Here is a 57,671-nt window from a genome sequence, read left to right as displayed (position 1 = left end):
CCTTAGTCCGGCTCACTGCGGCCTACCCATCTACCGTTAACTCTAGCTGATCTGTTCAGCGGCAGAGTGTTGGCTGGGTATCGCGGCACGGTAATAATATTAATTCGAATAATGATTCGGTTTGTTTTGTTGTGTGGCGCAGGTTAATTCGAATCATCATTCGGTTTTTAGGTTATTTAAAAGAATTCTCATAATCAACACAAAAATTAAAAAAATGCATCATGGTACGCTGCTTGCGAGCTATATTTATTAGAAGTATTATTCGGTTTGTTGTGTGGCTGTGTTTGGGTTTTTGTAGCTCGGATTTGAAAAAAGTCCTGTATTTGCGAGGCCTTTAACTTGGCTGGAGATGAAGTTATGAGCTTAAAGGGGTATGAGTCTTCCTACTATGTAGACTCAGCAAACAATAAAAATGATTACCCGGAGCTGAAAGGTGAGATCAGTGCCGATGTTTGTGTGATAGGTGCGGGTTTTACCGGTCTGTCCGCAGCACTGCATCTGACCGAAAAGGGCTATTCCGTCGCGCTGCTTGAAGCAGAGCGGGTCGGCTGGGGGGCATCGGGTCGCAATGGTGGCCAGGTATGTCAGGGCCACAATATGGGGCACGAGGATCTGATCGCCAAAGTGGGCCGTCAGGCGGCGGATGCACTGTGGGATATGTCGCTGGAATCGGTCGATCTGGTGAAAGATCTGATCCACAAACACAACATCCAGTGTGATCTTAAGCAGGGTGTGCTGCATGTGGCGGCCAAACCCGGTCACTGTGAAGAGATGAAAAAGACCGTGGCCTACAAGCAAGAGGTGCTGGACTATGGCGCGATCCGTTACGTTGAGCGTGACGAAGTGGCCAATATGCTGGGCACTGAGCGCTATCACGCCGGTGAGTACTGGACCCAAGCCGTGCATCTGCATCCCCTGAACTACGCATTAGGTCTGGCGGCGGCGGCTGAAAAAGCGGGTGTTCAGATCTTTGAAAGCAGTCGTGTGACTAACTACCGGGCGGGATCCGATGCTCAGGTGGAAACCACTCATGGTGTGGTTAACGCCAAGTACATTATGCTGGCGTGTAATGGCTATCTGGGCAAGCTGGAGCCACGTATCGCCGGTAAGATTATGCCGATCAATAACTTCATTCTGGCGACCGAACCCTTGAGTGAATCGCTCTGTCGCCGAATCAATCGTGACGATGTGGCGGTGGCGGATTCTAAATTCGTGATCAATTACTTCAAGCTGTCCGGTGATAACCGCCTTCTGTGGGGGGGCGGTGAAAACTACAGCACCAAATTCCCCAGTGATATTGGCACCTTTGTACGCCAGTACATGCTGGAGTTTTATCCCGAGCTGAAAGACCTGCGTATCGATTACGGTTGGGGTGGCACGTTGGCGATCACACTCAATCGCATGCCCTATTTTGATCGGGTGGAGGACAATCTGTTTGTAGCGCAGGGCTACTCCGGCCATGGTGTGGCACTGGCAACCTTGGGCGGAAAGCTGATGGCTGATGCGATCTCCGGTTCGGCTGAGAAGTTTGATACGTTCGCGAAGGTACCTGCGCCCAGTTTCCCCGGTGGCACCCTGCTGCGCTGGCCCGGACTGGTGGCAGGCATGCTCTATTACTCCATGCGAGACCGATTTTTCTGACGGTTTAAACAGTCAGATTTAAGGTGGCTTTTACTCTATAATGCGGATCTTTAGATTTCTGGATACGTGTTAGTGAGCGACAAGATGGACACAAAGCCTTTGCCAAACGGTGACAAACCCCTGCCAACCCAGGCTAAATCGCAGGATTTGAAGCCGCGCAATGCGCCTGTCCAAGGTCGTTCGAAGAAGCGTTCGAAAGAGATAATAGACGTCACCAGCGAATTGCTGGAGCGTGTTGGTTTTGATGATCTGAATACCATTCTGATCGCCAAAGAGGTTGGGATTTCAGTGGGTTCGTTGTACCACTATTTCCCCAACAAACATGCGATTCTATATGCCATGGGGCTGCGCTGGCTGGAAGAGATCGACAAGGTTCTGACCGAGATTGCGGCATGGCCTGTCGAGGATATGCCGCTGGATGAGCTGGTGGAGCAGATGCTGGCGAAGAACCTCAAGGTGTACAAGAAACAGAAGGCTGTACTGACACTGGTGCAGGCGATGTTCTCTGTACCGGCGTTGCGTGAACTGGATGCACAGCATGATGATCTGGTGATCTCCCGAATGGCTGCGATCTTCAAGCGCATGGGTATTAACCGGCACTTGAAAGAGCGTGAGCGTCTGGGACGACTCTATCTGGAAACCAGCCACAGTGTGTTTCTGGTGGTGGTCCACCAGAGTGGCGAGCGGGCCAAGCGTACGCTGGCTGATCTGAAATTCATGCTCTGTACCTTGCTGCAACAGCACCTGGATCAGTCTCAGAGCCAGCCCGGCAGCTGATCGTCTCTTTATCTCTCCGCACAAAAAGCTACCTCAAATTCTGATGCGCCGATCTCCCGGTGCATCGCTCTATCGTTTAACATTTTGAGGTTTGCACAGATGACGCAACAACTATTACGTATCACCCCTTCTTGCAACGCTAGCCAGGCGATGCCTATCAGCGCTGACCGTGTTCTCGCGGGTGCTCCCCAAGAGGTGATTCATAATCTGTTTACCAACAGCAAGGAAAACTTCTTCTGTGGAGTTTGGTCATCCACCGAAGGTCGGTGGACTCTGAATTACACCGAGGATGAGTTTTGTTACCTGATCAAAGGTAAGGCAATTCTTACCGATGCCGCGGGAGTATCAGAGGAGATCAACTCAGGCGATGCCTTCGTAATCCCCGCGGGTTATGAGGGGACGTGGGAAACAATCGGGGAAGCACAGAAGTTCTACGCCATTTACGAAGAGAGTTGAATCCTGCTGTATAGCAGCGATCTCAAATCATATTCATCGGTTGTTCTATACCCTCGGGGGTATGTGAATAATGATTGAACAGGCGTTAAATGAGGGTAATTGTTGAGGTGAAATGCCATGTTACAACTATCCGATTCGCAAGTGATTAACCGCTATCCCCATGAAAACTGTCAGGAACTGTCGATGTTTGGAGCGTTAAGTCGCGACAGCGTCGACTTTCTGTTCTCTCAGGGGAGGGTGTTGGATTGTAGTCCCGGTACGGTTTTATTTGGGCGCGGCGAACGATCTGATCAGTTTTACATTCTGCTCAGTGGGCGTGTGGCGTATTACCGTTGTGAGGGTGATGAGCAGGTCTATATTCGAAGTTTTAAAAGCGGCGAACAGATCGGTTTCTCTGGCATGATCGGATTACAAAGCCGCGTTGGGATGGGGGTTGTTGAGCAACATACCACGGTGCTGGAGATCTCCTGTGAGTTATTTCATCAGGTGTGTGACCGCTTTCCCGCCGACTTTGTGATCTTCCTGATCAATATGACCCGCGAAATGAGCCGTGAGATTACCGATCTCGATGCGATCTGCAGTCGACTGAATACTCAGGCTCAACATGCGGTGACTCTCTAATTTCCCGTTTCAGAATTACCTGCCAAGGGCTTGGGAGGAGGTTGCTACGCCTGTCCCAGCCCTCGTTTAAACAACAGCGCTATTCCGCCACTGCGGTATGATCCAGCGGCTCCATTTTCGGTGGATGTTTTCGATCCCCGAGTTCGGATATCAGCATTGCGGCGATAATTAAGCCCGCCCCCATCATGCCTTGTGTCCCCAGATGTTCTCCCAGAAATAGCCATGCGGCGACATGTGCAAATACCGGTTCGGTGGCAAAGACTAGCGCAACCTTATGCGGTTCGATGATCATCTGACAGGCGGATTGAGCCCAGAACGCATAAGCCGTGCCGAATATTGCAGCGACCAGAATCGATACAATGATGATCGGTGATGACAGCTGTTCCTGCCAGCTAACCGGAGTCGCTTCCGGATAGTAGAACGCCGGATCAGGACTTAGCCAGGCGGCAATCGTGCTGTATACCATCACGGCAGTCAGCTGAATAATGCTGAGCAGTGTGACGGGAAGGGTGCTGACAAAACGCCCCGTCAGGATAATGTGGGCCGCAAAACAGAAGGCACAGATCAGCACCAGAATATCCCCCTCATTCAGCGCCAGTGTATCGCTCATGGTGAGCAAGTAGAGTCCGGCGGTCGCCGTGATAACGCCAATCCACACATTCATGCGCGCATGCTGTCGGAACAGCAGGAAGGCCAGTACCGGTACCAGCGGGACGTTTAGGCCGGTAATAAATCCGGCGTTGGATACGCTGGTGTAACGTAAGCCTTCGGTCTGCGTATAGAACGCGATAAACAGCAAAAAACCTAAGAGCAGTCCGGCGCCCAGTAGCTTGGGCATCATCCCTTTTTCGATCGTTTCACGGGCAAAGTAGAGCAGGGGCAACAGAGATAACGCGGCGATGGCAAAGCGTAATGCATTAAAGGTATGCGTGGGTAAAACCTCGACCGACAGATCGATCAGGACAAACTCTGCACCCCAGAAAAAGCTGACAAGTAACAGCAGAATGAGCGCAATGCGAGGTGATTTTATTGTCATTGTGGGTCTCGATGGGCGGGTTAAAAATGAAAACGCCCCCGATGTTGTTGGTGCTTGGGGGACACCAGAAACATTGGAGGCGTTTGAGCGCGCGTTGCCGCGCTGATCGGACGAAGCGTTACGCCATGGCGAAGCCCATAACGATCAGCGTGACAAACGTGAATGCCGCACCGATCAGTGCGTACGGGATCTGTGTCAGTGCGTGCTGCATTGGGGTACAGCCGGAGCCTTGTGCAGACAGCACGGTGGAGTCACTGAAGAAGCAGGCATGGCTACCAAAGGCAGACGCGGACAGCAGCGCGCCGACGGTCAGCGGCATAGACATATCCAGCGCCAGTGCCATCGGGATAACAATCGGCAGGGAGACCACGAATACACCCCAGCTGGAACCGGTGGCAAACACCACCGCCGCCATGGCTGCGAATACCAATGCCGGTAACAGCTCTTTCGACAGGTATGGTGTCAGGGAGTCGATGATGTAAGGGGTCATGCCCAACTGATCGTTGACGTCTTTTAGCATGAAGCCGGCACACACCACTGCAATCGGATGCAACATCACTTTGAAACCGTCCAGCATGGAATCAACCAGCTGACCAAAGTTCAGCAGGCTCTGCCAGAAGTACAGCACCATGGTGAACATAGAAGCGACCAGTGCGCCCAGCAGCAGATCGATCTCGTAGTACACGCTTGCCGCAACCAATACCGCCATTGGCAGCAAGAAGTTCATCAGGCCGACGAGTGGAGAGGTCTTTTTCATACCGGAAACGTCGAAACCGTCCTGTACCGTGCCCGGCGGAATTGGCTGGCCTGCCTGTGCGCGTTTTTCGGCATGTTTCATCGCGCCGAAGTCGCCCAGAATACCCGCAGCAACAAGGAACACGACCATCAGAGCGATCCAGCCGTAGGCCATGTAAGGGATCGCTTCGATATACAGGGACATACCCTGACCTTCACCAGTTGCGCCGTTCTCTTCCAGCAGGGCTGCAAAGTAAACCGCCCACGTGGATACCGGCACCAGAATGCAGACAGGTGCTGCGGTGGAGTCGACCAGAAAGGACAGCTTCTCACGGGAGATCTTGTAGCGGTCCGTCAGGTTCTTCATGGACGCGGAGACGGCTAGCGAGTTCAGGTAATCATCGATGAAAACCATCAGGCCCAGAAAGCAGGTGGTTAGCATGGTGCCGCGTTTGGTTTTGATGCGACGGGCCAGCAGTTCGCCAAAGCTCAGGACACTGCCGCCACGTTCCAGCATGTTGATCAGGCCACCCATCATGCCGCACACCAGAACGATCCAGGCGATGGTTTCGTCCATCACCACGCTCATGGAGATGTCGCCCAGACCCGTCACAAGATTGGTGGGGTCAAGCAACAGCAGACCGGCAATGATACCGGCGAAGATGGATTCCAGAGGTTTCTTGGTGATCACTGCAACGACGAGGATCAGCAGTGCAGGCAGCAGGCTGTAAAAGCCGTAGGATTCGCCGTCTACGTGTTGGGTAGACAGGTAGGCGAAACCGGCCATGATCGCGGCGAAAAACAACAACCACCGGGTTGGTTGATTAACACCCCGCTGAGCGTTAGCCAGCTGTGCAGTGCTTGGTTCTGCAACATTCGTACTCATGAATAGACCTTAACTTATAGTTCTTATGTCGATTTATTTTTAAGTCCGGCCCGGCGTGCGATGGGCCTCACGCCGGGCGGTGAAACAGGGGCTGGGTCAGAACATCCCGGTTCAGATGCCCAGCTTGTCACGCAGGGTGTAGTACCATGCACCCATTGCAGTGTACGGGATACGGAAGGTTCGACCACCCGGGAAAGGATATTGCGGCAGACCCGCAAATACGTCGTAACGTTCCGCTTGTCCCTGAATCGCATCGGACAACACTTTACCTGCCAGATGGGAGCAGGTCACACCGTGACCGCTGTATCCCTGTGCGTAGTAGATGTTGTTGCTCACACGTCCGAACTGCGGCAAACGCATCAGCGTCAGCAGGAAGTTACCGGTCCATGCGTAGTCGATCTTCACGCCTTTTAGCTCCGGGAACGTTTTCAGCATCTTCGGTACGATCAGGGATTCGATCTTATCCGGCTCGCGCGCACCGTAAGTCACGCCGCCACCGTAGATCAGACGGCCGTCGCCAGACAGGCGGAAGTAATCCAGCAGGTAGTTGCAATCTTCAACACACTGGCCATTAGGCAGCAGTGCTTTTTGCTGTGCTTCGCTTAGCGGTTCAGTGGTGATCACCTGCGTACCACAGGGCATCGTTTTCGCCTGCAGTTTAGGGATCAAACCACCCAGATAGGCATTACCGGCAACAACCACAAAGTTTGCGCTGACAGAGCCGTTTTCGGTGTGTACCTTTGCTTTTGCACCTTCTTCAACACGCGTCACCGGGGAGTCTTCATAGATGACGCCACCCAGGGATTCCAATGCAGCGGCTTCACCCAGTACTAGATTCAATGGATGAAAGTGGCCGCCTGACTTGTCTAGCAGGGCACCTTTGTAGCGCGTAGTACCCACGTATTTCTGGATATCAGTGTCAGAGAGCAGCTCCAGATTGTTATGGCCGTGGGTCTCCCACAGTGCTTTTTTACTTTCCAGTTCGCGCATCTGCTTGCCGTTGCAGGCTGCAAAGATGCCACCGTCTTTCAGATCACATTGGATGTTGTACTGGTCTACGAAGCGGCGGATGATCTTGCCGCCTTCGAAGGCCATTTTGCCCATTTCAGCGCCGGCTTTGTCACCGTAGTGTTTTTCGATGAAATCAATATCACGGCTGTAGCTGTGTACGATCTGACCACCGTTGCGGCCGGATGCGCCAAAGCCGATGCGGGTCGCTTCCAGCACGACGACTTTAAAACCACTTTCTGCCAGATGAAGTGCGGTGGACAGGCCGGTATAACCCGCGCCGATAACGCAGATATCAGCTTCTACCTGGCCCTGCAGCGCTGGGCGCAGGTTTTTGTCGTTCGCAGACGCTGCGTAATAAGAGGTTGTGTGTGAAGGTGCAGACATAATCGTTCTCATTATTATACGAACCGACATGTGGGGTCGGTTGTCTTGTTCGTAGCGACAGCGCTGGTGGGAACCGCCAGACTATCTCCTGTCCTATCAAAGATACGTCTCACCGTTGTGAACGCGATATACCCAGTAGGGTATATTTTTGAACGTTGTCTGCTTTTCCTTCTATACCTGATTTCTACATCTTCCTGCTTAGATTCACCAGCAGGCTTTCCTGCAAGCACTGGGTAAAGGCATTAATAATCACTTCATTGGCGTGTTTCTTCCGCCAGACGGCGGCAAAGGTGTTGCTGTAGCCATAGTCATCGGGCATGAGCGGGCGAACGTCTTTGTCCAGCCCCCAGTTCTGGACCACATGGGTGGGCAAAAAGCCCAGATAGTGTCCGCTGAGGATCAGTGTCGCACGTGCTTCCTGATGATGGGCTTTGGCTTGTTTATTCCAGTGACGCATATCCGGATGGATCTCGCGGCCAGGCATCAGGCGGGGGGATTCAACAAACTTGTGTTCCAGCAGTTCTTCTTTGGTGACCAACCGGGTGCGGTCGAACAGCGGGTGTCCGGCTCCACAGTAAAGCTGCATCTGCTCCTCAAATAGCGCCAATGTATCCAGCTCAGGGAACGCATGCGGCAACACGGTAATGCCGGTGTCTACCTGTTTCTCCAGTACGGCGGTGGTGACATCATCCGATGACATGGTGGTGATCTGTACGCGGACATCGGGGGCTTTGTCGGCAAACCGGTTCAGTGCGGTGACAATCGAGGAGTTGTGCGCGCCAAGCATATGTTCGGCAAAACCGATATGCAGCTGTCCGAAAATGCGGTTATGGGATTGGTTAACCCGATTGCGAAACTGATCCACCGCGCTGAGCAGTTCCAGCGTGGCGTCGTACACCGCCTGTCCCTGATGGGTCACACTGAACCCCGCCCGCCCACGTTCACACAAACGCATGTCCAACCGTTTTTCCAGATCGGCGATGTAGTTGGAGATGGTGGAGTTGGCCAGATTGAGCTGAATCTCGGCCGCTGAAAAACCGCCGGCTTCTACAACAGAACGAAATACGCGCAGCAGGCGCAGGTCCACATCGGCGAGTTGTCCGGAGATAGCTGCTTTTTTACGCCCCATTGTTTTCTCCCCCTTAAGGTCGATTAAAGATTGAATAAATCGCTGTTACATTTGTATATGCAAATGTAATTCCATTCAAATAATTATATTACCAAAAGGTAGTCAGGTTTATAAATTAGTCAACGCTGACCTTTACCCGATTGGGTGCCACTGGGCGTGGTGGCACCTCATACGACAAAAGAGATAACTAAAAATGAGCATTCAGTTGAAAGACAGCGGCCTGTTGAAAACTCAGGCATATATCGATGGACAATGGGTTGCCGGTGACAACGGTGCAACCTTTGACGTACATAACCCGGCAACCGGTGAGTTGCTGGCAACCGTTGCAAGCGTTGGCGCAGCAGAGACCAAACGCGCAATTGAAGCGGCAGAAAAAGCGATGGTTGCGTGGCAGGCACTGCCAGCGAAATCCCGCTCCGATATTCTGGAACGCTGGTACAACCTGATGCTGGAAAGCCAGGAAGATCTGGCGGTACTGATGACCGCTGAGCAGGGTAAGCCTCTGTTCGAATCCCGCGGTGAAGTGGGCTACGGCGCTTCTTTCCTGAAGTGGTTTGCTGAAGAAGGCAAGCGTGTATACGGCGATGTACTGCCTTCAACCGCTGATCGTCGCAGCATTGTGATTAAACAGCCGGTGGGTGTTGTGGCGGCTATCACGCCGTGGAACTTCCCGAACGCGATGATCACCCGCAAAGTCGCGCCAGCATTGGCGGTGGGTTGTGCAATTGTATTGAAGCCTGCAGCAGAAACGCCATTGTCTGCGCTGGCACTGGCTGAGCTGGGCGAACGCGCCGGTCTGCCAGCAGGTTTGTTCAGTGTCCTGACCAGTGCCGATGCACCGGCGGTCGGCGGTGAGATGACCTCTAACACCACCGTGAAGAAAGTGACATTCACCGGATCAACCGGTGTTGGCAAGCTGCTGATGAAGCAGTGTGCGGATACCGTCAAACGTACCTCTATGGAGCTGGGCGGTAACGCACCGGTGATCGTATTTGATGATGCGGATCTGGATAAAGCGGTTGCCGGTGCGCTGGTTTCTAAGTACCGCAACTCGGGTCAGACCTGTATCTGTGCCAACCGTATTCTGGTGCAGGACGGTATTTATGATGCATTCGTGGAGAAATTCACGGCAGCTGTGAACGAGTTCCGTATCGGTAACGGTCTGGATGACAGCACGACTCACGGTCCGGTGATCACTGAAAAAGCGGTTGCTGATATCCACGCAAAAGTTGAATCCGCCGTGGCGGAAGGTGCAACGGTTGTGACCGGTGGTCGTGTGAGCGACAAGGGCTCCCACTTCTACGAGCCAACTGTACTGACCAACGTGACCGACGAGATGCGTCTGTTTAAAGAAGAGATTTTTGGTCCGGTTGCACCCATCTTCAAGTTCAGCAGTGAAGCTGAAGCGATCTCAATGGCGAACGACACTGAATTTGGTCTGGCGTCATACATCTACACCAACGATCTGGGTCGCGTATGGCGTGTCTCTGAAGGTGTCGACTACGGCATGGTGGGTGTGAACGAAACGGCGATCAGTTCTGAAGTGATCCCGTTTGGTGGGGTAAAAGAATCCGGGCAGGGCCGAGAAGGTTCTAAGTACGGTCTGGATGATTACCTGGAAACAAAATATATCTGCATGGGCGGCCTGTAAGGCGAAGCGGTGAACAAAATGAGCGGAATTATCTATCCAACAACCAACCTGAAAGCGACGGAGTCTCTGACTTTGGAACGCGGTGACGGTGTATACGTTTACGACAATAACGGTAAAGAATACATCGAAGCACTGGCAGGATTGTGGTGCACCTCACTGGGTTACAACAACCGTGAGCTGATCGACACCGTTAACGAACAGATGGGACAGCTGTCTTACTCCCATATGTTTGGTGGCAAAACCCATCAGGTGGGTATGGATCTGGCGGACAAGCTGAATGCGATGGTGCCGGTTGAGAATGCAAAAGTATTCTTCGGTAATTCCGGCAGCGATGCGAACGACAGCCACGTAAAAATGCTGCGTTACTACTTCAATGCCATCGGCAAACCAGAGAAGTTTAAGATCATTGCGCGTGAGCGTGCCTACCACGGGGTGACTGTGGCGGCGGCATCGCTGACCGGACTGGTGCCGAATCACACTCATTTTGATCTGCCATTTGATGCGCTGGGTATCCTGCGTACCGATGCGCCGCATTACTACCGCGGTGCATTGCCAGGTGAAACTGAAGAACAGTTTGTTGACCGTATTACCAACAACCTAGAACAGCTGATCCTGAAAGAGGGTGCTGACACCATCGCCGCCTTCATTGCTGAACCGATTACCGGTGCCAGCGGTGTGATCGTGCCGCCTAAGGGGTACTACGAAAAAGTTCAGGCGATCCTGAATAAGTACGACATCCTGTTCTGGGCGGACGAAGTAATCACCGGCTTTGGCCGTACCGGTAACGATTTCGGTTCGACCACCATGAACATCCAGAAGCCCGACATGATGACGCTGGCGAAACAGCTGTCGTCAGCGTACATGCCGATCAGTGCGTCTGTGGTTCGTGGTGATATGTACGAAGCGATGATCGAGCCGAGTGCTCAGGTGGGCGTATTTGGTCACGGTTACACTTACTCGGGTCACCCGGTGTCCTGTGCAGTTGCACTGAAAACGCTGGAGATCTACGAGCGTGACAATATCTTTGGTCACGCCGCTGAAATGGGGCGCTACATGCAGCGTCGTCTGCACGAGTTTGCTGATCACCCGCTGGTGGGAGAGATCCGCGGGGAAGGTCTGATTGCCGCAGTCGAATTTGTTGCGAACAAGCAGACCGGTGAAGCATTTGCAGGCGGAGCGATTGGCGGCTTCGCACAGCAGGCGTGCCAGAACCACGGCATGATTACCCGTGCCGTTGCGGGTTCATCGCTGGCGTTCTGTCCGCCACTGATTGTGACCACTGAGCAGATCGATGAAATTATCGAGAAGTTCAGCTTGGCACTGCAAGACACACTTGACTACGTTACCCGCGAAAATTTGCAGGTCGCATAAGTCACGCTTGAACCCGCCAGCGTGTTATCAGGGGCGCGCTGGTGGTTTGCCTCCCAATCGTTCAGAAGTGATGATCTGGCCGATTGACCCTGGTGCTTTCTTGTACTGAAGAAATTCTCACGAATTTCTTGCTCCGTTGTTTGGTTGTCACCGACCAACTCTTTTGGGGGAACGTTGTTCCCCCGTTTTTATTCCGTTGTCCATGTCTTACGCTTGGAGTGCGCTATGTACAACTACCATCAGCGACAGGAGCTCTTAACGGAGGTCCACTCCCGCCCCTTTCAGCCATTTACTGCACCTTTACGCTTATTGCACTTTGCAGTGCTTTTCGATGGTGTCTCTGCTGCGGTAATCGAGCAGGAGGTGTTGGACGCAATCCGTGTGCTGGGCTTTGTGTTTGATAAAGAGCACCGTGGTTTTCTCTTTGTGACCAACCAGCAGTATGCGATTCGTTACGAGCCACACAACGAGTTTTATACCTTAACGCTTTACCATCTAAACGATGGCCCGCCGTTTACCCACATGGATGAGTTAACCCGCTCGTTACCGGGTGCGCTGTTGGTCGAGCTGGAAATTCAATGTGAACGGGCCGATGCTGCCGAGCATATTGATCATGCCTGTGATGCTCAGTGTACGTGTAGTCAGGACATTAACAGTGCGATCAAAACACGCTTTGCCAGTGCCCAGTACTGTGTGTCGCAGGTGATGAACGGTTCTGCCATTGTCGCGACCGACTTTCGTACCGAAAACGACCGTCAGCGGGTGACTATTCTGGTGAAGGATATCCAACTGCAACCGGCGGAAACCGGACGCCTGCTACAGCGTCTGTGTGAACTGGAAACCTACCGTCATATGGCATTGTTATCGCTCCCCACCGCGCGCGAACTGATGCCTGAAATTACGGTATTGGATCAGACGTTGGCGAAGGTCTCTCTGCGATCAGGCGATGATCTGTCTGAAGTACTCAGCCAAATGACCGAGCTGGCGGCTAAGGTTGAATCGATCTCTGCGGCAACCGCCAACCGTTTCTCTGCCAGTGATGCATATTTTGCGTTAGTCGAACGCTGCATCCAGGAGCTGCGTGAACAGCGCATTGAAGGTGGGCAGATGATCGCTGAGTTTATGGATCGTCATCTACGTCCGGCCCAGCGTACCTGTGACAGTGCCGCCGCGCGTACTGAGCTGCTATCACGCCGTATTGCCCGGGCGACAGAACTGGTGCAATCACAAGTGAATCTGCACATTGAAGAGCAGAACAAAGCGTTACTTGAAGCCCTTAACGCGCGTTCTAAGCGCAAGATGGGGTTGGAAACCAAGCTGGAAAGCCTGTCTGTGGTGGTGGTCGTCTATTACCTGTATGACTTGATGGATTTGGCGCTCAAAAACTTGCTGCACGAAGGTGAAACGCTGGAACTGATGTTAACCGGGCTCACGATGTTGCTACCGGTTTTGCTCCTGCTGGTGATGTTTATGGTTCGCAGGCTAGTACGCGGTTATCGGGATGAGTAGGGGAGTCCGGCCTGAGCGTTACCGTTCTCTACAGCAGGTTGCTGAACAGCTACGTTGTCCCGTAGATTGCACAACAGATAATGAACCCGCGAGCAGTGGTCCGGATATTTACCTGCTATTCCGTCATTCCGACCCGGATGTACTGCCCGCTGTGATCATACAGCTAGAGGGTCTAGGATTCTCATTGTACGTCGATCAGATGCCGCACCGTGAATCCACTGAGGTGCGGGTATCGTCTGAGCAGACAATTACCATGCGTAGTAACCTGGCGACTATGCGCTATATGTTGGTCGTGACAGATCATTGTTCGCTTATAAAGCCTAACGATTACTGGTTGGTGGGGCTTTTTGATGGCATACATTCAGGGAGCGTTGCTGTCTGGTGGATCCCGAGTGATTGTGACTCTACACCTCGTCAGCTGTTAGATCCTCTTTTAGGTAACTACCTGCAGATTCAGGCGTGATCAGATTGTGCAGTCAGTGTTTTGTATTTGCTTCAACGCAGCCTGCCGCTAACTCTTCGGATACAGCGCGGTACAGACAATTTAATGCCCGATTAAGTTGTGTGATACGTCGGATTTTTTGCCTGGAACCCTGCACGAATACAATAAGCTCGCGTTACGCAGTTTATTTCTTGTTCTTTCTTCTAATATTTCTCTAAGGATCGATCAAATCGATGTGTTGTACACGTTGGTTTGGTCCTCACTTCTCTGTTCGGTAGTTCAAGCATTACTTCCAAACTAATTTAGATAAAGCAGGGAGCGCTTCAGAGCGAACAGCAACGAAACTGAGGAATAGATGATGAGCGATATTCTTGAACAAGCTAAGTTGTTTTTTGAAGCATGTGAAGACGGAAAGGGGTGGGACGTATGCAAAGCTTACTGTCACCCTGATGCCGGATTTTCGGCTCAGACAGCCGTGCTTGCTGATATAGATACCCTGGAAGGGTATACAGAATGGATGAAAGGTCTGTTCACTCCTATACCTGATGGACACTATGATTTGCGCTTCTTTGCTGTGGATGAAGAGCGGCAATGTGTAGCGGCTTATGCCGTGTTTCACGGTACCCAAACAGGACCGGGCGGTCCGGGTGAGCCAACCGGTAATACCATCGAGGCCGATTATGTTTACGTCATGCAATTTGACGGTAAACTCATTCGACAGATGACGAAGATCTGGAACGATACAATCAGCCTTCAGCAGTTGGGGTGGGCATAAGTTATGCGGTGGGAGCCTAACGGCGGTTTCCCTTCGTTTTTAACCTTCTGAATACGATGTTAATCCCTTGGAGAGTGATGTGGTCATTACGGGTGAATGCTTTTGCGGAGACGTCCGGTACCAAATTAATGGCAAGTTATTTGATGCCCGCTCGTGCCACTGCTCGCGTTGTCGCAAGGCATTTAGCTCACAGGCTTCGAGCTATGCGCTAGTGACGCCCAGTCAGTTTAAATGGATATCAGGCGAGCACCTGCTGACGTCCTATGTCGGTGAGCACGGTTTTGGATTTCGCTTCTGTCGTCAATGTGGTTCGACGCTGTGTGGGGTTTATAACGGTGAAGTACAGGGTGTCACACTGGGTTGTGTCAACGGTGATCCGCAGATTGAGATTGGCAGGCATATCTATGTGGGTTCGAAAGCCAGTTGGGAAGTGATCCCAGAGGGCGTCGTGCAATATGAGGCAGGTGTGCCGGATACAAAAAAGGCCTGACGCTGTAGGGAAGTGAATAGCGCAGGCCTTTGGGTTGGGTAACAGTTTGACTAGCTCTGAATGCTAGGAGCGAAACTCGGCATTGTCACCCGGGGCAGGTGTCGCGCCAAAGCCGCCTTTAGATACGATTGCTTCACGGCCGCCGTTTTCATCGACCAGCTTTTTCTGATCCTGTTTTGCTCGCGCATCCACTTCTTCCGGATCACAGATGGCACTCAGCTCTGTTTCGAACTGGGCGATACGTTCCGCATGTTCGGGCAGACCTGCGATATCGTTCATCTCTTCCGGGTCGGCATTCAAATCAAACAACTGAGGTTCGAAACCAACATAGTGGATGTACTTATACTGACCTTTGCGCAGCATAAAGGCACCACTGATGGCTCCCGCCGCATGGTATTCGGCAAAAACTGTGCGTTCCTCGTCATAGGGTTCAGCAGCTAGCTTATTCAGCGAGAAGCCAGGCCAGTTTGCTGGCGTCTCTAAGGCGATCTCTTCACAAATTGTGGAAGCAACATCGACCAGTGTGACAGGTGTCTCACATACGGTTCCCGCTTCAATATCGGGGCCTTTTACGATCATCGGGATACCGGCGGCTTCTTCGAAGAAAGTGGATTTACCCCAAAGTCCACGTGCGCCCATGTTGTCGCCATGATCTGAGGTGTAGATCACTTCGGTTTCACCCGCGACGCCGGATGCTTCAAGCGATGCCAGGATTTTACCGATGTTGTCATCAAGGAAAGATACCAGACCGTAGTAACTCTTCAGTGCGACCAGTACTTTCTCGTCGTCGAAAAATTCATCATGAATCCAGCATTTACGCCACTGATTTAACCAACCGTGATCGGGACGTTCGGAGATCTCATATGCTTTTGGCATTGGGATATCCATATCTTTGTACAGGTTGTAGAAGGCTTCTGGTGCGATCAACGGAAAGTGAGGTGCAACCAGCCCAACGTAAAGTACGAACGGACCGTCATTGGCATTCTCTTCCAGCCACTTACAAGACAGGTCCGTGATGTTGCGGTCGTAGCGGGTGTAGGAGCTTTCGCCGGGACCGATTTGATCCGACATGGATTTGCACTTCATCCGGCGGGGCAGATCGTCACGCACAGAGCCCAGAATATCGCCTTTCTGACCGACCACATGCATGGGTAGGATCTGTTCGTCGAAGCCAACATCATCGGTTTCATTGCGGTAGTGCAGCTTACCAATGGAAACAGATTTCACCCCTTTGCGCTGAATGACGTGGCCCCAGCTATCGATGGCTCCTTCGTACGGATGCGCGTTGTCCCAATAGCCTGTTTCGTTCACATAACGGCCTGTTGCAAATGCGGCCCGGCCCGGCAGGCAAATGGGGGAGTTGGTGTAAGCGGAGGTGAAACGGCAACCTTCAGCGGCCAGCTTATCCATATTGGGTGTTTTAATGAATGGGTGGCCGTGGCTTCCAATGATTTTGTTCGCGTGCTCGTCAGACATAATGACGATCATATTTTTCGTAGTCATCGGTTGTTACCTAGTAGTTAAACAGGCGCAGCAACTGACAGGAGCAGATTGCAGGCAAAGCGCTCCCCTCAGGGGACATTTGTTGCTTCCTGATAGGTTGGATTTATCGTTTTTATAAGTCGGGTGAGGGTGGCAGCAGATTTTAATGATTGGGCGTAATCGTAAAATCTGCTGCCGGGGTGGTACCGGTTAATACTGTATTACGCGGTATCCAGCATTTCCGCCGGAGTTTTTTCACTGCGCATTCTGGAGTAGATACGCAGGGAGATGGCAAATACCGGAATAGCAAAGAACGCGAGGGCAACAGGGCGGTCCATAAAGATGGCAAAACCGTTGTCGCTCAGCAGTAATGATTGACGTAGGGCCTGTTCTGCGCCCGGAGCTAATACAAACGCAATCACTGCCGCTGCGGTGCTTAGGTTAGTGACACGCATCAGATATCCGATGACACCGAATAAACATGCAAGACCCACATCAAACAGACTGGAGCGTGCGGTGTAAGCCGAGACACACGCGACCGCCAGAATAGATGGGTAGATCATAATAGGTGGTACTTTATCGATCTGGCGACCAATGAACGCACTACCAAACCAGCCAATCAGGAAGTAGAGCACAATGCCGATCAAGCCCGCTGCAAACAGACCGTATACGATATCGCCGGAGGTTTCGAAAATCTGCGGACCAACCTGAATACCGTGGATCATAAACACACCCAACAGCATGGCTGCGATGGTGCTACCTGGCACACCCAGTGCGAGCAATGGGATCATGCTTGGTCCTGATACCGCATTGTTGGCAGATTCAGGCGCGGCAATACCTTCGATGACACCGGTGCCCCACTTGTCGCCATTCTTCGCTTTACGACGACCTTCGCCATAAGCCACAAAGCACGCAACCGCAGACCCCACACCGGGTAACAGTCCGACAACTGAGCCGATTGCTGAACCTTTACCAATAAATGGTAAGCAGCGTTTAACTTCTGCCATGGACAGATGGTCGTCATCTGGGTTTTTGGCCTTTATCGTATCGTGACGTCCATCCTTGGAGTGATCGTGTGAAGCCTGTGTAAATACTTCAGAGATCACGAACAAACCGATCAGCAGGGGAACCAAAGACAGGCCGTTATAAAGCTCAATTGTGCCGAAAGTAAAACGGGGTTCTGACGTGATTGGATCGAGGCCGATCATCGCCAGCGATGCACCAAACAGCGTAGAGACAATGCCTTTCAGTACGGAACTGGAGATAACGCTGCCGATAATCAGGAATGCACATACATAGATTGCGAAATACTCGGGTGGCCCCAGTTGCTTGGTAAAAGTAGCGATGGTCAGAGCACCACAAATCAGCAGGATTTCACCGGTAAAGTCGCCAATTGCGGAGGAAATGGAGGCCGTTTTCAGTGCTTTACCCGCCTGACCTTTTTGGGTCATCGGGTGGCCATCCAGAATGGTAGCGGCCGCTGCTGTCGTCCCTGGCGTATTAAACAGAATGGCTGAAATTGAGCCGCCAAAGCGACCTGCTTTACCAATGACATAGAGGAATGCCAGTGCAGAAAGCGGATCAATGTAATAGGTGATCGGAACCAGCATGGCGATCGCTGCGGATGCAGTCAGACCTGGTACTGCACCTACCACGACACCCAGCACCGAACCCATGACTATAAATAACATGGTGATCGGCGAGGAAAAAATTGTAATAAAGCCGTTAATTAAATCCATAATCGATACCGTTACAAATTTTTCAGATAAACCATGACATCAAAGATCTCTGCGGGTGGCTCGAACACGCCCATGAGACCAAAGAACAGGTAATAGAACAGCAGAGACATGATCGGCGACAGCAGTAGAAATGCCTTACCACGCACGCCAAACAAATAACTGCCGATGTACACCGTGATCAGTGTTGCTGTGGTGTAACCGAAGAGTTGAAACAGCCATACGTATGCAAAACTCAATACAGATAAAGGCAGAACCTTCGATATAAAAATTTTACCGTCAAATGTAGTTTTATCGTCCGGTGCTGATTGACCACGGGCGCCGTTAAACGCAAGGATCGCTCCGAGTACCGCCATCAGGCCGCAAATGGCTTGTGGGAAGAAACGCGCACTTAAGCCCGCATCCTCGAGGTCAACTGGAATATCGAGAGATTCGATAAACAGAAATCCTGCCAGTGCCAAAATCGCAAGGCCTGTCGCCAGATCATGGCGCGCAGTTTTGCGCGCCTGGCGATCTGAAGAGCTCAGGTCGCTTGTATTCATTGCTTATTTTCCTACCAGAGATTTCCAGTCGACTTTCGCATTTTCTACCAGAGTGGTTGTTTCAGCTGCATTCAGCTTTGCAACGGGCAGGCCTGCTTTGGTCATGACGGCGGAGTATTCTTTATCGTTAACCATTTTCGAAACGGCGTCAGATAGCTGCTGAACTGTCTTGTCGTTCACTCGCTTCGGTGCCATCACTATGATCGGAGAAGATACTTTGGTGAATGCGACTCCCAGCTCCTTTGCGGTCTCAGTGTCAGGTACCGCGGGGTGACGTTCGTCAGACAGTACTGCCAACAGGCGGATATCGTCTTCAAAGCCACGGCCGAGGTGAGCACCGATAATGCCAAAATCAATCTGGCTACTGATTAGCGCGGAGCGTACAGCTGAGCCGCCCTTAAACGGGATATCTTTGGATTTCAGCTCGTTCTTATTCAGCATGCCAACGCCTGCAACGTGCCATACATTACCGCGACCCGTGTGTCCCCAGCGCATTTTACTGCCGGATTCTTTAATCTTAGCAACCAATTCAGGCAAGGTTTTGATTGGAGAAGAGGCAGGGACGAAGACACCGGCAGTCAGTTCACCGATGGTGGCGACCATCTTGAAATCATTAGTAGAGACAACCTGAGGCTTCACCAGATTACGCAATACCATGGAGCCGGCAGAGGATAGGTACAGGGAGTAGCCAGTCGGTGGCTGGTCAGCGACAAAACGACCGCCAATCAGGCCGCCACCACCGGGTTTGTTTACAACCACAATTGGTTGACCGTCGAGATGAGGTTGAGCGACTTTAGCTAAAGCACGCGCATAGGTATCAACACCGCCACCCGCTTTATAGCCAACGATCAAGTTTACAGGACGTTCTGGGAAATCTGCGGCGAGTGCGGTTGAGCTGGCGAGTGCCAATGCCAGACAGGACACACTTGTTCTAATTGTTTTGCGCAGGTTCATGGAGTTATCCCCTTTAATTTTATTATTTGGTCAGAGAGGTTTTTCAATTAGGGCCAGGGTCACGCTAGTGGGTCTCCCCCAGCTACAGCTCTAAATTATCAAATGTGTTGTATGTGCAAGAAATACTATATTGATATCCTGCGTATAAGATTTTTATATGACATGCTTGTTTAGCTCTATCTCATAGGACAAAAGGGCTGTGCTGCTCCTAACCCGTTATAGAACACTTGGTGTTAGAGGAAAAATATAGAACTAGTATTCACTCAGCTATAACCAATTTTACACGCCGACAACCCACTAAAGTGTAACTCTATACCGTCATTGTGCCCGTCTGATTTCATACTTACATATACAAAAAAACGATAGTAGCTATAGCTATTTCCTATTTTTTCGATAGACGTGCATTGGTTAGTCTGCAAATAACCGTCCACTGTCGGACGAGCCTGATCACCGGGGCTGAATATGCGTGACTGATATCACGCACTTGCCGCTCCCGACCTGCCACATGTCTGTTGTATCTTCTTTTGGATGGAATTAAATGAGCGCTGCGCTGTATGGATTGGAAGGAGAATATATTCTCTTTCCGTTGATTAGTTTCTTCGCGGGTGTCATCTCTGCACTGGTGGGGTTTGGCGGCGGCATCCTAATGGTAATTTTGCTGTCAGTGTTTGTGCCGATTAAAGAACTGATCGCTGTTATCGGTTTAGTACAGATGGGTTCGTTGCTATCACGAATGTATATCTACCGGCAGCATGCTGACTACGCGATCAGTACAAAATACCTTGTGGGGGCAATTCCTGGAACGGTTATTGCGATGTTACTGTTTGATCAGATTAACGCCGCTACGTTATCCATGGTGTTAGGCGGTTTCTTGCTTTACTCAGCATGGAAGCCGAAGGGCGTTCCTGTAGGGCGCTCAACGTTAAGCTTATCGTTTGCCGGATCAACAACCGCTTTTATTGCCTTTTTTGTTGGCGCCCCCGGCCCGGCAATAGCTAGTATTTTGGGGCGATTTGAGCTCCAGAAGCTTCAGTTTATCGGTTCTATGACAGTGTGTATGCTGGGTTTGAACGTGATGAAACTCTCGGCGTTTTACAGCATCGGCTTCCCTATGGAGCGCTGGTTTATGATCTGTATGCTGATGATGCTGACTGGAATACTCGGTACTGTCGTTGGTAGCAAACTGATGGGGAAGGTGAGTGATGACCTGATTTATAAAGTTGTGCGTGTGGCCATGATGTTCGCGGCGATCCATCTCTTTTATAAGTCCTTCGGATTGCTTTGGCCCTGAAGTCAGGCGGTACGTTTTTGGCGCTGCTATATTTTTTACATCAAGTACTTAAATACGCAGAAGGTGGTTTATGCACCCGATTGATCCCGACGTACTCTTAAGTGAATTGCCACTAGATTATTTCACGGGATTGGCTACGTTTGGTGCATTATCGGAAGAAGCCGTCGACTGGCTGCTGCGTAACGGCAGCATAGTGCGATTGGACGAGGGAGAAATTCTCTTCGAAGCGGGAGATCGTGTCGATGAATTCTATATTGTGTTGACCGGTTGCCTTTCAAGCTTTCGCCCGCTTCAAACCCAGCTTGTGTTAACCCGGCTATGTGGAGCAGGGGAGCATGTTGGCTTTTCAGCGATGATCGCGTTGCATGATCGCTATAGTACAGCGATTGCCAAGCAGGACAGTATCTTGTTGGAAATCTCTTCTAGTCAGTTTTATCAAATGCATGAGGTGCGATCTCAGGCCTTCGGTATCTTACTGCTAAATCTGACACGTGAACTTGCCCGGAATGTTGGCGCCTTAGGTGACAAAATCACGAAGCTGTCTGAGACCCTTTTAAGCTAATAGTTTCTATTGGGCGCTGCCAATCTCAGGGCAGGCTTGAACGGTACTGCGTGTCGCGCCAGCAGTGCCCGTATCAGCATGTACCGTCGTCATCCCGAATCGTCCTATTCGTCATATCTGCTGCGCTTTCCCTGATAGTTTCGGCCAGTCGTCTTGTATTTGGCGAGGTTTGTACATCTTTGGGAAACAGCAATCCGAATTTCAGATCGTATCGATATGTACCTTATCCGTATTAACAGCAACAATATTCTGGTCGTTGGCCGTCAGCGTTTGAGCACGTTCCCTTAATAACTCGATGAGTCGGTCTATACGGTCAGATTGCTCATGTTGCTTTGGCAGTAGCAGACCGAATGACATCCACTTTTCAGGGACGAGCGGGCGGAGAGTGACTTTGGTTTTGTCGACAGCCGCGGCAGAAAGGGAATCTGCAATTGTGATTCCAGCACCTTCTTCGACGAGCTGACAGGCGAGCATGGATGCACTTATTTCACAGGCGTATGATGGGTTATGCCCGGCAGATTGAAAGAAATCATCGACCTGACGGCGCAGCAGAAGCCCAGGCGTCAGTGTAATGATGGATTCGTCTACCAAATCGTCTGCAGTAATTTCTTCCTTTGTAGCCAACGGATGTGAATTAGGTATCAATGCTTGAGCTCGTGCACGCAACAGTACTTCTGTTTGTATGTTGGCGTCCTCTATAGGCAGTGCCCCAATGCCAAAATCGTATTCACGCCCTGAAACCCATTTATAGGCTTCCTGTCTCGATTGGACGTCAACGGAAACCCGCACATTGCCGTCCGTTTTAAGGAACTGATTAATGACGGGGGCGACCAGTGCGTGTGCGATACGGGGCATGACGACAATACGTAAGCTTTCACTTTTACCTGATCGAATGTCTGCTGCAATCCGCGGAATCTGGTCCAGATTGTCGAGAATCCGTCCCGCTTCTTTATAAAAGGCCAGTGCTTCGGATGTCGGTTTGAGCCGGCGGCCGGTCCGGTGAAAGAGCTTCATTTTCAATTCGCCTTCCAATGTACTGATGAGGCGGCTCACGGCGGGCTGGCTGAGGTGTAGTTTTTCAGATGCACCTGCCAAAGAGCCTTCGGACAAGGTCAGGCGAAATGCTCTTAATGCTTTGATATTCATACATAACCTTCGTCAGTTGCAAAAAATGAAAGTCAATGAAGTATATTTGCATTTTCCTAAATTAAAAAGGCGATATAAGCTGAAATCACAAGAATAAAAACTCAGACCAGGAGTCGTTCGAATGAAACGAAGAAGCTTTATCGCAGCAGTATCTGCCGCTGTATCCCTGTTTATGGTGGCCGGATCAGCTGCGCAGGCCGCTGACTATCCGCGTCGTCCGATTAATATCGTCGTACCTTATAAAGCGGGTGGTGGCACCGATGCATATGCACGTGCGCTGGCCGCGGCTGCTCAGGGGACGATTGATGTACCTCTTGTGGTGGTGAACAAACCCGGTTCCGGTGGGCTGAACGGTGCGCAGTCTGCACTGGGCGCACGTCCGGACGGTTACACCATCATGCTCACTTCAGGAGGATCATTTCTGCTGTCTACGCTGACTCGAAAAACGCGTATCGATGCACTGGAATCCTTCGACTACGTCGCACAGGTTGGCCGTCTGAAAACCTCCATGATTGTGCCGGCAAATAGCCCGTACAAATCCGTACATGATGTGATTGATGCGGCTAAAGAAAAGCCGGGTTCATTGCGCTGGGCTCACTCCGGACGTGGCGGTTTCCACTATGTGGCAGGTCTTGGCTTCCTGAAAGCAAATGGTATTGAAGCGCAGGATGTACCGTTTAAGGGGGGCGGTCCAGCACGTGCAGCGATTATGGGTGAGCAGACCGACTATGGCTTTATCGGTATTCAGCAGATTAAAGGCTTTGAAGCGCAGCTTCGGGGCTTGGGAGTCAACGCGGATAAGCGTGATGAGATCGTAGATTCAGTGCCATCCTTCAAGGAGCTGGATATCCCGTTCGCGAATGTCTCTTCCCCGGTACTGGTACTGGCACCCAAAGGTACACCGGAAAAGGTGATGGCGTATTTAGAGGCGTCACTGAAAGAGATTGCCGCTAAACCGGAGTTCTCTGAACTTCTGAAAAAACGGGGTACGGCTCCGGTATATCTGGCCGGGAGTGATGCGAAGAGTGCCATTGCGCAGATGAAATCTGACGTATTACCGCTCATTGACGGACTGAAAAAATAAGGGCTTAGAAGACCTATGCGTAATATTACGGAAGGGGCCGTTGTTGCCCTGATAGGTCTGGGTGCAGTTTGGGGGGCATACCAAGTGCCCCCGGCTCAGGACGGTGAAACCTGGGCGGGCCTGGTTCCTATGGTTGTTGCAGTGGGCCTCACGCTGGGTGGGGTGTTGATGGTAATTGGAAAACTGAAGGAGGTTGCGGTCAGCAGTGTCGGAACCGTCGCTCAATCGCCCTCCACGGTTAAGACGGTGATCGCTGTTGCGGTGCTGGCATTCGTATATCAATACGCGATGGTGGCATTTGGATATCTATTGCCCACGGCGTTGATCGCCCCGGTGATGCTGTACATCTTTGGTATTCGAAGTGTGGTGGGTCTCGCGGTATCGATGGTGCTGTGTCCACTGGTGTTCCACCTTCTGTTTTTCGAGTTGCTTGGCGTTTTTCCACCCTACGGCAGCGTTTTTGAACCACTTGATCTGATTAGGAGTTAAGACAATGGAGATTTTTTCTGCGCTCAGTTTCGTCTTTGCGACCCCTAGCCTGATCGGCGCAATTCTATTAGCGGCCGTGGTAGGAATGATTGTTGGCGCGACGCCGGGGCTGACAGCAGCCGCGGCTATCGCGATGTTGTTGCCGATCACTTACTACATGGATCCGCTCTTTGCCCTCGCGTTTCTGTATGTCATCGGGAAGTCCGGTCGGTACGGCGGGTCCATTGCGGCGATTCTTTTTAACACCCCCGGCACTGCTGCTTCTGCGGCGACCCAGCTGGATGGTTACCCTCTGGCCCGACAAGGTAAGGCGGGTAAGGCAATGAAAACCGCAACGATCTCCTCAGTAATCGGCGATTTTATGGGCGATATCATGCTGATCGTTGGTGTAGGTGCGATTGCCGCACTGGCGCTAAAGCTGGGGCCACCGGAAACCTTTGCGATCTATTTTGCCGCATTTGTCGTGATCGGTTCGGTGATTGGAAAGTCTATTGTGAAGGGGCTGGTCAGTGCGCTGTTTGGGGTATTGATTGCGACCGTAGGTCTGGATCCGATCTCGGGTGAGGAGCGATTTACCTTTGGGACCTTTGACCTGACCAACGGTATCGGTCTGGTGCCACTGATGATTGGTATCTTTGTACTGGGTGAAGTGTTTGATCAGCTGGAAAAACGCCAGCAAAAGGTGGAAAGCCTTGAGACCAGTGAACACGATGACGATCATGATGGCCTGACCTGGAAAGAGTACAAGCCGTGTCTGCCGCATGCAGTGCGGGGTGGTTTTATTGGGGCGGCCATCGGTATTTTGCCGGGGCTGGGATCTGCGATAGCAGCATTTGTTTCCTACGGTGAAGGCAAGCGACGCGCTACAAACCCTGAGCAGTGGGGTAAAGGTGCGCTTGAAGGGATCGCCGCTCCAGAATCTGCGAACAACGCGGTTTCAGGTCCGTCCATGGCACCGTTGCTGACCTTGGGAATTCCGGGTTCCACCATCGGGGCGATCCTGTTGGGGGTATTCCTTATCCACGGCATTCAGGTGGGTCCGACACTGTTTATCACGTCTAAGGAACTGATCTATCAGCTGTTCGCCTGTGGCCTGCTGGGTATCTTCGCTTACGGCATTATCGGGTACTTTGGTGCATCGCATGTTGCTAAGCTGATTTTGCGCATTCCTTCGAACGTGCTCTATCCGATGATCTTCCTGACCAGCTTTATCGCGGCGTACTCCGCACGTGGTTCAATGTTTGATGTGCTGGTGATGGTGTGTGCGGGTGTTGTCGGTTGGCTGATGCGCAAATATGACTTCAATACGGCGGCGTTTGTCATCTCCTTTGTTCTGGCAAAAGGTGCAGAAGAGTCATTCCGTCAGGCGCTGCTGGTGTCAGACAGCGGCATCTTAGTATTCTTCGAACGACCTATCGCATTGGCGTTCCTGTTGTTGGGTGTTGGTGCAATCCTGTTCCGTGTGCACAGCATGCGTCGCGAAAGAAAGCGCGAACTGGCAGGGGGGCTGGAAGATGCTTGATTTCTCCATCTACCGTGATCAGTTTGTCTCTGCAGAGATGGGCAAGATCTGGTCTGAAGACAATACTGTATCCAGTTGGTTGCAGGTCGAGCAGGCCTTGGCAGCATGTCAGGCGGAGATGGGAATTATCGATCCTGAGGTGTCTGAAAAACTCCAGAGTCTCAAAGCCAGTGATCTTGATACAGCGTGTCTGCAGGATGATATGGCTCTGGTCGGGCGTCCGATTGTAGGGCTGGTGAAGCAGCTGCGCGCGGCGGTGGGTACACCGCAGGCTGCTTCCGTCCACTTCGGCTCTACCACTCAGGATATTATGGATACGGCGATGGTGCTTCAGATGCACCGAGGGTTGCTGTTGGTGGACGCCGAACTGGATCGATTGTTATCTCATATCGAACAGTTCGGAGACGCGTTTGGTGCAACCGAGATCATCGGCCGCACCAATGGGCAGCATGCTGTAGAAATGACGTTGGGCGCCAAGTTAGACGTATGGAAATCTGAACTGAAGCGGCGTCGTGATTGCTTAAAGGATGCGGCGGGTCGGGGACTGAATGTTCAGTGCGGTGGCCCGGTCGGGGATCTGCGTGCTTTTCCTGCGGATCAGGGCAGGCAGTTAAAACAGTCTCTGGCAGCCGCGTTGGATCTTCATGTTGCTGAGCCTCATTGGCAGAATGCGAGAGATGGGGTGGGTGAAATCGTTGCCGCGCTCGGGATGCTGTGCGGTAGCCTGTGTAAGATTGCCCACAATATTAATCTGCTCTCTTCGTCAGAAATAGGAGAGCTGTTTGAAGGATATGAAGCGGGCAAAGGCAGCTCTTCTTCAATGGCACACAAACGCAATCAGCGAGGCTCTGAGTTCATGGAGGCTATTGCACGTCTGGGCAGGCAGCAATCTGCGGCTATCCAGGAAACCAACATGCATCAGCATGAACGTTCCGGTGGCGTTTGGATAAGTGAATGGCTGATTGTGCCCGATGTATTCAAGTACACGTCAGGTGCTTTGATGTGGGGAAACAGGCTGTTTAGTCATCTGTGCGTTGATACGCAGCGCGCTTCCGCAGGGGTGCAGCAGTTCAGGGAGCGTGTTGCTCCTGTGAAATCAAACGTAGGACATTAACTGCTTTTTTCCCCACATCCTACGCCCCTTGACCAACCGGTTAGATAGGGGCGTATCCAATTCCAAGTCTGCGAAAATAATCGCGAGATCAATCCGATGATGCTGCGCACCGGGCGCCAACAACATATCCCTGTCCCAGAGGCGCGTATGCAGAGCGTACGGTCAGAGCAACACCGTCCTTAAAGCGTGCTGTCCAGGCGCTGCCCCGCAATACTTTGGCTTCACCGTGCTCTGGACCTTTAGGGTTTTTAACGGGGCTGTTGGCGAAATAGGTTTCCGAGTACCAGTCACTGGTCCATTCGAAGAGATTCCCCGCCATATCCAGCGCGCCGTAGGGAGAGGCCCCCTCTGGTTTGCTGCCCACAGGCAATGTTGTCCCCGCGCCGCACCCCGGTCCCATTTTGTCGCCACGTTTTTCGTTCATTACGACACGGTCACATGAAGGCGCAGGCGCATTACCCCATGGAAATAGAAAGCTGCTTGGGCCGCGTGCAGCTTTAGCCCATTCGGCTTCTGTTGGCAGGCGTTTATTTTCGAAACGGCACACATCTTCTGCCTGTTTATAAGTGATGCAGTTGACCGGATGGTTGCCCGCCCAGGGCATTCCATAGTTGCAGGCCGCACCCATATAGGGATCAGTACAGGAACCTGCATCGATACAGCTCTGATACCGATCAAAGGTCACCAGATGTTTATCGATTTTGAAGGCATCCAGATACACCTTATGTGGTGTGGTTCCAGGCAGGCAATAGATCCCATCGGATGTCTTGCATCCCATTTCAAACTCACCGGCCGGGACGGAGACCATCTCTTTATAATCTGGTGCGGCGGCTGCAGCGTTACTCAGTAATAGAACTGAGCTGGTCAATACGATATGGCTGATGTTGAGTTGAGTCATAAATCAGTGTCCTGTTTTTACTTCGCGCAGCGGAATCCGATGGCCGGGCTGGGGTTGGATGGGTAGTAAGGAAATCGTCCGGTAGCGCGTAGCTCATAACCCTGCCGACTCATGAAATCACCTCCGCGTGTTATTTTCAGCTCTCCATGCTTCGGGCCCTTAGGATTGTTGCGGGGGCTATTAAAGTAATAGCTTTCGTCATACCAGTCCGAGGTCCATTCCCATACATTACCGGCCATGTCCATAACGCCATATGGCGAGGCCCCTTTAGGTTTGGAACCTACGTTGAGGGTATCTCCGGTACCACACCCCAGATAGCCTGCGTTGGCGCGGTCCATCACCGTGCGTGTACAGTCCGGTTCTTCAAATCCCCAGGGGTAGGTGCGACCATCCGTCCCTCTGGCCGCGAGCTCCCATTCCGCTGAGGTTGGCAGGCGTTTCCCCTTCCATTCGCAGAACTTACGCGCCTGATACCAGCTAACACCGTTGATCGGAAACTCAGCCGCTTCCGGGTTCCCATAATGCATCAGGCCGCCGATCGTCGGCATATCACAGTGGCCTGCCTCAACGCAGCGGGTGTATTGACCCGTTGTCACTTCATATTTGTCGATCTTGAAAGCATCGATGGTGACGCTGTGCTGTTTCTCCTCTGGGACATATGAGCAGACGTAATCGGTGTTTGGGTCGCAACCCATTTCATAGGTTGCACCAGGGATTGCCACCATGTCCGGGCTGTCCTGAGGACTGGCGTTGGCATGTAATGTCTGGAGGACCAAAAGCAGAGGGGCGATTGTGTGAAGGGTGCTTCTAATACCATTCATAGGTTGTTCCAGATTTCAGGTTACCGGGTGGGTGAAAGCCATAGGGCAGTGACTCTGAAACGTTTAGTTCCAGAGGTGTGTGCCTTTATATTCCGGGTAGCTCAGTGATCCATCGGAGTTTTGGTCTAGATAACCAAACGCCATATCGATGTATTGGTTCATTTCCTGATAGTAGGTGCTCCAATATTCCATGTCCGCTTTGCACTCGGTTGGAATCTCTTTGTCGGCATAGGATTTCTTCAGCGTTTCTACGTAGGTGCTGGTCTGTTGCTTGAACTCGCCACGAGACAGCTTGCCGTTGTTGTCACCATCGGCTTCCTTAAAGGAGGTATCCCAGTACTGGTTGTATATGTTTTCTCCATTTTTCAGGAACTCGGTGCGAGAGATTTTTTTGTCTTTGTTGCTGTCCAGCAAGGTAAAGCTTTCGATGAGTTGGGGTTCCGCTGATTTAAGAACGTGTTCAGTACACACGGTGCTTAAGCCTTCTGACCAGTTTCCGCCTTCTGCATCCATCCCACCGTTTCGATACTCGGTCATAGAAATCTCACCGTTTTTATCCGTATCAAACACGTTAAACATCATTTCTGACTGAGGGGCTGCTGTTGCAGTAACTGCGGTCATGCCGAGCAGAGCAGCGGTGGATAGCACTTTCTTGTTCATGGTTGTTTACCCGTATGTTGCATCTTATGTTGCGTTCTAAGCTGGAAGTAATGGTACATATTTGTATCATTGTTGGTCAAGACAAAAATGTCTCATAATAAATTGTAAGCGTGGCTGTGCCGAGCCGCTTATGGTGTGACGACATTGAAGGAGGGTGGCGTTACGGAGGCTATGAACGTATAGAGAGGTGGTTATGCAGGCGCTCTACTGTTTCAGGAGAGCGTGTCCTGAGGCAGTGGAGACAATCCTTTTAGCAGGCTACGAGATACCAGACTGGCAGCTTCATTTGCAGATACCTGATCTTGGGCCATTGCATCCCATGCGGTGCAAATCAAACCCGTAAACACACCGTTAATCCAGCGTGGTGTAACGGTTGCGTCCAGTACACCTTCTTTCTGTGCGCCTTCGATGAGTTGGAGCATGTCCTTATTTTGTCGCGTCATCTCCTTCGTGACCTGTTTATCAGTGACTTCTCCTATCCGGGTCAGAAAATAGAGTCGATCACCCAGAGGTACCATTGCGTTGATTGTCATCTCAAGTGCTTCTGCGGATGACTTGGCCGTCCAGTAGATATGGCTGACCGCTTCATCCATAGTTTTTAGTGCTTCAAGGCATAATTCGCGTACCAGATCGTCTCTTGTCGGAAAGTGACGGTACAGGCTGGCACGCCCGACACCGGCGGCTTCTGCTATTTCGATAAAGGACGCGCCGGGGTTTTCGGCCAGAAGTACAGTTGCCGAATCCAATAAGGTTTGTCGTGCTGAAGTTTTTGTTCGTGCCAACGGAGTCGACTCCACGATGTATCATTGTGTTATCTACGAATGATACATTTCTGTCTCTAGCGGATAAAGGCATAAAATAATCCGCAGCGACGCTACCGAGGAAGGCATGTTCGGATTGCACCTGTATTTGAGCGGGTTGGCTGATCGATTACGTATATATTGGCTTATGCTGGTTTTGGCCGATCGTCGCGCAGATGTTAATGCTCTTTTGTATCAGCATGTCGTCGGCTTTGCCTTTCTTGTACGCTAACCCGATTGTTCGATGAACGTTAATATCCCTGATCGGTTTCATGACGATATCTTCCTGACTGATTATTTCGTACCAATCAGGTAGCAGGGCGATCCCCACGCCTGCGCTTACCAATGAATGTGCATACTCCACCGTACGTATGTTTGCGCGGGTTTCGTAGGCGATATCCAACTCATCGAGTGATTGTCTGAGTTCATTCAGCGCAGAGCAGGGTTCACGATTGATAAACGGGAGCTTTTGAAGATCTTCCAGTTCTATCAAATCATTGGCGCTCAGATCAAAGGACTTTGGAATGGCCAGAAGGTAATTGTCTGTCCAGATCGGTGCGAAATCCTCTGCACGGGTTAAGTCTGTGGAGTCGATAATACGGGCGTCACAGGGCTCATCAGGATCAACCAGAGTGAGTTCAAGGTGCTCAATTTCTGTATCCAGCTCTTTCAGCAACCAGCTCATACGTTGCGAACCCAGCGACCGCATTAAACCCAGTCGGAAAGGGACGGACACGGACTTGTTATCAAAATAGCGCTTGATGGATTTTTCCCGGTCAGTGATCTCCTTAGACATCACGTAAAGCGTATCAGCATCGGATGTTGGGATTGCCCCCTTTGCATGCCGTACAAACAGCGTGGTGTCTAACGTCTGTTCCAGTACCTGGATTGCAGAAGATATGGACGGTTGTGATACATAGCAGATACGCGCTGCGGCGCTGAGATTTTTCTTCTCATAAACAGCTTGAAAATACTTTAGTGAACGGAGATCCATTCGCGCCTCCCAATTTACATCGATTGAATTACGCCGGTTTGTCGTCCGAGCACGGATCAATCCCAGTAGATTGAACAGCCGGTGCAGCGGCTGCCATTTCGGAATACGTCGTTAGCTATTCGATTTGGCTTGAACAGGTATAGAAATTACCATCTTGTAAGGCTTTTATATATTTTGTTGTTTGCAAGTTCTGTTGCAGAAAACGGAAGACTGCAGTTTGATCAAGGCCGTAGTCTTTGGTGAGTGACCAGCGTGGATTGCTCTCGACTGGAGGCTTTGCCAGCAGCGCTTTTTAACGCTGTGCGTATTGCGATGGCGCTGGCTGCAGTGAATGTGTTTTACAAATCATATGCCTCAGTTTTGGGTTGTTTGAAGACTGAGGTGGTCTTTCAGAAGAGAAAGCAGAGCGGTAGGATGGTTATTTTGGGTCAAGGAATTAGCTGATGAGTGATAAAGCGCCTGTCATCTACAGTACTCCTATCAAATCGGAGTGGCTGGACTACAACAACCATATGAATGTTGCCTATTACGTGCTGATCTTCGACCACGCCGGTGAGCAGCTGGTCGCTGATCTGGGCTTGGGTGAAGAGGTCACGCGTGAAACCGATATCTCCTGGATGGTGCTGGAAAATCACATTACCTATAACAATGAAGTCGTGCTGGATCAGCCGGTTGATGTGCGTATGCAGCTGCTGGATCATGACAGCAAGCGCCTGCACCTTTACTTTGAAATGTACGCTCAAAGTGACGACGGCAGTGAATATCTGGCCTCCACACTGGAGCAGATGTTGATGTGTGTAAATCTGAAAGAGCGTAAGGGCAGTGACTTTCCGGCCGCGGTGAAATCCAATATCGAGCAGCTGGCAGCAACGCAGGCTAATATTCCGAAGCCCGAAAATATCGGTCGTAAAATTGGTATTCGGCGCAAGTGATAGAAAGCCAGACTGGCTGATACCGACAGAACAAACCCGGCATTCAGGCCGGGTTTTGCGTTCAGGTAGGCGGGTGTATAGCGTGTCGTTATACGGGTGTGATGGTTTTTTCCTGTGGATCAACGCTTACCTGCAACTTGTTTGGGATCGCTTCGGTTACATCCTCTTCGAATCCATCCAGCAAGGTAATCCCGGCAAAAGCCGCAGCCTGTACCATCACGGGACCGGCGTTGTTGAATACCAGTGCCGCAGGCGCGGTGCCCAGACGGACCATTTCACGTAAGAGCCAGGAACTGGCAACACCGCCTTTAGCGCGATCTGCAACCAGCACTTTGCCTGCTACAGAGGCATCTTCTTCCGCGAGACCGGGGCGCAGAAACTTACCGGTTTTTACATCGAGGTCGTAACGGGCGGAGAAGGCATTTTTCAGTACCAGTGTTTCCCCTTCAATAGCTACGCCAAGCCCTTTTTTTGTGCTTTTTAACGTGATCATGCGACGACCCTCCCAGCGATCGCTGACTGAATACACACGGCCAATGTGGTTGCCGCTGCGTTGTAACCTGCGCCGTTAAGGATGTTGCCCAGTTTCGGTGATGCTGTGAGGGTATTGGTCCAGCCGTTGGCCTGACGGATAGGTTCAGAGCCTGACTGGAAGTAGTCGATACCATCCAGTAGATGGCAACCGGCCGCTTCCAACTTGTCGGCAAGGCCCAAAGTGCGTGCGGTTTCGATGCTGCCGTTATCAACAAATGCGAGCAGAGTGGTGTTGGTCGCCACCTTTTTTCCGTCTAGCAGCTGCGTCAGCTCGACCACTTCGCTCCAGCCCATCTGCGGCGCACCCAGTACCACCAGATCCAGTGATTGTGCATCCAGTTTTTCGATACTCAGTACGGCGTCCAGCTCGGTGCCGGTCAGGCGCTCTGTTGGCAGATCACTTTCAGTGAACAGGTGCGCCTCCGGTGTTGCACCCTCAACGTGGAACAAACCCACAGCAGCATAGCTGGCAAGGGATGCGCCGATATGGTTGAGTGCCAATGCACCGGGATGTTCATCCAGTCCTTTGATCAGCGGGATCTCATTGGCATTATTCAGACGAAGGCCGATAGCTGCACCCAACGCACCCCATTCGGCGAGATTCTGCGGTGTACGCTCCACTTCGAATACACGCTTTGGCACCCGATTTTCATCCAGATGCAAATCCCAGCGAGGCACATATCCGGCCAGCGCGGAGGCCAGCGCGGCAGGGCCTGCTTCGAAGTTGGTGCGTGCGCCCAGTGCCGAGTTGGCGTAAATGGCCGTAGGTGTAGACCCCATGGCGATGGATTCACCGAAGCACGGGGCAGGGATGGAGTGGTTGTTGATATGACCATATTCCATGATGCAGCCCAGCTTGGCGATGGCATCCAGACGGCGCTGATCCAGATCCATAAACCACTGTGGCAGACCAAAATCTAACAACTCGCGAGCGGTGTGACGGCTTTCCAGATAGAGGTTTGCCGCAGGTATGCGTTGTTCCGGTGCTGCCTGTGCCAGTTCTTCCATAAAGTGGATACCTGCCTCACCCATAGCGTCCGTATCCGCCATAAAAAAGGCGTAACGGATCGGGATCAGGCGGTCGGCGCCCAGTACGGTGCCGGTGTCCACCAGAAACTTCATCGCCCACGCGTAGGCTGGGCCGAAGTTGCCATCAAGCATCTGTTGTTGATGCGCAGTTAATTGCATAGGTTTCTGTCCTCGCCGGGATCAGTCCCGGACTTATTGTTGTTGCGCGAGAAATACAGGCGCTTAAAAGCCGTAAAGCTGTGTCGGGTTATCTACCAGAATGCGATTGCGAACGGGCGCGTTCGGTGCCCAGAGTGAAAGCATGTCGAGCAGATCTCCGTCGTTGGGCATTGCCACTGGAATGTGCGGATGCGGCCAGTCGGAAGCCCACACCATACGTTCAGGGTTGGCGTTGATCAGAGATTGCGCCACGGCGGTGACATCCTGATAGGGCGCTGCGGATTCCTGGGTAAAACGATAGCTACCTGAGAGCTTCGCCCACGCTTTGCCTTCGCTTACGAGTGCCAGCAAATCCTGAAAGCCGGGATGGTTTTGTGACTCGGTCGTGGGCATATGGCCCATATGGTCGAACACCAGATCCACCGGCAGATCTGCCAGCGTAGTTTTGAGATCAGAAAACTGAGATACGTCGATCAGGAGCTGCAGGTGCATATTGGCGTCGGCGAGTTTCTTTGCCAGCGTACGCAGGTTATCCACCTGAAAGTTGCTGCGAAAGAGCAGGTTGACCCTAGCGCCACGTGCGCCCGCGTCGTACATCACCTGCAACTCCTGCGCTGACACATCTTCGTTCACCACCACTACCGCACGGTACTGATCACCCCCGGCGGCCACCGCATCCAGCGTGGCGCGGTTATCAGTGCCCAACACGCTGGGTTGCACAATCACACCGCGCTCTAAACCCAGTGTAGACAGCATCTTCTGGTAATCAGCGAACGACGCATCTGGTGGGGTGTAAGTGCGGTGATCCACATACGGATACTTTTCAACCGGCCCGAACACGTGGGCGTGGCAGTCACAGGCATTGGCTGGCAGCACAATGCCTGATGGGCGAACATCCGGGTCTGCGGCCTCACACAGAGGGGCGGATTCTTGAGGTGTTGTCAGCATGGGTGCGTTGTCTCGGTTTCAGCGTGAAGCAGCCGATGCGAGATACACAACATCGGGCAGCGAATGAAAATACGATAACAACGGCGCAGGTATCTGAAAAATACTATAGATATATAGGGGTGTATAAGAGGAAGTGATAGCACGTGTAAGCTGTAGTAGAAGCTCTGCTATTGAAGCAACGACAATCTGCTACGCTTACCCGAACGCGCCGGGTGCGATCCAGAGATTTTAGGGAATAGAGGAACGAACAGATGAAAACGCTAATAACAGGCTTAGTACTCCTACTGTTATCGGGTGGGGTGTTCGCGCAGGGCAATGGGAAAGGTGGTGACGAGTTCCGTAACACCGCATCAAAGTATGAAACTAAGGCACGCAACGCCCGATCCAACGGACACCATAACAAAGCCCGCGCCTACGCACGTATGGCAGAGATCAAACGCCAGGCGGCCCGCCTTGCGGATAAAGGGAAATGGAATCAAATCGACTGGACCGAGTACCATCGGCTGAATGCGGAGGTGGCGGGGCATCACGGGAAAGGCAAAGGTAAGGGATATAAATCGCACTAAACCGGATTAGCCCAGCATCCTCGGTGAACGCCACAATTGACGGTCTATACAGTGTATTTGGCGAACCGAAGAGAACTCGCGTGTTTCTCTGCCAGCAATGCGTTTATTCCTGCTTGCCTTTTAACCAAACCCATTACATATTAGACACTTACGGATATGGATGTGCAGCAAAACGCGCATAGCCAAGCATCAATACGCGCATGCTCGTTTTCAGTGGAAGAGAAGAGACATACGACACCCAAACTCCTTTCTCTTCAGATGATTATGCTGGTTTCCACAACGGTCGTGTGGAACGAAAACGCGTTGGCGCAGAATTAAAATGTTAGTTTTATCTGAGGCCATTAAGTGATCCTATACAAGTATATGTCTCTACAAACAGCTATAGATGTAGTTGGAGATAATTCAATTGGATTTTCATGTATCGAAGATCTGAATGACCCATTTGAATGCACTGCATTTGGTTTCACCGATGGTGATATGCCTGCAAGTATCGTAGCTGGGGGCTATCGCAACAGGTTCTCTCGAAAATATGCGCTTCTGTCACTCACGAGACAGCCACTGAATTCCCTAATGTGGTCGCATTACGGCGATTCACACCAAGGCGTGGTGGTAGGTATTGATGTCGAAAAAGCGGGATTTACATGTAATGTTTCTTCTGTTATTCCAGCACAGTTTGGCGAGGTAATCTACACATCATCTAAGCCCAAATCACGTCAGTTCCAACACTCTGTTGACGAGTTGATGAGCATTGGCCTAGATACGGTGGGGTTTGAAGCTGACTTCTACAACATAGTAAAGCGTGCATTCCTCTATAAATCACTAGAGTGGGGTTACGAAGAGGAAGTAAGGGTTGTTAAGAGTCTATCGAAATCACCCTATGGGTATCATTCATTTGGTGGGGAGTTTAGGAATGCGTCAGGTGATTGGAATCAGAAACGTATTGCCAGTTTGGGCAGGCCGATATATTGCTATAAGTTACCTGAAGGGGCAATTAAGGAAGTTTATCTAGGCCGTCATGTGTACAAGAATATATCAAAAAGTGGCGTTGTATCCTCCGACGGTCTTGAAGAGTTTAAGGGGCTATGTCGTTCAATGAGAATCCAGCTGAAAAGGTGTGAGCCCGACATCTACTCATGGAACCTTAAAGCAATTGAACTTGAAGGAAAAAGCTAACACGAAAAGGTAGTCGAACTCGTTTCTCTCTTGCTGCTTTAGGCGTTAGTTATTGCAGTAAAAATTAGGGTTAGATCATGGAAGAAAATATAAAGAAAAAAATTCTCGCTGAGATGGAATCCATAATTGGAAATAGCTGTTACAACGGCAACATACAAAACTGGGGGCCTGGAGGGGAATGGTATGGTGAGGGACGTGAGTTTAGGTACCCCATAACTTTTCTTGATCAAGGTGCCTTGAAAAACAAGTGTCGGTCATCCGATCCTTCAATGCCCATTCAGCGGATGAGAACCGGCTATTATGCATTTGGAGCAAACCGCCTTTACATTATACAAGCCTTAGAGAAGGTGGTTGAGCGTCTCGAATCTAAATATAATTTTTCTCCAGAGAAAAAGCCCGAAGTGGTTTTCAGCGAAGAGTCGACACGCATTAAAAGCAGCCTAAATAACCTTATTAAGTGTCCTGTTTGCAGGGTTCCTTTAAAACCTAAGAATTTGGATAAACATTTTAGGAAGGCTCATAGTGATAGCTAAGCACAAATGCGCATAACCAAGTGCCTGCTTTTTGTGGGTAGGACCAATCTAAACAAGTAAACAACAAGGAAGTATCAAAAGTTGGAGAAACAAGAGTTAGTTGCTGTAAATGCTGAAATCGAGAGAATCAACGATCGAGTTGCGAACATTGAGCGCATTGCAAGCACGATTGAGGATGTTGCTGAAAAGGGAGTCGAAGCTTTCGTAAAACACCTAGAACATAAAGAAGAGACTCAACAAAAAGAGCTTGATCTTGAAAAGGTAAAGCACCAGCGAGAATTGGAACTAGAAGATACGGTTCATAAGCGTTCGGTATTTATCATTAGTGCAACGGTTTTTTGTGTTGTTGCCCTAGTTTTTACTGCCATGTTGTTGGGTGAACAAGAGCTGGTTAAAACAATCTTAACTTCAAGCTTAGCAGTCGGTGCTGGCTTTGGGATAAGGTCAGCTCTGACAAAATCAAAAGGTGGATAACAAGTGGCTGTGGTGCTATCAGGCTGCTTTTGCTAAAAAGCAGCCCTCAAAAGTCTAACAGCACAAGCGCAGTCGACGCATAGATGTCAGACCCGCTCAATAATCAACGCGATTCCCTGCCCAACGCCAATACACATGGTGCAAAGCGCATAACGCCGCCAGTCGTGCGCCGCTGGTACCCTGTGGGTGGCCGAGGGCGATAGCGCCGTCATTCGGGTTCACCTGCGGTGCATCGTCTGGCAGGCCGAGATCACGCATCACTGCCAGTCCCTGTGAAGCAAGGGCTTCGTTCAGTTCGATGACGTCGATCTGATCCAGCGTCAGTCCGGCTTTCTCCAGCACTTTGGTCGTTGCAGGGGCTGGGTCAAAGCCCATGATGCGGGGTTCAAGGCCCGCGGTAGCTATCGCGACAATACGCGCCGTAGGTGTCAGGGCGTTCTTTTCAGCTGCGTCATTGGACGCGATTAGCAGGGAGCAGGCACCGTCATTCACGCCTGAGGCATTATCGGCGGTTACCGAATCGTCTTCGCGAAACGGTACGCACAGTTTTGCCAGACGCTTCCAGCGCGGTGGATGCGCGTGGGTGTCGTCGGTGTCCACGATCAGGTCGTCATCTTTGCGCTGAGGAATAGTAACCGGGCAGATCTCTTCCTTAAACCGTCCTGCTTCCATGGCGGCTGTGGTTTTTTGCTGACTCCGGTAGGCGAACAGGTCCTGATCTTAAGAAAAAAGTGTCAGGCACCATTCTTCCCTTGATCCGTTCTTCGGCATACATCCTCTTATGGTGTGACAACGACTTTCCCAAGCACTGCGCCTGCAGCTAATTTCTCAAATGCGAGTTTGCAGTCGGCCATTGAAAAGCAGTGGCCGATTGAAGGAAGAATTTCACCCCGTGCAACCCGCTCTAATATCCATTCAGCTGATTCCCGGTATTTGTTGGGCTGATGCAATCGAAAATAACGTGCAGAACAACCAATTGAAGCGCGGTTTTTTACTAGCAGACGGTTCGCAGGTAGTTGCTGTATACCACCGACAAATCCAAGATGGAGCATTCTGCCACCCCAATCAAGGCAGGACAGTGCGGTTAGACTCAGGTCTCCTCCGATGGGATCAAAGCAGGCATCGACACCTTTTCCATCGGTCAACGACATCACCCGATTTTTGAGGTGCTCAGTACGATAATTGATCGTTCTATCCGCGCCCTTGTCTTTTACAAACTCAAGCTTTGTGTCGTTACTGGCGCCCGCGATGACGTTGAGCCCCATGGCTTTGCCGATCTGTACGGCGCTGAGGCCGATCCCGCCAGAACTACCCAGCACTAACAGTGTTTCGCCAGATTCCAATCGACCGTTCCAGTGTAGTGCCAGATGTGCAGAAAAATAGGACACCGGTAAGGCCGCAGCCTCGATAAACCCAATATTATCCGGCACTCTGAATAGGTGGTTTGCTTTAGTGATGGCTTTATCGGCTAACGCACCTTTTGGAAAAGATCCGGTGACCCGGTCACCGGGTTTAAGTTGGGTAACCTTTGCTCCACACTGGATAACGATACCTGAGCCTTCGATGCCAGGAACATAGGGCAACGCCAGATCTCTATTGGTTTGGTGGCGACCGGAAATCAGTAGCAAATCGGTTGTGTTCAGGCCTGTTGCTTTGATCTCCACCAGTACTTCATCTTCTTGGGGCAGGGGGATGTGGAGCTGTTCTATCTGGAGACCGTCAATGCCAGCCCACTGATGACATACAGCGGCGCTCATGGTGGGGAGAGGGGGGGGGTTGCATGATAAAGCCTCTATCCAGTTAGATGGGCAACGGAATGACGGCGTTTGATTGTGTCTGGTGTTCTATTGCTGAAACGCAATTGGAGATTAAAGGGCCTTAACCTGAAAGGGTTTAGAGGTGAACCATTCAGGTTAAGGTCGGTTTGGGTTATACGCGCTCAATAATTAACGCGATTCCCTGTCCAACGCCAATACACATGGTGCAAAGCGCATAACGCCCGCCTGTGTTGTGCAGTTGATACATCGCGGTGGTGACCAGTCGTGCGCCGCTGGCGCCCAGTGGGTGGCCGAGGGCGATAGCGCCGCCATTCGGGTTCACCTGTGGTGCATCGTCCGGCAGGCCGAGATCACGCATCACTGCCAGCCCCTGCGAAGCAAAGGCTTCGTTCAGTTCGATGACGTCCATCTGATCCAGCGTCAGTCCGGCTTTCTCCAGCACTTTGATCGTTGCAGGGGCTGGGCCAAAACCCATGATGCGGGGTTCAAGACCGGCGGTAGCCATGGCAACGATCCGCGCCTTAGGTGTCAGGCCGTTCTTTTCAGCGGCGTCTTTGGACGCAATCAGCAGGGCGCAGGCACCATCGTTTACACCTGAAGCGTTACCTGCCGTTACTGAACCGCCTTCACGAAACGGTGCGCGCAGTTTTGCCAGGCCTTCCAGTGTGGTTGAGGCACGTGGGTGCTCATCGGTATCCACGATCAGGTCGTCACCTTTGCGCTGAGGAATGGTGACCGGGCAGATCTCTTCCTTAAACCGTCCCGCTTCCATGGCGGCTGCGGTCTTTTGCTGGCTGCGGTAGGCGAACAGGTCCTGATCTTCACGGGAGATCTCAAAATCTTCCGCTACGTTCTCAGCCGTTTCCGGCATTGAGTCCACACCGTATTCCGCTTTCATCTTTTTGTTGATGAAACGCCAGCCGATGGTGGTGTCTTCGATATTGGCATTGCGTGAGAAGGCGGTGTCTGCCTTGCCCATCACAAACGGTGCGCGGGACATAGATTCACATCCCCCGGCGATCATCAGTTCCGTTTCACCGGATTTGATCGCGCGTGCCGCCATCCCAATGGCATCCATTCCAGAGCCGCACAGGCGGTTGATGGTGCTGCCCGGTACGGAGGTTGGTAGTCCCGCCAGCAGGGCAGACATGCGCGCAACGTTGCGGTTGTCTTCCCCGGCCTGGTTGGCGTTGCCGTAGATGATGTCATCCACGGACGCCCAGTCTACCTGCGGGTTGCGTGCCATCAGGGCTTTGAGCGGTACTGCGCCGAGATCATCGGCACGGACCGACGACAGGCCGCCACCGTAACGCCCAAAGGGCGTACGGATCGCGTCACAAATATAAGCATCAGACATCGTATGGCTCCTTACACTGTGCCGTTTTTGCGCAGTGTGTCGATTTCGTCGTCAGACAGGCCCAGAGATTCCAGAACTTCGTTGGTGTGCTCGCCTTTATTCGGTGGCGGCAGACGCAGATCGTCGAGACCGGCGGAGAATTTCACCGGATAGCGCACCTGGAAGGTTTCGTTCTCGCCGTTGTGGTCGGTCATGGATTGCATCAGGCCGCGAGCCTGAATGTGCGGGTCTTCGAAGAAGCGCATATCGCGTAGTACCGGTGCCCATGGCATATCGGTCGGATCGAAGAGAGCGGTCCATTCGTCCAGCGTCTTTGATGCGAAAACGTAGGACAGCAGGCCGTGTACTTCGTTTTTCGCCTGGTTGCGCAGACGTGTATTGGCGAAACGTTCGTCGGCCAGTGCAGGGAATTCCCCGGAGAGCATCTCAACCAGCTGTTTCCAGAACTTGTTCTCGAACAGGCCAATTGCCAGATGTTCGCCGTCTTTAGTAGCGAAAATGTCATTGTCCGGCATGACGAATGGCATTTTGTCTGGATCGCTGTCACACACTTCGTGGGCTACACGCAGCAGCGGTGCAGACCAGGCGGTCATGGCATCCAGAATTGCCACGTCGATGTACTGACCTACACCGGACTGTTTGGCGCTTGCTAAAGCAACGCTCAGGGATAACGCGGCATACATGGCACCGGCATAGTCACTCAGACGCACTTTAGGACGGGCGATTTTGTCTTCGACCTGTGATGGCACACCGAAGTAGCCGGATAGGGCGAGAAAGTCGATATCGTGGCCTGCACGGTTAGCGTAAGGGCCGGTCTGGCCGTAACCACTCAGCGACAGGTAGACCAGTGATGGGTTAATCGCTTTCACCTCTTCGTACGAGAAACCCAGACGTTCCATCGCACCGGGGCGGAAGCTTTCGACCAGACAATCCGCATTGGCCAGCAACTGCTTGAAGATCTCACGGCCTTCATCGCTTTTCAGGTTGATGCCGAGCGACTTTTTGTTGCGGTTGAGGCGGGCAAACATATCTTTGCCCAGTACGCGTCCGGTATCGCCTTCTTTAGGCTCTTCGATCTTGATCACTTCTGCGCCAAGGTCGGCCAGCAGCTGAGTGGTCATCGGGCCGGGCAGCAGTCGGGACATATCGATAATGCGAACGTCCTTCAGGAAGGACCAGTTATTGGCTGTCATGATTATTGTCCCTTCACAGGTGCCTGAGCTTTCTGCCAGCCTTTGTTGATGCCTTTAGCGATGGTGTTACGCTGTACTTCGCTGGAGCCGGTGAGTACGCGGAACATGCGCAGACGGCGGAATACCCATTCAACCGGATCGCTTTGTGTCAGGCCAACGGAGCCGTGGATCTGTACAGATTTGTCGGCGATCTGAAATGCATTTTCAGCGACAAATACTTTACACATAGACGCTTCGCTACGGATGTCTTCACCACGATCCGCTTTTGCAGCAGCCGCTTCGATCATGCTGCGGCAGGCAAACAGTGCCGTTTTCATGTCGGCCAGCATGTGCTGAATGGCCTGGAAGTTGGCGATTGGGCGACCAAATTGCTCGCGACGGTTAGCATAATCAACAGCCCGGTCGTAGGTGAACTGTGCATGTCCCAGCATGGTAGGGCATTGCAGCAAGCGGTTGATATTGATGCGGTTCATACCCAGCTTAAAGCCGTTGCCTAGCCCGCCCAGAATATTGCAGGCCGGTACGCGCACATCTTTCAGGTAGATATCGTTGTCGATGTGCTGGCCGGACATTGGCAGGTATTCACCGGCGATCTGGTAGCCTTCGGATGCAGCGTCGACCAGAAAGGCCGTTACGCCATCGGTGCCTGCTTCCGGATCAGTGACAGCCATGATGATGGCGTAGTCGGCGGTACGGGATGCCGTGATAAAGCGCTTATGGCCATTCAGGATGTAATCATCGCCATCTTTCACGGCAGCGGTCTGGATGCGGGTGGCATCAGAACCTGCCTGCGGCTCGGTCAGTGCGAAACAGCCTGCACGTTTGCCTTGCGCGGTTGGAATGAAGTACTCCTCCAGCTGGCCTTCAGTCGCCTGATTGAGGATATAGCCGATCCGCATCGGGCCGCCGTTTTCACCCAGAACACAGCCGTACAGCGCTGCGTTGGAGCGCGTGGCGTCTTCTTTCAGGATGCAAAGCTGGCTGATCGACAAGCCCAGGCCGCCGAACTCTGCGGGCAGATTGCAGCCATAGATACCCAGTTCGTAAGACCGCTTCCAGATCTCTTCGAGCTGCTCGCGGGAGAAACAGGTTTCGGGTGTCAGGCCCTGTTCCTTCTCTAAAGGGATCAGTTCGTCGTAGATAAAGGCATTCATTTTTTCGCGCAGAGCGTTGAATTCCGCTTCCGGTATGCCAGCATTTTTCATATGTTGCATGGATAGTCTCCTCTTGGCCGTTGCCGATCAGACCTGACGGTCCTGACCTTTCCAGTACTCGGCGCGCACGTCACGGCGCTGGATCTTGCCGGTGTTGTTCTTAGGCAGCTCGGATACGAAGTCCACTGCGTGTGGTTTCTTAAACTTGCCCAGCTCGTTGGCGCAGTGCTCGATCAACTCGTCGGCGCTGCCTTCGAAGCCTTCTTTCAGCACAACAACCGCCTGCACGACTTCGCCCATGTCCGGATCTGGCGCGCCAACAACGCAGGCTTCAAATACGGATGGGTGGTGGTAAAGCGCGTTCTCCACCTCGTTCGGGTACACGTTGAAACCGCCGGACACGATCATGTCTTTCTTGCGGTCGACGATGAACAGGTAGCCGTATTTATCCACGTAGGCGATATCACCCGTGTGGTAGTAGCCGTTTTTCAGCGCAGCGTCGGTCAGGTCCGGCGCGTTCCAGTAACCGGCCATCACGTCGTTGCCGCGGATGATCATCTCGCCGCGTTCGCCCACAGGCATCTCGTTGCCTTCGTCGTCGACGATTTTGACTTCGCTCTCGAACACCGGGCGGCCACAGGAGGTCAGACGCTCTGGGTGATCGTTCAGGGCGCTGGCGTGATCGTCTTCGGTCAGCATGCAAACGGAGTGGTTAGTTTCACCGGCGCCGTAACCCTGGTTCAGGATAGGGCCGAAGAATTCGATCGCTTCTTTCAGGCGAGCCGCAGAGATTGGCGCCGCGCCGTAACGGATCTGACGCAGGCTGCTGATGTCGTATTTGTCACGGCTAGGCGAAGACAGAATACGGTTGATCATGGTTGGCACCAGGTAGGTCTGCTGTGCCTTCTCTGCTTCGATCACGCTCAGGTAGCCGTCCACGTCGAAGCGGCTCAGGATCACGTGTGTGCAGCCCTGCGACAGCAGCGGCAGGATCGACATACCGGATGCGTGAGTGATCGGACCCACGTGCACCATGGTTTCCGGGCGGTCCACGTGAAGGCTGGCACGGTAGTTAACCTTGCGCACGATCGCCATGCGATTACCCACGGTCTGCATTGCAGCTTTCAGTACGCCGGAGGAACCGGAGGTGTAGTGCAGCACGGCCAGATCATCGGCGGCCAGATTCGGCAGTTCCACCTCGGCAGAGGCGTCTTTCAGTGCCGCTTCGTAGCTGTTTTCAGTGATATCTTCGCCCATCACCAAAATACGGGACACGGTTGGACACTCATTCAGCGCGAGCTGTGCAGCGTCCTGATGCTGCGGATCAACGATCAGTACGTTGGCCTGGGAGTCGTTGCAGACGTGTACCGCTTCCTGCGCAGACAGACGGGCGTTAACCGGTACGCGCACAAAACCGCCTTTGTAGAGGGCGACTTCCGCTTCAACGATCTCCGCACGGTTCCACGCTAGTACTGCCACGCGGTCGCCTTTGCTCATGCCGAGATTATGCAGAGCGTTTACCAGACGGTTGGAGCGTTCATCCAGCTCTGAATAGCTAACAGTTTTTTGTTCATCTTTGAGTGCGATGCGGTCGCCCCAGAATCGGGCGGCGCGGACAACGAGACTGCCTAGGTTCATGCGTCTGTATCTCCGGTCTGCTTACTTGGTTTTTATAGGTGGGCGTTGCCGATGGTGTCGCCCGAGCTTGAAACCGAAGATAATGGAACTGGAGTTATCGGAAAAATATTAAATAAGTCTGGTTCGTATATGGAAAAACGATATCTGGCCAGCATGGCCTGTTATAGCAATGCCGGTTTGTGATGGCGGTGGGCTAGCTATAAAGAATTACGATAATAACTACAGGTAAATAGTATTTTTTTCATGCTTAGCCGTTTTGCTAATCTGCCGGATAAATGAGCGGCTACACACAGATGTATGCCGGAAGCTTAAGTCAGTTAGCGAGGTTCCTATGGCTGCGGTCAGTATGCAGATTTCAGATGGCGTGGCGGTGATCACCGTCGATAATCCCCCGGTTAATGCGATCTCCCAGGCGGTGCGTCAGGGGTTGATGGATGCCATCGCGGCGGCCAACGCCGACGAGCGCGCGCGTCGAATTCTGCTGATCTGCGCGGGGCGTACCTTTATGGCGGGTGCTGACGTCAGCGAATTTGGTAAGCCGCCGCTGAAGCCAGATCTACCGGATGTCGTTGCGGCCATTGAGGGCAGCGAAAAGCCGGTGGTTGCTGCAATTCATGGGCAGGCGCTTGGTGGAGGGCTGGAAATTGCGCTGGGTTGTCACTATCGCATTGCTTTGCAGGGCAGTCGTCTGGGGTTGCCGGAAGTAAATCTCGGCTTAGTGCCGGGCGCAGGCGGCACGCAGCGTTTGCCGCGTTTGATTGGTGCGGAAAAGGCGTTGGAGATGATCACCTCAGGGAAGCCGGTTAATGCGGACAAAGCTGCTGCACTGGGCTTGGTCGATCAGGTAATGGCCGGTGAACTGCAAGCAGAAGCACTGGTTTACACGCAAACCGTGGCGGCTACGGTGCCTGCCGAACGCCGTTTGTCTTCGCGTCCGGTAAAAACGGTGTCGGGTTCATTGTTTGATGACTGGCGCAAGGTGAAGGCAAAGCGCCAGCGCGGTGTGCAATCGGTGCAGGCGTGTATTGATGCGGTGGAGGCTGCGTGCACGTTGTCATTTGAAGCGGGGCGTCAGAAAGAGCGGGAGATGTTCCTTGCGCTGCGAGGTTCTGCGCAGTCGGTGGCGCTGCAGCATATCTTTTTTGCCGAGCGTCAGGCGGGTAAGGTGGCGGGCTTGAACGGGGCTGAGTTGATGCCGGTGCAGTCTGTTGCCGTGATTGGTGCGGGCACAATGGGAACCGGTATTGCGATGGCCTTTGCACAAAAGGGTTTCGACGTCACCCTGTTGGAGCTGTCTGCTGAGGCATTAGCGCGAGGTATGGAGCGCATCTGCAGCCTGAATGCGAAGTCCGTACAACGTGGCCGTATGAGTGCGGATCAGTCGGAAGCGATGCAGGCGCGTATCCGTACCACGACTGACTACGCTGATCTGGCAGATGTCGACATGGTGGTAGAAGCGGTATTCGAAGATCTGGGTGTAAAAACTAAGGTCTTTGCCCAGCTACAGGCTGTGTGTAAACCAGATGTGATCCTTGCGAGTAATACGTCGTATCTGGATATGAATAAGCTTGCGGCAACGATGGAACGCCCGGAAAACGTGGTGGGTATGCACTTCTTCAGTCCGGCCAATATTATGAAGCTGGTAGAAGTGGTCAAAACGGATTACTGCAATCCTGTGGTGCTAAAAACGGTGCTGGGCCTGCTAAAAACCTTGGGTAAAGTCGGTGTGGTGAGCGGTGTCTGTCACGGCTTTATCGGTAACCGTATGTATCAGTCTTACCAGCGTGAGGCCGGATTATTGCTACTTGAAGGGGCCACACCTGCACAAGTGGATAGAGCACTCTATCAGTTCGGTATGGCGATGGGGCCATTCGCGGTGGCGGATATGTCCGGTATTGATATCAGTTATATGATGCGTAAGGCTTTGACACCCGAGCAATACGACACGCGGGCCTTCACGGTACACGATCGTTTGGTGGAATCAGACCGTAAGGGGCAGAAAACCGGTGCCGGTTTCTATCGTTATGAAGGTGGTGAGGGCGCGGGTGTTAATGATCCAGAGGTGCTGGCACTGATCGAATCTGTTGCGGATGAATTAGGCTTTGAACGTCGCGAGATCAGTGATGCTGAAATTATTGAGCGCTGCATGTTGGGGCTGGTGAATGAAGGTGCGCATATTGTCGAAGAGGGTATTGCTGGCAGTGCTTCTGATATCGATGTGGTTTACGTGAACGGGTATGGTTTTCCGCGTCACTTAGGTGGGCCGATGCATTATGCGAAAGCGATGGGCATCGACAACGCGGCGGCAAAGATAGCCAGTTATGCAGAGGTATTGGGAGACCGCTGGTGGTCGCAATCGGATACGTTGAATCAGGCCGCAGTGCAAGGGCATTGGGATTAACTTTATATGACGGATTCTCCCTTGAAATATAGCTTTCTTAGCCGCTTAGCGTTCCGATTAGGTATGAGTCGAGCGGGTGACGGAAGGTATGTTTTAAGGGGATCTCCCTGAGACGGGGAGTAAAAACTGTCTCACCGGCTCGATTGGAGATCGGGTCTTTGGATATGTCGAATGAACTTTATTCGTCGGGTTATTTGGGTAGCGAAAGCTACCCTTTTTTATATGGCGATCAGGTCGTTATTTTGCCGTCAACTCTGATTGAGTCGTGCCTAACCATTCACCTGCAATGACGCCTTCTTTATACAGATCTTCAATGATTTGGACAATCATATCTTTCACGATGATAGAGGCGGTATTCAGGGGATAATTTTTTGGCCAGGCAACACAAACCTGACGCAACATATCCGGGCGGCTTATCTTACGTGCGGTAATCATTTTTTGTTCCCAGATATTGTAAATGGAAGGCCATGGCATCACTGCATTGGCGACGCCACTGGCGGCAAAACTCATGATCAAACGGGTAGATTCAGTCTCCAGTTTGATTTTAAGCGGCATGTTCTTTTTCGCCGATATCTCTTCAAGCATTGCGCGCACGGCGTGACTTTTCTGGCTGACTGCCAAGGGTCTTCTGCTTAATTCCCGAAACGAAATTGTGTCATTGATATCTTTTGGATTGCCGTCATCAGGATATCTCTCGACAAAGAACAGGGGCTCTTCGTAAAGCAGATGAGTATGCACTGTTTTACTTGGCATTTGACCTGCGATCACACCTAAATCTGCACGGCCACTTTCTACCATCGCGAGGCTTTTTAGGCTTCGCGCTTCTGTTGCGCGCAGCTGAATGTCGGGATAGTTCTCATCCACCAACTTGACCAATCGAGGGGCTATGTGAATCGACAGCATTGGAGGCAGGACAACGGCCACATCCCCCTTTGGTGAGTTTGCTTCCATACGGACATCGTCTTGTGCTTGTTTGAGCTGCGACGATATTTTCTGAGCATGTTGGAACAGAACTTCTCCGGCAGGAGTGGCTGTCACCCCCCGTGGTGTGCGGATTAGCAGCTGTGTCCCAAGTTCATCTTCCAGATTCGCAATGTGTTGGCTCAGGGCGGGTTGAGCAATGCAAAGCACCTTTGCTGCTTTTAAAAAGCTGCCTTCCTCAACGATAGAAATGAAGTACTTCAACTGTCGTAAATTCACGAGACCGCCTCTTTTATTGTTGTCATGGGTGGTGAGCCTGGCTATAGGATATAGGTATTTCAGTGTTGTCGAAATTGAAAATATCTATAGCTGGGCTGATTGGAACTATAGCTTAAACAGATCGGGAGTGAGAGTATGTTGATATACTAAAATCATATATCTGGAGATATTAAACCTGTCTTTCCTTTATGTTTGCGCGATTTGCTAGCATCAGGCTGCAACTTCAGATGGGTGTTCTTCGGGGCAAAATGGGCACTGCTCATGCTGTATCCGTTAATCCTTTAAACGTAGAAGACTGTGGCCACAGGTCGGTGGTCATTGTATCCCATCATCTTCGATGCAGTGGCTTTGCGGCTCCTATGGGGCCGTTTTTTTTGCGTGCGGAGAAGAAGTCGTTGTATCTGAGTGCTTGGAATAGGAAAGCTGGCAGGCCCGCAGTTTTTGAGCGAAGTAGACATATATACATCATCACAAATGAGTTTGCCCGTTCATGTAATACATGCTGAATGGGAGAGCAGGAGCGTCTTCCAACTGTGTCTTCGTCAGAACATTATCTGTATCCGTCTCTAGGTGTAAGTGTCGCGATCGTCGGGGGATACCCAATGTATCGTTTGGGGTTAGAGCGTGTGTTTCTGCGGATTGATCAGCATCTGAATGTATTAAAAGTGAATTCGGTTACAGAATTGATGGATCTGGAGCATTCTTGTGAGCTTATCCTTTTCTTCTCTTTACATGAGCGTATGGATTACATCTCTTCACAAAAAACACATGACGGTGTTATTCCATACACCGTGATTATTAGCGATTGTATAGGCCTATCCCATAGGCTATCGCTTGAACTGGAAGGGCGTGTATCGGTATTGCCACTGTCTATCTCTCTGGATGAAGCAGACAAGTATCTCGGTCGCCTGTTGATGGAGCGCAATGGTTCTGTTGGCTACGATATTATTAAGGATGTTGATCTTCAGGCGCGATTTCTGCCCGATTTTGAAAGCCTGACGCGTCGAGAAAAAGAGGTAATGCATTATCTTGGAAAAGGTTTAGATAACGATCGTATTGCTGAGAAAATGTCTATTGAGAAAAATACGGTTAAAGTTTTTATAGGGAAAATCTATAGAAAGTCGGGGGTGTTAAATCGGACCCAAGCTGCCTGCCTTTTTAATTATTTTAAGTTTTCATCTTTTTGAATATAAGGGTGAGATCTCTGGATTATAATCTTGAAAATAAAATCGGAGCGGTTATGGCCTGCAGCGCAACTCTAAGTTGAGGCGGGGATTTAAACCATGCTGTCTGCCTGGAGAAAAGAGATGGCGTAATGGTCTGATTGCTCTGGAGGCTATGAAATATATGCCTCCAATGAAGATTTCTACATCGTTGAATAGTTTGTAATGACCCATCATGCGCAGCTGCGCTGCCTTCCGAACACAAAGCTGTTATATCGCTCGCCGAGAAAGCCCCAGACTTGTTGGCCGGTTCTTTAATATGAGTTGCATAATACTTGCTCTGATCGTTGGTTTTAGGTTTTGTATTCTTTGAATAATAATCCTGATTTCCTTGGGATTAATGTTCTTGAGGTGTCGTTTTTTATAAATAGTGTTTTGGTCTTGAATAAGTTTTGTCTTTGAGCTGGGAGATGATGCTGCCAGAAAGTACCGCTAATTTATTTTGTTCTAGGTATTAGTGCTATAGGCAGGCGTTATTACGCCGTGTCTTTCTATAGGTTTATTCGATAAGAGGTTCTGAATATACAAAAAACCTATGGCTGCAATAGAAATGTAGTATTTCTGCGCTTTTTGACAGGCTGATAGCATTGATGCCGTAACTTCTGATTGGACGCTTTGAAGAGTGACCTGACGCGAACGTTAGGGCTTTAAGGTAAGACTGTTGAGTTCTAATAAGTTCAACCGAGTCGTCAAATTCAGTGAGAAGAAAAATAAATATATATCTGATGTTCTAAATGTCGGATGGACTGAAGAGTGTGATTGCACACTTAAATAAAGGTGTAGGGGTATTTTTATATGAAGCCATCTTCAAAAAAACTGATTATCGGTTCCGCTCTGGCAGTGGCATCTGGTCTGGCTCAGGCCGCAGAAGTCAAATTTTACGGGCACGTGAACCAGGCAGCTATGTTTGCCGACAACGGTACTGACAGCGAGACATTCATTGTCGATAACACCAACAGTGCGACACGTGTCGGTGTGAAAGCCTCACAGAAAACTGAAGATGGTCTGACGTACGGCGCACACATTGAAGTGCAGTTTCAGTCTAACCCTTCCAACAAAGTTACCCCAACAACGAAGACGATCAGCCCTGAATTCAAAGAGCGTCATGTAAACGTCTTTGTAAAAGGTGATTTCGGTAAACTGTCCCTGGGTCAGGGTGATGGTGCTGCGAACGGTAACGTAGAGCGTGATCTTTCTGGCACACAAATTATCTCTTTCACCAACCCATCTCTGTTGGGCGGTAGCATTAACTTCATCGATGCGAACAGCACCACAACAGTTGGTCTGAGCAAAGCGATGAGCGACCTGGATTTTGAAAGCCGTTATGACCGTTTGCGTTATGACCTGCCTAAGCTTGGTGGTGTTGATCTGGCTATGAGCATGGGTGTTAAAGGTAACAACAATGTTACTGAGTTCGGCGCTCGTCGTCTGTTTGATCTGGGTGACAACGGTAAGCTGTTTGCTGCGGCAGGTTTCTCCTCTGAAAGTAAAGGTGGTTCTGCAGGTGATGAGCAAACCGTCGGCGGTTCCATCAGCTGGCGCGCTAAAAGCGGCCTGAACCTGACAGCTGCTTACTCGACTGTATCCGATGATAACGCTGGCAACCCAGATGCTGATTTCTATACCGTGAAGGCGGGTTACATCTTCGGAAAGAACGCAGTATCGCTGCGCTATGCTGTTGCCAATGATCTGGTAATGGCGGGTGACGAAGCAAACTCTATTGTGCTGGGTTATGTACACAAGCCAACTAAGAATCTGGACCTATACGCAGGTTTTGCGATTCATAGCTTGGACCGTTCCGGTGCAAATTTTGACGACATTTCAGTCCTGACTACAGGTCTGCGCGTTAAGTTCTAAGGACAGAGCTGCGGATTGATCAGCCTTTCCCGGGCTAGACCGGATTGGTTCGCAGTTTTTATTCGGTCAACCTCCCTTCTTTGATGTAGTGATTTCCAGTGGCCTTGATATAGGCCACTGGCTTTTTAGCGACGGAGATCTTTCGGGTAGTCATTCCGACGGGTTGAGCGCAGAGTAAGGGACACATGCCTAATTAAAGCCTCGAATCCTATGTTCAGTTCGGGGCTTAGGCTATCCGTCTCTTCAGTCAATGAACCTGCATCGATGTTTTAGCGTTCATACGTGAAAGTTAGCCTATTCAGGTAATACGTCTGTTGCTAGGTCTAATATGGGCACCTCAGCTCACATACCAACCATATTTCTGAGCCTGTTTTTGAAAGGTGTCACACAGCACGGCTTCGACCTCTGCTGAGTGGTTTCCTCTTGTGTATACATCGGCTAAATGTCCTGACTCCTTTCCCTCCAGTTGATCATCTCCAGACTTTTGCTCTGAAATTGATTCGGGATCTTATTATTGTTCTTCATCTGAATGGGCCAAGTAGATGATAGGTACTCAATATCATAATCTAACATCGGGCAGGTCAGTGTGGTTATCCACCGTCAGGTGGAGTGTGTCAGATGAGATATAGATCGGCGTTGTCGGAAGGGCAGGTGGCCGTTGTTCGTTTTTTGAGCATAGGTGGGAGAAGGCAGGTTGTAGATCTGTTCTCTACAACCTGCTGGGGGTGGTATCGCTAATTAAGCGTTTTCAGTTTCCGCGACCGGTTCAAATTCTGCTTCCAACGCAGGCTGTTCTTCAGCTTTCTCAACGAATATCGGTTGCGCAATTTCCGCACGATCTCGCCCGTTTTGTTTCGCCACGTACAGAGCTTCGTCTGCGGCTTTAATGGTGTCTTCCATGTTGTCAGCATGGTTTGGATACAGGGCGATACCAATGGATGTGGTGACTGTACCCAGTGATAGCTGGTTCATATTAAGTTCGAGTGAGCTGATGCCTTTACCGATGCGTTTAGCGATCTGCAATGCCTGTTGCTCATTGGTAGACGGGCATACGATACAGAACTCTTCACCACCGTAACGGCAGGCGATATCTTCCTGACGCAGAGAATCTTTCAGAACCTGTGAGACAGCTTTTAGTACATGGTCTCCGGCATCATGACCGAAGTTGTCGTTAAAGAGTTTAAAGTGATCGAGATCGATCATCATAATGGCGATTTCGGTCTGGGTTCGTTCTGCACGGCTGTGAGACTGATCCAATGCTTCGAGCATATAGCGGCGGTTAAACAGTCCGGTCAGCGGATCGCGGATCGCTTGTTCGCGCAGACTGTCGCGCAGCTGGATATTGGCAAGGGTCAAACCCACCTGCTCGGAAATCGCGTTTGATAGCCCTTTGTAATGATCAAGGCTGACGTCCATCGGCATCACAAAATGCAGAACACCGATCGTTTCGCCTTGGGCCAGTAAAGGTATACAGAGTGTTTGATGATCGGTTGGTATATCTACCCAGTGGTGGCATAGGGTTTGAATACCGTGCTCGGTGGAAAGATGCTGGTGACCTTTACGCAGTGACCAGCATTCACCTGGGGCAAATCGATCGGCACCGGGCCAGTCGCCTCCCCAGTCAGCGATACGATCCAGCCGGTTGCGAGAGGATTTGATAATCGAAATGCTGCCTTTGAATTCCGGCAACAGTCTGGGAATGACGTTATTTAATACTTCGCTGGCTTCATCCAGTGTGGAGCACGCATTGAGCAAGCCGCCAAAGGTTTGCAGTATAGAGATCTCGGTGGTGCGATCTTCAACGCGTTTTTCGAGCAGTTGCTGCTCGTTCTGAACCGTTCGTTTCATAATGCGGGCACCGAACAAGCCTAATGCCAAAACAGCCGCGATGCTTAGGACGCCCGTTAAGAACAGCGTTTCTCTCAGCTCATAGATGGCTGCGTAAATAGAGGACTGCGAGCGTGCGATACGGGCAATAATAGGGTGTGCTAAATGTGAGTTATTATCCGTGTAATGTCCCTCGTTAGAGCGAACGGCCACATATAACATATCAGTGGAGAGCGTAGCGCTGTAACGTTCGGCAATACCTTTTCCGTTGGCCAGAGCGAGTTGTATTTCTTCCCTATCAGCATGATTTTCGATGTGTGATAGTTGGTCGAAACTTATATCTGAATCTCCAAGAACTCTGCCGTTGGCATCTATATAGGTGACGCGAAAATCACCCGCATGTGCAATATTTTCTGCCAGTTTCTGAAATGAACGAATAACGTGCTGTTCACCCTGAGTATCGATTGTTTCCAGTGTTCTAACGGACTCGAGTGATGCCATAGCCAGCGTGTTCAGTTCATTTTTGTTGCGCTCAATCAGCTGGGACTCAAGGTAAGTCTCAATAAGGATAAATGTGATGGTGCTAACCAACAGCATGACGGTCAGTGGGATAGCAACAATTTTGTGCTGGATTTTCATATTAACCTTAATCCTTGAAGGGTTTTTGAAAACAACAACTTAGCGTGTGTTTGTTAATCAAATCATTATAGACGTTCTGCGAAAAGAGCAAGAATTGTTTCATCGTCGTTCCATAACAAAAGCGTCACAAATGAAGGTGTTAGCGCTGATGTACGGCACCTGATAGGGTCGTCATACGCGGGAGTTAAGGCAGGTGAGGCAATCTTGCGTTCGCTATTTATGCACGTTTGAATTGCCCGATGACGACGCCACCGATAATCAGAACTAAGCCAATAACAGTTGAGATCATCACCGGTTCGCCGACGATAGCGGCGAGAAGGATTAATGATATTGGCGGTGACAAGTAGACCAGATTACTCAGCTGTGCAGTATTGGTGCTCAGGCGTAATGCATTCATCCAAAGCAGAAACGCGAATCCCATCTCAAAGGTACCAATATAGATGCCGCCTCCGATCGCCGGCCACGGAATGGCATTGAAACCATCCTGCCATATCATCAGCACTGTCAGAATGGGCAAACTCAGGCTAAAGCACAGGAGCAGGGATGCGACGGCATCACGGGGTTTGCGGGTATTCAGAATCCAATAGCTGGCAAAAAAGATTGAACTGCCTGCTCCCAGTGCTACGCCAAGCGGGTTCTGAAAATCCAGCGCCAGCAGGTCTCCTTGGGTGGCGATCACCAGTACGCCCGTATAGGCGATGAGTACGCTGATACCGTTCATGACCGTAAAACGCTGGCCTAAAAATGGCACCGCCAGAATACTTAGCACCACCGCCCAGGTGTAGTTCAGGGCTTGAGCTTGTTGTGCCGGTAACATGTCGTAGGCGGCGAACAATATTAGGTAGTAAGCGGTGGGGTTGAGTGCTGATAGCAGCATAAAATAGCCCGGTGACTCGCGCATATAATCGCGTGCCAACGAGAGCTTTCCCTGCATGGCGGCGGCTATAATGAGGATGCCGCAACTGGTCGCAACTGCCAGCCAAAGCATCTGGAGTGGAGTGATCAGCGACAGGGTCAGTTTAAACGCACTGGCAACAGTGGACCACATCAATACGCAGCCCAAAGCCAGCAAAGCGGCTTTACGGTTCAAAGTCATTCCTTAGCGATAGTTTACTCGACTGCGGTTAGGCGATGTGCCTACCAAATTAACTCTGGTCAGAGCAATTTGGCTTCTATGTCTTTTACATCTTCCATCACCACAAAGGTGCTGGTCTGTGTGACATGGGGCAGGGAGGAGATCTTTTCACCCAGCACCGCGCGGTAAGATTCCATATCGGTGGTGCGTACCTTGAGCAAGTAATCGAAATTGGCGGCGATCATATGGCATTGCTCGATTTCAGGGATGGCACGAACTGCGTCATTGAAAGCTTTTAACGCTTTGGTTTTTGTATCGTTAAGAGAAACTTGTACGAAGGCGACATGCTTAGTGCCCAGTTTTTTCTGATCAACCAGTGCGATATAGCCCAGAATGTAGCCTTGTTCTTCCAGTCGCTTCATGCGGATTTGGCAAGGGGTTTTGGACAAGCCGACACGGGATGCCAGTTCGGTGACTGTCACGCGGGCATTTTTCTGAAGTTCGCGCAGAATCGCCAGATCAAGCTTGTCCAATTTATCCATTGATGTGCCGCTTTATAGTTGTTTGTACATTCGAAGGTTAATAATTCGAAGCATACGGCTGCTTGTCGAAAAAATACAGTAAAAATAGACTGACGCTTTGTTTGCCCTTGGGTGAGTCGGATAAGCCTGTTGGAAGGGTGGATTGGGTAATTTTTCTAACAGTATTAAGGACTTCCGAAAGGGATCGATGAAATTGGGCGGGCCTGAGTATAACGTGATCAGGACAAATGCCTGTTTTTATATGATTTGGGGGGTGTTACGACTTTCTAAGGGTGTAAAATTGAGCGTATGAACTTTCGTTGTTTATGAATTAGGACAATTGCCTTGGGCTTTGTCTATAAGCTATCTCCCAGTGTGCTTGCTTGTCAGCAGTGGCGGAGATCCCGCGCTATTACATGCTCATACAGTTATGAAGAAAAGGCGTCATCCGGGCTGCCTGTTCTGTCCAAACCTATAATAACCATAACGTAACTAAGAGGTTTCATTTCATGGTAACCCTTACCTTTATTGTTTACCTGATCTTGATGCTGGCTATCGGCGTCGTGGCGTACCGTCGTACGCAGGATCTGTCCGACTACGTACTGGGTGGTCGTAATCTGGGTCCAATCCCAAGTGCATTGAGTGCTGGCGCATCCGATATGAGTGGCTGGCTGCTGATGGGCTTGCCGGGCTATGCAATGTCTGCAGGCTACGGTTCTTTCTGGCTGGCGGGTGGCCTGCTGATCGGTACCTGGCTGAACTGGTTGCTGGTTGCTCAGCGCCTGCGTGTTTACTCCTATAAAGCGGACAACGCGCTGACTCTGCCTGCTTTCTTTGAAAAGCGTTTTGAAGATAGCAGCCACAGTTTGCGTGTCGTATCTGCGATATTCGTACTGGTTTTCTTCATGTTCTACACCAGCTCTGGTCTGGTGGCGGGCGGTAAACTGTTTGAGACCGTTTTCGGTTTTGATTACACCATGGCGGTGCTGATTGGTGCGGCTGCGGTTATCTCCTACACCTTGTTTGGTGGTTTCCTCGCAGTATCCTGGACGGACGTGGTTCAGGGATTGCTGATGGTCGGTGCACTGATCCTGGTTCCGTTGATCGCAATGGGTGAGATCGGAGGTTTGAGCGGCACGCTAGCGGCGGTCGAGGCGAAAAACCCCGAACTGCTGGATATGTTTACCAACGCTGACGGTACCAGCATTACCGTGATCGGTACGCTGTCCTTGTTGGGTTGGGGTTTGGGTTACTTCGGTCAGCCACACATTCTGGCGCGTTTCAAAGGTATCAAGAGCAAAGACGCGGTACCGGCTGCACGTCGTATTGCGGTGATCTGGTCTGCAATCTCTATGGTGGGTGCTTGTCTGATCGGTCTGGCGGCGATTGGTTATCTGCCTGAAGGTCTGGGCGATAACGAAACCGTATTTATGGTATTGGTTGATGCGCTGTTCCACCCTGCAGTAGCGGGTGTGTTGCTGGCTGCGATCTTGGCGGCGGTGATGTCTACCGCAGATTCCCAGCTGTTGGTGTCCTCTTCCGCATTGGCAGAAGATTTCTACAAAGCACTGTTCAACCAAAATGCGACTCAGGAAAAACTGGTGCAGGTTGGTCGAATCGCAGTGGTTGTGATCGCTGTTATTGCGACGTTCCTTGCGCTGGATAAAGACTCTAAAGTTCTGGCGTTGGTGTCCTATGCATGGGCAGGTTTTGGTGCGGCATTTGGTCCTGCGCTGATTATGTCCCTGTACTGGAAGCGCATGAATAAAGCGGGTGCACTGGCCGGTATCATCGTCGGTGGTGTGACTGTTGTGGTTTGGAAGCAGCTGAGTGGTGGTCTGTTTGATCTGTATGAGATCATTCCGGGTATCATCTTTGCCTTCATCGCAATTATTGTTGCGACTCTGGCAACTGCGCCTCCAGCACGTTCTATCGAGCAGCGCTTCGAAGAAGTAGAAGCTGATATCAAAGGCTGATCTGCTGATTCACTAAGCGCTTAAGAAAACCCCGTTCACTTCGGAGAGCGGGGTTTTTTGTTGTCTAAATTTTGAGGTGGTGGTGTTTTGTTGGGAATCGCTGGCGCTCGTCCCAACCTACGGGTTGAGTTTGTTGGGCAGTCTCGTTGCTTCCGTAGCTGAACTGCCCGCATCGTGTAGGTTGGGTTAGTCGCACCTTAGCAGGATATTGGAATTTACATCTGATCCATCCGTGCGATGTAACCCAATAAAGGGGGGGCAGTTGTAGGTAGCATCTCGTTTCTATCTATCTCGTTCCCATGACCTGCGTGGGAATGCGGGGAATGGTGGTGTTTTGTTGGGCATCGCTGATGCTCGTCCCAATCTACAGCGTGAGTTTGTTGGGCGGCTTTGTGTAACCGTAGATACCATCTCTCCATATGTGCCTCAAGTGATTGATTAGGTCATTTGAGGTACATATTCAGTTTGCTGTTTC

The 57,671-nt window shown here is 51.2% G+C and carries 51 protein-coding genes and 1 pseudogene; 25 read left to right on the top strand and 27 right to left on the bottom strand.

The features are described from left to right. The first annotated feature begins 357 nt into the window (after positions 1-357). From IOQ59_RS17040 to IOQ59_RS17025, 4 genes are all read left to right on the top strand, one after another. The gene (locus IOQ59_RS17040) at positions 358-1,641 is read left to right on the top strand and encodes an NAD(P)/FAD-dependent oxidoreductase (protein WP_193954663.1); all 1,284 of its coding nucleotides are present in this window, start codon (positions 358-360) and stop codon (positions 1,639-1,641) included. An 84-nt stretch (positions 1,642-1,725) separates the two neighbouring features. Beyond that, positions 1,726-2,418 carry a TetR/AcrR family transcriptional regulator gene (locus IOQ59_RS17035; RefSeq protein ID WP_193954699.1) on the top strand — a complete coding sequence of 231 codons (693 nt, stop codon included), beginning with the start codon at positions 1,726-1,728 and terminating at the stop codon, positions 2,416-2,418. 99 nt (positions 2,419-2,517) lie between these two features. Then, positions 2,518-2,874: a cupin domain-containing protein gene (locus IOQ59_RS17030; protein WP_193954662.1), complete on the top strand. Its 357-nt coding sequence runs from the start codon at positions 2,518-2,520 to the stop codon at positions 2,872-2,874. A gap of 117 nt (positions 2,875-2,991) precedes the next feature. Further along, positions 2,992-3,495: a Crp/Fnr family transcriptional regulator gene (locus IOQ59_RS17025; protein WP_193954661.1), complete on the top strand. Its 504-nt coding sequence runs from the start codon at positions 2,992-2,994 to the stop codon at positions 3,493-3,495. Positions 3,496-3,574: 79 nt separating this feature from the next. On the opposite strand, the gene IOQ59_RS17020 is transcribed toward IOQ59_RS17025, so the two are convergent. The 4 genes from IOQ59_RS17020 to IOQ59_RS17005 all read right to left on the bottom strand — a co-directional run bounded on the left by IOQ59_RS17020 (position 3,575) and on the right by IOQ59_RS17005 (position 8,676). After that, positions 3,575-4,531 (bottom strand): DMT family transporter, encoded by a 957-nt coding sequence (locus IOQ59_RS17020; protein WP_193954660.1) that lies wholly within the window; start codon positions 4,529-4,531, stop codon positions 3,575-3,577. A gap of 118 nt (positions 4,532-4,649) precedes the next feature. Next, positions 4,650-6,152, bottom strand: a complete 1,503-nt coding sequence (locus tag IOQ59_RS17015; RefSeq protein WP_193954659.1) for a Na+/H+ antiporter NhaC family protein — start codon at positions 6,150-6,152, stop codon at positions 4,650-4,652. 111 nt (positions 6,153-6,263) lie between these two features. Then, positions 6,264-7,547 (bottom strand): NAD(P)/FAD-dependent oxidoreductase, encoded by a 1,284-nt coding sequence (locus IOQ59_RS17010; protein ID WP_193954658.1) that lies wholly within the window; start codon positions 7,545-7,547, stop codon positions 6,264-6,266. A 184-nt stretch (positions 7,548-7,731) separates the two neighbouring features. Then, positions 7,732-8,676, bottom strand: a complete 945-nt coding sequence (locus IOQ59_RS17005; protein ID WP_193954657.1) for a LysR family transcriptional regulator — start codon at positions 8,674-8,676, stop codon at positions 7,732-7,734. A 193-nt stretch (positions 8,677-8,869) separates the two neighbouring features. On the opposite strand from IOQ59_RS17005, the gene IOQ59_RS17000 reads away from it, so the two are divergent. The 6 genes from IOQ59_RS17000 to IOQ59_RS16975 all read left to right on the top strand — a co-directional run bounded on the left by IOQ59_RS17000 (position 8,870) and on the right by IOQ59_RS16975 (position 14,914). Next, positions 8,870-10,327 carry an NAD-dependent succinate-semialdehyde dehydrogenase gene (locus IOQ59_RS17000; protein ID WP_193954656.1) on the top strand — a complete coding sequence of 486 codons (1,458 nt, stop codon included), beginning with the start codon at positions 8,870-8,872 and terminating at the stop codon, positions 10,325-10,327. Positions 10,328-10,345: 18 nt separating this feature from the next. Then, positions 10,346-11,698, top strand: a complete 1,353-nt coding sequence (locus tag IOQ59_RS16995; protein ID WP_193954655.1) for an aminotransferase — start codon at positions 10,346-10,348, stop codon at positions 11,696-11,698. 225 nt (positions 11,699-11,923) lie between these two features. After that, positions 11,924-13,207: a DUF3422 domain-containing protein gene (locus IOQ59_RS16990; protein WP_193954654.1), complete on the top strand. Its 1,284-nt coding sequence runs from the start codon at positions 11,924-11,926 to the stop codon at positions 13,205-13,207. After that, a complete protein-coding gene (locus IOQ59_RS16985; protein WP_193954653.1) occupies positions 13,200-13,670 on the top strand; it encodes a hypothetical protein in 471 nt (156 codons plus the stop codon). The genes IOQ59_RS16990 and IOQ59_RS16985 overlap by 8 nt, the downstream gene beginning before the upstream one ends. Before the next feature lie 337 nt (positions 13,671-14,007). Further along, a complete protein-coding gene (locus tag IOQ59_RS16980) occupies positions 14,008-14,424 on the top strand; it encodes an ester cyclase (RefSeq protein WP_193954652.1) in 417 nt (138 codons plus the stop codon). 79 nt (positions 14,425-14,503) lie between these two features. Then, positions 14,504-14,914, top strand: coding sequence for a GFA family protein (locus IOQ59_RS16975; protein WP_193954651.1), 411 nt, complete (start codon positions 14,504-14,506; stop codon positions 14,912-14,914). A 63-nt stretch (positions 14,915-14,977) separates the two neighbouring features. On the opposite strand, the gene IOQ59_RS16970 is transcribed toward IOQ59_RS16975, so the two are convergent. From IOQ59_RS16970 to IOQ59_RS16955, 4 genes are all read right to left on the bottom strand, one after another. Then, positions 14,978-16,417, bottom strand: coding sequence for a sulfatase family protein (locus IOQ59_RS16970; RefSeq protein WP_193954650.1), 1,440 nt, complete (start codon positions 16,415-16,417; stop codon positions 14,978-14,980). Between the two features lie 200 nt (positions 16,418-16,617). After that, positions 16,618-18,135 carry a tripartite tricarboxylate transporter permease gene (locus IOQ59_RS16965; protein ID WP_193954649.1) on the bottom strand — a complete coding sequence of 506 codons (1,518 nt, stop codon included), beginning with the start codon at positions 18,133-18,135 and terminating at the stop codon, positions 16,618-16,620. Between the two features lie 11 nt (positions 18,136-18,146). Beyond that, positions 18,147-18,674 (bottom strand): tripartite tricarboxylate transporter TctB family protein, encoded by a 528-nt coding sequence (locus tag IOQ59_RS16960; protein WP_193954648.1) that lies wholly within the window; start codon positions 18,672-18,674, stop codon positions 18,147-18,149. Positions 18,675-18,677: 3 nt separating this feature from the next. Continuing rightward, a complete protein-coding gene (locus IOQ59_RS16955; protein ID WP_193954647.1) occupies positions 18,678-19,628 on the bottom strand; it encodes a tripartite tricarboxylate transporter substrate binding protein in 951 nt (316 codons plus the stop codon). Between the two features lie 538 nt (positions 19,629-20,166). On the opposite strand from IOQ59_RS16955, the gene IOQ59_RS16950 reads away from it, so the two are divergent. Next, entirely contained in the window at positions 20,167-20,919 is a 753-nt protein-coding gene (locus IOQ59_RS16950; protein ID WP_193954646.1) for a sulfite exporter TauE/SafE family protein, read from the top strand. A gap of 70 nt (positions 20,920-20,989) precedes the next feature. Next, positions 20,990-21,481, top strand: coding sequence for a cyclic nucleotide-binding domain-containing protein (locus IOQ59_RS16945; RefSeq protein ID WP_193954645.1), 492 nt, complete (start codon positions 20,990-20,992; stop codon positions 21,479-21,481). 201 nt (positions 21,482-21,682) lie between these two features. Here IOQ59_RS16945 and IOQ59_RS16940 read toward each other — a convergent pair whose 3' ends face one another. Continuing rightward, positions 21,683-22,627, bottom strand: a complete 945-nt coding sequence (locus tag IOQ59_RS16940) for a LysR family transcriptional regulator (RefSeq protein WP_193954644.1) — start codon at positions 22,625-22,627, stop codon at positions 21,683-21,685. Between the two features lie 121 nt (positions 22,628-22,748). Here IOQ59_RS16940 and IOQ59_RS16935 point away from each other — a divergent pair, with 121 nt between their 5' ends. The 4 genes from IOQ59_RS16935 to IOQ59_RS16920 are packed head-to-tail and all read left to right on the top strand — an operon-like array spanning position 22,749 to position 26,836. After that, a complete protein-coding gene (locus tag IOQ59_RS16935) occupies positions 22,749-23,711 on the top strand; it encodes a Bug family tripartite tricarboxylate transporter substrate binding protein (protein WP_193954643.1) in 963 nt (320 codons plus the stop codon). A 15-nt stretch (positions 23,712-23,726) separates the two neighbouring features. Continuing rightward, complete coding sequence (locus tag IOQ59_RS16930; protein ID WP_193954642.1) at positions 23,727-24,200, top strand: tripartite tricarboxylate transporter TctB family protein; 474 nt, start codon at positions 23,727-23,729, stop codon at positions 24,198-24,200. Positions 24,201-24,204: 4 nt separating this feature from the next. Then, the gene (locus tag IOQ59_RS16925) at positions 24,205-25,722 is read left to right on the top strand and encodes a tripartite tricarboxylate transporter permease (RefSeq protein WP_193954641.1); all 1,518 of its coding nucleotides are present in this window, start codon (positions 24,205-24,207) and stop codon (positions 25,720-25,722) included. Continuing rightward, positions 25,715-26,836 carry a lyase family protein gene (locus IOQ59_RS16920; RefSeq protein WP_193954640.1) on the top strand — a complete coding sequence of 374 codons (1,122 nt, stop codon included), beginning with the start codon at positions 25,715-25,717 and terminating at the stop codon, positions 26,834-26,836. Before IOQ59_RS16925 ends, IOQ59_RS16920 begins: the two co-directional genes overlap by 8 nt. An 88-nt stretch (positions 26,837-26,924) precedes the next feature. Here IOQ59_RS16920 and IOQ59_RS16915 read toward each other — a convergent pair whose 3' ends face one another. The 5 genes from IOQ59_RS16915 to IOQ59_RS16895 all read right to left on the bottom strand — a co-directional run bounded on the left by IOQ59_RS16915 (position 26,925) and on the right by IOQ59_RS16895 (position 31,009). After that, positions 26,925-27,734, bottom strand: a complete 810-nt coding sequence (locus tag IOQ59_RS16915) for a formylglycine-generating enzyme family protein (protein ID WP_193954639.1) — start codon at positions 27,732-27,734, stop codon at positions 26,925-26,927. 17 nt (positions 27,735-27,751) lie between these two features. After that, positions 27,752-28,555: a formylglycine-generating enzyme family protein gene (locus tag IOQ59_RS16910; RefSeq protein WP_193954638.1), complete on the bottom strand. Its 804-nt coding sequence runs from the start codon at positions 28,553-28,555 to the stop codon at positions 27,752-27,754. Between the two features lie 63 nt (positions 28,556-28,618). Next, positions 28,619-29,215, bottom strand: a complete 597-nt coding sequence (locus tag IOQ59_RS16905) for an EF-hand domain-containing protein (protein WP_228050975.1) — start codon at positions 29,213-29,215, stop codon at positions 28,619-28,621. Positions 29,216-29,427: 212 nt separating this feature from the next. Next, positions 29,428-29,997 carry a TetR/AcrR family transcriptional regulator gene (locus IOQ59_RS16900; protein WP_193954637.1) on the bottom strand — a complete coding sequence of 190 codons (570 nt, stop codon included), beginning with the start codon at positions 29,995-29,997 and terminating at the stop codon, positions 29,428-29,430. Positions 29,998-30,145: 148 nt separating this feature from the next. Beyond that, a complete protein-coding gene (locus IOQ59_RS16895; protein ID WP_193954636.1) occupies positions 30,146-31,009 on the bottom strand; it encodes a LysR family transcriptional regulator in 864 nt (287 codons plus the stop codon). A 443-nt stretch (positions 31,010-31,452) separates the two neighbouring features. Between IOQ59_RS16895 and IOQ59_RS16890 the strand changes: the two genes are divergently transcribed. Beyond that, positions 31,453-31,941, top strand: coding sequence for a thioesterase family protein (locus tag IOQ59_RS16890; protein WP_193954635.1), 489 nt, complete (start codon positions 31,453-31,455; stop codon positions 31,939-31,941). 88 nt (positions 31,942-32,029) lie between these two features. On the opposite strand, the gene IOQ59_RS16885 is transcribed toward IOQ59_RS16890, so the two are convergent. The 3 genes from IOQ59_RS16885 to IOQ59_RS16875 all read right to left on the bottom strand — a co-directional run bounded on the left by IOQ59_RS16885 (position 32,030) and on the right by IOQ59_RS16875 (position 34,611). After that, the gene (locus IOQ59_RS16885; RefSeq protein ID WP_193954634.1) at positions 32,030-32,434 is read right to left on the bottom strand and encodes an aconitase X swivel domain-containing protein; all 405 of its coding nucleotides are present in this window, start codon (positions 32,432-32,434) and stop codon (positions 32,030-32,032) included. Continuing rightward, on the bottom strand, positions 32,431-33,663 hold the full coding sequence (locus IOQ59_RS16880; RefSeq protein ID WP_193954633.1) for an aconitase X: 1,233 nt from the start codon (positions 33,661-33,663) through the stop codon (positions 32,431-32,433). The genes IOQ59_RS16885 and IOQ59_RS16880 overlap by 4 nt, the downstream gene beginning before the upstream one ends. A gap of 63 nt (positions 33,664-33,726) precedes the next feature. Continuing rightward, positions 33,727-34,611, bottom strand: coding sequence for an amidohydrolase family protein (locus tag IOQ59_RS16875; RefSeq protein ID WP_193954632.1), 885 nt, complete (start codon positions 34,609-34,611; stop codon positions 33,727-33,729). Between the two features lie 251 nt (positions 34,612-34,862). Between IOQ59_RS16875 and IOQ59_RS16870 the strand changes: the two genes are divergently transcribed. The 4 genes from IOQ59_RS16870 to IOQ59_RS16855 all read left to right on the top strand — a co-directional run bounded on the left by IOQ59_RS16870 (position 34,863) and on the right by IOQ59_RS16855 (position 37,357). Continuing rightward, on the top strand, positions 34,863-35,177 hold the full coding sequence (locus IOQ59_RS16870) for a hypothetical protein (protein ID WP_193954631.1): 315 nt from the start codon (positions 34,863-34,865) through the stop codon (positions 35,175-35,177). A 345-nt stretch (positions 35,178-35,522) separates the two neighbouring features. Further along, positions 35,523-36,350, top strand: coding sequence for a DUF2971 domain-containing protein (locus IOQ59_RS16865; protein WP_193954630.1), 828 nt, complete (start codon positions 35,523-35,525; stop codon positions 36,348-36,350). A gap of 77 nt (positions 36,351-36,427) precedes the next feature. Further along, positions 36,428-36,883 (top strand): hypothetical protein, encoded by a 456-nt coding sequence (locus IOQ59_RS16860; RefSeq protein WP_193954629.1) that lies wholly within the window; start codon positions 36,428-36,430, stop codon positions 36,881-36,883. An 81-nt stretch (positions 36,884-36,964) separates the two neighbouring features. Then, positions 36,965-37,357 carry a hypothetical protein gene (locus IOQ59_RS16855; protein WP_193954628.1) on the top strand — a complete coding sequence of 131 codons (393 nt, stop codon included), beginning with the start codon at positions 36,965-36,967 and terminating at the stop codon, positions 37,355-37,357. An 86-nt stretch (positions 37,358-37,443) separates the two neighbouring features. Here the strand turns inward: IOQ59_RS16855 and IOQ59_RS16850 are convergent. The 6 genes and pseudogenes from IOQ59_RS16850 to IOQ59_RS16825 all read right to left on the bottom strand — a co-directional run. Continuing rightward, positions 37,444-38,077: pseudogene (locus tag IOQ59_RS16850) on the bottom strand (thiolase family protein); the annotation flags it as partial. Between the two features lie 59 nt (positions 38,078-38,136). Then, positions 38,137-39,114 (bottom strand): NADPH:quinone oxidoreductase family protein, encoded by a 978-nt coding sequence (locus tag IOQ59_RS16845; protein ID WP_193954627.1) that lies wholly within the window; start codon positions 39,112-39,114, stop codon positions 38,137-38,139. 172 nt (positions 39,115-39,286) lie between these two features. Further along, on the bottom strand, positions 39,287-40,492 hold the full coding sequence (gene pcaF / locus IOQ59_RS16840; RefSeq protein WP_193954626.1) for a 3-oxoadipyl-CoA thiolase: 1,206 nt from the start codon (positions 40,490-40,492) through the stop codon (positions 39,287-39,289). Positions 40,493-40,503: 11 nt separating this feature from the next. Beyond that, the gene (locus IOQ59_RS16835; RefSeq protein ID WP_193954625.1) at positions 40,504-41,685 is read right to left on the bottom strand and encodes a CaiB/BaiF CoA transferase family protein; all 1,182 of its coding nucleotides are present in this window, start codon (positions 41,683-41,685) and stop codon (positions 40,504-40,506) included. A gap of 2 nt (positions 41,686-41,687) precedes the next feature. After that, a complete protein-coding gene (locus IOQ59_RS16830; protein WP_228050974.1) occupies positions 41,688-42,899 on the bottom strand; it encodes an acyl-CoA dehydrogenase family protein in 1,212 nt (403 codons plus the stop codon). 27 nt (positions 42,900-42,926) lie between these two features. Then, positions 42,927-44,477 carry a class I adenylate-forming enzyme family protein gene (locus IOQ59_RS16825; protein ID WP_193954624.1) on the bottom strand — a complete coding sequence of 517 codons (1,551 nt, stop codon included), beginning with the start codon at positions 44,475-44,477 and terminating at the stop codon, positions 42,927-42,929. Between the two features lie 331 nt (positions 44,478-44,808). On the opposite strand from IOQ59_RS16825, the gene IOQ59_RS16820 reads away from it, so the two are divergent. Next, a complete protein-coding gene (locus IOQ59_RS16820) occupies positions 44,809-46,878 on the top strand; it encodes a 3-hydroxyacyl-CoA dehydrogenase NAD-binding domain-containing protein (protein ID WP_193954623.1) in 2,070 nt (689 codons plus the stop codon). A 237-nt stretch (positions 46,879-47,115) separates the two neighbouring features. Here IOQ59_RS16820 and IOQ59_RS16815 read toward each other — a convergent pair whose 3' ends face one another. Next, positions 47,116-48,078, bottom strand: a complete 963-nt coding sequence (locus tag IOQ59_RS16815; RefSeq protein ID WP_193954622.1) for a LysR family transcriptional regulator — start codon at positions 48,076-48,078, stop codon at positions 47,116-47,118. Positions 48,079-48,584: 506 nt separating this feature from the next. Between IOQ59_RS16815 and IOQ59_RS16810 the strand changes: the two genes are divergently transcribed. Both IOQ59_RS16810 and IOQ59_RS16805 read left to right on the top strand, forming a co-directional pair. Continuing rightward, positions 48,585-49,265, top strand: coding sequence for a helix-turn-helix transcriptional regulator (locus IOQ59_RS16810; protein ID WP_228050973.1), 681 nt, complete (start codon positions 48,585-48,587; stop codon positions 49,263-49,265). Between the two features lie 831 nt (positions 49,266-50,096). After that, entirely contained in the window at positions 50,097-51,158 is a 1,062-nt protein-coding gene (locus tag IOQ59_RS16805) for a porin (protein WP_193954620.1), read from the top strand. A gap of 738 nt (positions 51,159-51,896) precedes the next feature. On the opposite strand, the gene IOQ59_RS16800 is transcribed toward IOQ59_RS16805, so the two are convergent. The 3 genes from IOQ59_RS16800 to IOQ59_RS16790 all read right to left on the bottom strand — a co-directional run bounded on the left by IOQ59_RS16800 (position 51,897) and on the right by IOQ59_RS16790 (position 55,241). Next, on the bottom strand, positions 51,897-53,624 hold the full coding sequence (locus IOQ59_RS16800) for a sensor domain-containing diguanylate cyclase (RefSeq protein ID WP_193954619.1): 1,728 nt from the start codon (positions 53,622-53,624) through the stop codon (positions 51,897-51,899). A gap of 217 nt (positions 53,625-53,841) precedes the next feature. Continuing rightward, a complete protein-coding gene (locus IOQ59_RS16795; protein ID WP_228050972.1) occupies positions 53,842-54,714 on the bottom strand; it encodes a DMT family transporter in 873 nt (290 codons plus the stop codon). Positions 54,715-54,779: 65 nt separating this feature from the next. Further along, on the bottom strand, positions 54,780-55,241 hold the full coding sequence (locus IOQ59_RS16790; protein ID WP_193954617.1) for an Lrp/AsnC family transcriptional regulator: 462 nt from the start codon (positions 55,239-55,241) through the stop codon (positions 54,780-54,782). A 488-nt stretch (positions 55,242-55,729) separates the two neighbouring features. Between IOQ59_RS16790 and putP the strand changes: the two genes are divergently transcribed. Continuing rightward, the gene (putP, locus tag IOQ59_RS16785) at positions 55,730-57,196 is read left to right on the top strand and encodes a sodium/proline symporter PutP (RefSeq protein WP_193954616.1); all 1,467 of its coding nucleotides are present in this window, start codon (positions 55,730-55,732) and stop codon (positions 57,194-57,196) included. Positions 57,197-57,671 lie beyond the last annotated feature (475 nt).

The sequence above is a fragment of the Pontibacterium sinense genome, assembly GCF_015209595.1.
In the GTDB taxonomy this organism is placed as follows: domain Bacteria; phylum Pseudomonadota; class Gammaproteobacteria; order Pseudomonadales; family Balneatricaceae; genus Pontibacterium; species Pontibacterium sinense.
The sequence above is the reverse complement of the archived record's forward strand: the minus strand, read 5'-3'. Positions and strand labels throughout refer to the sequence as shown.

Bases quoted from the DNA above. Each gene is read 5' to 3' on its own strand.
- IOQ59_RS17040 (WP_193954663.1), top strand. From the start codon at position 358: ATGAGCTTAAAGGGGTATGAGTCTTCCTACTATGTAGACTCAGCAAAC.
- IOQ59_RS17035 (WP_193954699.1), top strand. From the start codon at position 1,726: ATGGACACAAAGCCTTTGCCAAACGGTGACAAACCCCTGCCAACCCAG.
- IOQ59_RS17030 (WP_193954662.1), top strand. From the start codon at position 2,518: ATGACGCAACAACTATTACGTATCACCCCTTCTTGCAACGCTAGCCAG.
- IOQ59_RS17025 (WP_193954661.1), top strand. From the start codon at position 2,992: ATGTTACAACTATCCGATTCGCAAGTGATTAACCGCTATCCCCATGAA.
- IOQ59_RS17020 (WP_193954660.1), bottom strand. From the start codon at position 4,531: ATGACAATAAAATCACCTCGCATTGCGCTCATTCTGCTGTTACTTGTC.
- IOQ59_RS17015 (WP_193954659.1), bottom strand. From the start codon at position 6,152: ATGAGTACGAATGTTGCAGAACCAAGCACTGCACAGCTGGCTAACGCT.
- IOQ59_RS17010 (WP_193954658.1), bottom strand. From the start codon at position 7,547: ATGTCTGCACCTTCACACACAACCTCTTATTACGCAGCGTCTGCGAAC.
- IOQ59_RS17005 (WP_193954657.1), bottom strand. From the start codon at position 8,676: ATGGGGCGTAAAAAAGCAGCTATCTCCGGACAACTCGCCGATGTGGAC.
- IOQ59_RS17000 (WP_193954656.1), top strand. From the start codon at position 8,870: ATGAGCATTCAGTTGAAAGACAGCGGCCTGTTGAAAACTCAGGCATAT.
- IOQ59_RS16995 (WP_193954655.1), top strand. From the start codon at position 10,346: ATGAGCGGAATTATCTATCCAACAACCAACCTGAAAGCGACGGAGTCT.
- IOQ59_RS16990 (WP_193954654.1), top strand. From the start codon at position 11,924: ATGTACAACTACCATCAGCGACAGGAGCTCTTAACGGAGGTCCACTCC.
- IOQ59_RS16985 (WP_193954653.1), top strand. From the start codon at position 13,200: ATGAGTAGGGGAGTCCGGCCTGAGCGTTACCGTTCTCTACAGCAGGTT.
- IOQ59_RS16980 (WP_193954652.1), top strand. From the start codon at position 14,008: ATGAGCGATATTCTTGAACAAGCTAAGTTGTTTTTTGAAGCATGTGAA.
- IOQ59_RS16970 (WP_193954650.1), bottom strand. From the start codon at position 16,417: ATGACTACGAAAAATATGATCGTCATTATGTCTGACGAGCACGCGAAC.
- IOQ59_RS16965 (WP_193954649.1), bottom strand. From the start codon at position 18,135: ATGGATTTAATTAACGGCTTTATTACAATTTTTTCCTCGCCGATCACC.
- IOQ59_RS16960 (WP_193954648.1), bottom strand. From the start codon at position 18,674: ATGAATACAAGCGACCTGAGCTCTTCAGATCGCCAGGCGCGCAAAACT.
- IOQ59_RS16955 (WP_193954647.1), bottom strand. From the start codon at position 19,628: ATGAACCTGCGCAAAACAATTAGAACAAGTGTGTCCTGTCTGGCATTG.
- IOQ59_RS16950 (WP_193954646.1), top strand. From the start codon at position 20,167: ATGAGCGCTGCGCTGTATGGATTGGAAGGAGAATATATTCTCTTTCCG.
- IOQ59_RS16945 (WP_193954645.1), top strand. From the start codon at position 20,990: ATGCACCCGATTGATCCCGACGTACTCTTAAGTGAATTGCCACTAGAT.
- IOQ59_RS16940 (WP_193954644.1), bottom strand. From the start codon at position 22,627: ATGAATATCAAAGCATTAAGAGCATTTCGCCTGACCTTGTCCGAAGGC.
- IOQ59_RS16935 (WP_193954643.1), top strand. From the start codon at position 22,749: ATGAAACGAAGAAGCTTTATCGCAGCAGTATCTGCCGCTGTATCCCTG.
- IOQ59_RS16930 (WP_193954642.1), top strand. From the start codon at position 23,727: ATGCGTAATATTACGGAAGGGGCCGTTGTTGCCCTGATAGGTCTGGGT.
- IOQ59_RS16925 (WP_193954641.1), top strand. From the start codon at position 24,205: ATGGAGATTTTTTCTGCGCTCAGTTTCGTCTTTGCGACCCCTAGCCTG.
- IOQ59_RS16920 (WP_193954640.1), top strand. From the start codon at position 25,715: ATGCTTGATTTCTCCATCTACCGTGATCAGTTTGTCTCTGCAGAGATG.
- IOQ59_RS16915 (WP_193954639.1), bottom strand. From the start codon at position 27,734: ATGACTCAACTCAACATCAGCCATATCGTATTGACCAGCTCAGTTCTA.
- IOQ59_RS16910 (WP_193954638.1), bottom strand. From the start codon at position 28,555: ATGAATGGTATTAGAAGCACCCTTCACACAATCGCCCCTCTGCTTTTG.
- IOQ59_RS16905 (WP_228050975.1), bottom strand. From the start codon at position 29,215: ATGAACAAGAAAGTGCTATCCACCGCTGCTCTGCTCGGCATGACCGCA.
- IOQ59_RS16895 (WP_193954636.1), bottom strand. From the start codon at position 31,009: ATGGATCTCCGTTCACTAAAGTATTTTCAAGCTGTTTATGAGAAGAAA.
- IOQ59_RS16890 (WP_193954635.1), top strand. From the start codon at position 31,453: ATGAGTGATAAAGCGCCTGTCATCTACAGTACTCCTATCAAATCGGAG.
- IOQ59_RS16885 (WP_193954634.1), bottom strand. From the start codon at position 32,434: ATGATCACGTTAAAAAGCACAAAAAAAGGGCTTGGCGTAGCTATTGAA.
- IOQ59_RS16880 (WP_193954633.1), bottom strand. From the start codon at position 33,663: ATGCAATTAACTGCGCATCAACAACAGATGCTTGATGGCAACTTCGGC.
- IOQ59_RS16875 (WP_193954632.1), bottom strand. From the start codon at position 34,611: ATGCTGACAACACCTCAAGAATCCGCCCCTCTGTGTGAGGCCGCAGAC.
- IOQ59_RS16870 (WP_193954631.1), top strand. From the start codon at position 34,863: ATGAAAACGCTAATAACAGGCTTAGTACTCCTACTGTTATCGGGTGGG.
- IOQ59_RS16860 (WP_193954629.1), top strand. From the start codon at position 36,428: ATGGAAGAAAATATAAAGAAAAAAATTCTCGCTGAGATGGAATCCATA.
- IOQ59_RS16845 (WP_193954627.1), bottom strand. From the start codon at position 39,114: ATGAGCGCCGCTGTATGTCATCAGTGGGCTGGCATTGACGGTCTCCAG.
- pcaF (WP_193954626.1), bottom strand. From the start codon at position 40,492: ATGTCTGATGCTTATATTTGTGACGCGATCCGTACGCCCTTTGGGCGT.
- IOQ59_RS16835 (WP_193954625.1), bottom strand. From the start codon at position 41,685: ATGACAGCCAATAACTGGTCCTTCCTGAAGGACGTTCGCATTATCGAT.
- IOQ59_RS16830 (WP_228050974.1), bottom strand. From the start codon at position 42,899: ATGCAACATATGAAAAATGCTGGCATACCGGAAGCGGAATTCAACGCT.
- IOQ59_RS16825 (WP_193954624.1), bottom strand. From the start codon at position 44,477: ATGAACCTAGGCAGTCTCGTTGTCCGCGCCGCCCGATTCTGGGGCGAC.
- IOQ59_RS16820 (WP_193954623.1), top strand. From the start codon at position 44,809: ATGGCTGCGGTCAGTATGCAGATTTCAGATGGCGTGGCGGTGATCACC.
- IOQ59_RS16810 (WP_228050973.1), top strand. From the start codon at position 48,585: ATGGGAGAGCAGGAGCGTCTTCCAACTGTGTCTTCGTCAGAACATTAT.
- IOQ59_RS16805 (WP_193954620.1), top strand. From the start codon at position 50,097: ATGAAGCCATCTTCAAAAAAACTGATTATCGGTTCCGCTCTGGCAGTG.
- IOQ59_RS16800 (WP_193954619.1), bottom strand. From the start codon at position 53,624: ATGAAAATCCAGCACAAAATTGTTGCTATCCCACTGACCGTCATGCTG.
- IOQ59_RS16790 (WP_193954617.1), bottom strand. From the start codon at position 55,241: ATGGATAAATTGGACAAGCTTGATCTGGCGATTCTGCGCGAACTTCAG.
- putP (WP_193954616.1), top strand. From the start codon at position 55,730: ATGGTAACCCTTACCTTTATTGTTTACCTGATCTTGATGCTGGCTATC.